A 56,957-nucleotide genomic window follows, 5' to 3' on the forward strand; every position below is an offset into this window, starting at 1 on the left:
GCCCCACTCTAGGGGCAGGCCCTTTCGTGTCGACTCCGTCGCCACGCAGGGACCCGGCCGCCCCACTCTAGCTTGCCTGCCGGAGCTGCCCCGTTTCGCTGTTCTACACAGGGACGAAGTACGGTTAAGAGGTGTTGAAAACTGCCCTTAAGCCCCGATGGATCGCAGGACTCGTCTTCGCGATCGCCATTTCCGGGGTCTTTGTGCTGCTCAGCCAGTGGCAGTTTGGCCGCTCAACGCAGGCGGAAGCCCCGGTCTCCACCACAACGGAGGAAACGCGCCAGCTCACCTCGGTCCTACAGCCGGGCGGATTCTTCCCCGGATCGGTGGCCGACCAGATGGTCTCCGTCACCGGCAGCTACGACCCCCGGAAGCAGGTCCTGGTTCCGGGCCGCCTCAACGACGGGGCGAAGGGCTACTGGATCGTTTCCGCCTTCGCGGTCAAAGATGCTCCGGCCCTGTTGGGCGGCGGAGCCACGCCGCAGACCTGGATTCCGGTCGCGCGCGGCTGGGTCGCGGATCCCGCGGACGCCGTGGCGCCGCCGTCGGGCACCATCGAACTGACGGGACGGCTGTTGCCCTCCGAGTCCCCGCTGCCGCACACCGATCCCGGGCCCGGCCGCGCCAGCGCCGTCTCGGTCGCCGAACTCATCAACGACTGGAACATCAGCAGCTACCCGGGCTTTGTCGCCGCCAGCACCGAACTGGCCGGCGGCACCGACGTCGGGGCCTCAGCCACCGGCGGCGACGTCAAACCCCTCCGGATCGGCCCGCAGCCGCCCGCGCAGCAGCTCAACGGGCTGAACCTCTTCTATTCGGTGGAATGGGTCGTCTTTGCCGGCTTCGCGTTGTTCATCTGGTGGCGACTCGTCAAGGACGACTACCGCCGGGACCTCGAAGACGAGCTCGACGAGGAACTGGCCGGGGACGAGCCGCCAGCCGAACACCACCCAGCCGAACACCCCGCAGCCGACCACCGCACGGCCGAACAGGCCACCGACCCGCATCCCACAGCCCCCCGCCCCACAGACCCGAGAGTGCAATCATGATCGAGCCCCAGCCCGCCATCCAGCCGCAGACAACCAACGGCACGGGGAAGGCCGGCAAGAAGCGCCGCTTCGGCGGCACCGAGGCCCAAATCCGGTCCGCCCTGAAGTTCTACAAGGTGCTCGCCTACCTGACAGGCTCGATGCTGCTCCTGCTGTGCGCCGAGCTGATCGCCCGGTACGGCTTCGGGCAGTACCTCTTCGCCGGCGGCACCAACGCCATCACCGGCCAGCCGTTCGGCTTCGGATTCGCCGACGCCGAGCCGCCAGGGGTGATCGGGGGCGTTAACCTCTCCGTCACGGTCCTGATCGTGCACGGCTGGATGTACGTCGTGTACCTCATTTCCAACTTCCGGCTGTGGTCCCTCATGCGCTGGCCGTTCACCAAGCTCGTGGTTATGGCCTTGGGCGGCGTCGTGCCGTTCCTGTCCTTCTTCGTCGAGAAGAAGTTCCACGCAGAGGTCGAGGCCGAGCTCGCGGCGAACCCGCAGGCACCGCAGCGGTACTGAACCGCACCGGTACTGAACCCCAGCGGTTCTGAACCCCAGCAGTTCTGAACCCCAGCGGTTCTGAACAGCGACACGACGCCGGCTGCCGCCGTCGGGCGTGTGAGTTCGCTTACCTCCGCCCGTGATTCGGGGCCCGTACCGGCTACTCAAGGTGCGGGCGGGCAGCGGCGCAAAGTAGGCTAGTGGGGTGACTACTCCCTCTGCATCCCAGACGTCCCACAGGCCCGTTCTGGTTGTTGACTACGGTGCCCAGTACGCGCAGCTGATTGCCCGCCGCGTCCGGGAAGCGAATGTGTATTCGGAAGTGGTTCCGCATACCTACAGCACCGAGCAGCTGCTGGCCAAGAACCCCGCCGCGATCATCCTCTCGGGCGGCCCCTCGAGCGTCTACGCCGACGGCGCCCCCAGCGTCGGCGCCGACCTCTTCGAGGCCGGCGTCCCGGTCTTCGGCATCTGCTACGGCTTCCAGGCCATGGCCAACGCCCTCGGCGGCAAGGTGGCCCAGACGGGGCTCCGCGAATACGGCGCCACCGAGACCACCACCCTGGGCGAGGGCCGCTCTATCCTGGCCGGCATGCCCCAGCACCAGAGCACCTGGATGAGCCACGGCGACTCCGTCCATGAAGCGCCCGAGGGCTTTGAGGTCCTCGCGACGACGGCTGGCGCCGACGTCGCCGCGTTCGCCAATGAGGACAAGCGCCTCTACGGCGTCCAGTGGCACCCCGAGGTCAAGCACTCGGCCTACGGCCAGCAGGTCCTGGAAAACTTCCTCTTCAAGGGCGCCGGCCTGGAACCGAACTGGACCACCGGCAACATTCTGGAAGAACAGGTCCAGCGCATCCGCGACCAGATCGGCGACGCCCGGGTCATCTGCGGCCTTTCCGGCGGCGTCGACTCGGCAGTGGCGGCCGCTCTGGTCCAGCGCGCAGTAGGCGACCAGCTGACCTGCGTCTTCGTAGACCACGGGCTGCTGCGCGAGGGCGAAGCCGAACAGGTCGAACGTGACTTCGTGGCCGCCACCGGCGTCAAGCTCTACGTCGCCAACGAGCAGGAGCGCTTCCTGAGCGCCCTTGCCGGCGTCAGCGACCCCGAGACCAAGCGCAAGATCATCGGCCGCGAATTCATCCGCGCCTTCGAGGAAGCCGAACTGGCGATCATCGCTGAGGCCGCGGCGCACGGTGAAAAGATCAAGTTCCTCGTCCAGGGCACCCTGTACCCCGACGTCGTCGAATCCGGCGGCGGCGAAGGTGCGGCCAACATCAAGAGCCACCACAACGTGGGCGGGCTCCCCGAGGACCTGCAGTTTGAACTCGTTGAACCGCTGCGCGCCCTGTTCAAGGACGAGGTCCGCGCGGTCGGCGCGCAGCTCGGCCTGCCGCAGGAAATCGTCGGACGCCAGCCCTTCCCCGGCCCGGGCCTCGGCATCCGGATCGTCGGCGATGTCACCAAGGAACGCCTGGACCTGCTCCGCAAGGCCGACGCGATCGCCCGCGCCGAACTGACCGCCGCCGGACTCGATGACGAAGTGTGGCAGATGCCCGTAGTGCTGCTGGCGGACGTCCGCAGCGTGGGCGTCCAGGGCGACGGCCGCACCTACGGGCACCCGATTGTCCTGCGCCCCGTGTCTTCCGAGGACGCCATGACCGCCGACTGGTCACGGCTGCCCTACGACCTCCTGGCCCGGATTTCCAACCGGATCACCAACGAGGTGGACGGCGTCAACCGCGTGGTGCTGGATGTGACCAGCAAGCCGCCGGGAACCATCGAGTGGGAATAACAATGTGAATGGCCGGCCTTTCGAGGCCGGCCATTTCATTTTGTTCCTGACAATTCGGGCTGAATTTCGCACCGCCCAGTGTTGCGGCCCCGCACGTGCGGGGGATTCGGGCTACGCTCGAATGCATGTCGGTATGGTCCAAGGCGTCCCGCGCGAGCCAGACAACCGCGAGCTCACACTACGCGGCCGGGGAAAACGCGGACGCAATTCAGACGAGCGTTGATACGTCGAACGCGCCAAAGTCGAGCCCGCCACGGTCCGGCACAGAGAAGTCGAGCACAGAAAAGAAGGCAGCAGTGTCAGTTGGTCAAGGCCACCCCGAGGACTCCGAGGAGTTCAGGAAATGGCTGTCGGGGCTCAAGCCCGTCACCGGAGCAGATACCATGCTGCGCTTCACCAAGACGCCCGAAGGCTCGATCGACCTGACCCATGCCCATCCGTCAGGGCTTGCCCAGCTGATGGCAGGCCGGCGCACCCGGCTCTCCACGCTGATCCGCGACCGCCAGCAGTACGTTGTTGCGGCCCGGGCGTCGCGCAACCTGCGCTCCAAGATCTTCGAGCTCGCCAATGACCGCGGCATCGACGCGGGGTATTTCTCCGCCGGCACCGTCGTCTGGACATCCGCCGTCGGGGGTAAGCCGCAACGGATCTCGGCCCCGGTCATGCTCACCGCCATTTCCCTCACGGTGCGCCCCGGCGAGGACGACTACGAACTGCAACTCACTGAACAGGCGCAGATCAACCCGGCGCTGGTCCGGCACCTCAAATCAGTCCACGGGATCGTCTTTGACGTCAATGCGGTCACCCGGATGGCGTACAGCACGGCCCGATATGATCCCCAACCCGTTCTGGACCGCCTCGGCACCCTGGTCCAGCCGATTCACGGTGCGGAGATCGAGCACAACCTGCTCGTCTCCACCTTCGCCGACCTCTCCGGCAACCTCGATGATCCGTGGATCAACCAGAACAACCCCGTAGTCACCGCGCTGGCACGGTCCGGTTCCGGCGAACGGGTCGACGTGCCCGTGCTTGAGCCCGGCCGTTTCCCCAGCACGGATGAGCGGGACCCCGCCGAGGAGCTTTTGCTGCTCGACGCCGACACGGACCAGCAGCATGTCATCGACGCCGTCCGGGCGGGCGACTCGCTGGTGGTCAGCAGCCCGCCGGGCACCGGCCAGACCCAGACCGTCATCAACACCATCGGCGCCCTCGTGGACGGGGGCAAGTCCGTCCTGGTGGTGGGGGACAGGCGCGCCAGCCTCGCCGAGATCTCCGCGCAGCTGGATGGCCTCGGCCTGGATTCCGTGCTCCTGCAGCTGAGCGGCACCGCCAGCCCGCTGCAGCTCAAGGGGCAGCTGGTCCGGGCGATCGTCCGCAACGAAAAGTCGCTAGAGCCGCAGCTGAGCAACCTGCACGCCACGCTGACCGGGCACCGACACGCCCTGATGGAGCATGTCGCCTCCCTGCACAACGTCCGGGCGCGCTGGGGTTGTTCGCCATACGAGGCCATGCAGTCGCTGGCAGAGCTGACCTCCATCCAGCCGGCGCCGGCGACGACTGTCCGGCTCAAGCGCAGCGTGCTGGACAACATCCGGGACCGCGAGGAGCTCGCCGGCCGGCTCCGCCGCGCTGCCGAGCTCGGCAGCTTCAGCCGCGCGTCCACCACCAGCCCCTGGCACGGCGCGCGTCTGCTCACGCGCAAGGAGACGCAGGAAGCGCAGAGCGTCGCCCGATCCGTGGCAGAGAAACTGCCCTTGCTGCGCGGACGCATGGACGCCGTGGCGGAACACGCAGAGATCCGACTCGGCGGGACCTTCGCCGAATGGGGCGAGCAGATCGAACTTCTCGTCGCCGTCCGCGAAAGCCTGGACAAGTTCACTCCCGACATCTTTGACCGGCCCGTCCATGACCTGATCTCCGCCACGGCGTCCTCCGGCTGGCGTAGGGAACGCGGGATCGAGATGCCGTCCATGCAGCGCTCACGCCTGCGCAGGGTGGCCAAGGAGTACGTCCGGCCCGGGGTGCACATCGCGGACCTGCACAGTTCCCTCGTCCTCGTGCAGGAGCAGCGCGCCGCCTGGTCCGGCTACGCCACCACGCAGCGGCACCCGGCCGTGCCGTCCGGGCTGGGCGAAATCACAGGCCTGTACCGGGAACTCGCAGCGGAACTGGCTGAACTCGGCCAGGCGGTCAAGCACACCCCCGCCGGCGGCGACCTGGACCGCGCGCCCTACGACGAACTCCTGCCCCGGGTGCGGCGGCTGGTCGCCGACACCGCGACCCTGGAAACCCTGCCGGAGCGCACCCTGCTTGTCGAGAGCATGCGTGAGCACGGCCTCGGCGAGCTCCTCGCCGACCTTGCCGAGCGCGAGGTTCCCGAGCGGTCGGTGACCGCCGAGCTGGAGCTGGCCTGGTGGCAGTCGGCCCTGGAAGCCATGATCAGCGGCGATGACTACCTCGCCATGTCCGACGGCGACGCCCTGCGCCAGCTTGAGGCGGAGTACCGTCTAGCGGACAACGCCCACATCGCCAGCGGCGCCGCCCGGCTGCGATGGAACCTGTCCGAGCGCTGGCGTACGGCTATCGCGGCGCACCCCCGCGAGGCCGAGCTGCTGCGCAGCCTGCTCAAGGACGGCCGGGTGACCCTGGCAGCCCTGAGCGGCCAGGCGCAGGAGCTGCTGCCCACCCTCGTGCCGGTATGGTCCGTCAGCCCCTACCTCCTGACGAGCCTCCTGCCGATCGATCAGACCTTCGACGCCGTCGTGATCCTGGACGCGGAGACGACCTCGCTGCAGGCAGTCCTCCCGGCCATCGCCCGGTCTCGTCAGGTCATCGCCTTCGGCGACGAGCAGATCGCCAGCCCACGGACCTTTACCGTGGGCGTCGAACGGCTCGCGGCGGGGGAGAGCTCCTACCAAAGCGTTGAGAGCTCGTACCGGGCACTGTCCGCTGTGCTTCCGGTCGGGAACCTGAGGACCGTGTACCGTGCGGTCGATGAAGACCTGGTGCGCCAGCTCAGCAAGGGTTTTTACGGCGGGGAACTGACCCGGCTCCCTGAAGGGCAATCCGCCACGGGCCTTGACCGGACCCTCAGCGTGGAGTACCTGCCCGACGGCACGGGGCTGCCCAGCGCTGACCACGACGGCGTTGAATCGGTTGTTGCCGAGGTGAACCGCGCGGTGGAACTGGTCTTCGAGCACGCCCGACTCCGGCCTCGGACCTCGCTGGCCGTGGTGACCGGAAGCCTTCGCCACGCCGCCCGGATCGGCGAGGCCATCAGGGCGCAGCTGCCCAACTACCCGATGCTCGGCAGCTTCTTCACGGCGGGGGACGAGTCCTTCCGCGTGGTGGATCTGGAACGGGCCCAGGGCCTGGTCCGCGACCACGTCGTCTTTTCCCCGGGCTACGGCCGCACCCCGCATGGGCGCACCCTCCACAGCCTCGGGCCGCTCTCCGCTGACGGGGGCCGCGCCAAATTCGCCTTGGCGATGACGCGTGCCCGCCGGTCCCTGCACGTGCTCAGCTGCTTCCGCCCCGAAGACCTCGATGTCAGCCGCCTCAGCCACGGCGCCGTGGACTTCTACGAACTGCTGGACCGTGAGATTGCGGGCAATACAGATCTTGGCAGCCCCGCCTCCCGGGCCGCGGCCAGCGAGCAGGCGCTCGGCGCTGACCCGCTCGTGGCCGACCTGGGTGACCGGCTCCGCGCACGTGGGGCACGGGTGTGGCACCAATACGACGGCGTCCTGAACATGGTGGCGGCCGCCGATCCCATGACGACCATCGGCCAGGACGATGCGGAGATTCCCCGTCCGGTAGCGATCGAGTCAGATGGCACCGGCCACTACCGGCGGATGAGCGTCCGGGAACGGAGCAGACTCCGGCCGCAGCTCCTGGAACGGCTTGGCTGGCGCTACATGCCCCTGTGGACCATTGAGGTCTTCACCGACCCCTCGGCCTGCGCCGATCGCATTGGCGGCTACCTCGGGTTGGAGAAGCCTCCCGTTTCCAGCCGGCTCCGGACATCGCAGGGGTTCTTTGACGACGACATCGAGCACCTGGCGATTGACGAGGCGCGGGCGGCGGAGTACCACGTGGCCGCCGAACCCGCGGGACGGGTATTCCGTGGCCACGAAACTGCGGGCCAGGAATTGCGCCGGCAGGAACCAGCAACAGGGATAACAGGCAATACAGGCAGTAAGGAGGCCGGCAGCATGAGTGCGGACGGCGACATCCAAGACAACCACGACAACACAGTCAACACCGGCAACACCGGCAACACCGGCCCTGGCGAGGGCGACGCGACCGGCGGCGCTGAGCCCAAGACCGCTGAGCCGAAGTCCGGCGAGTTGGCCGGAGACGGGCCGGACCAGGAAGCGGCAACGGAGGCGTCCCGCCGTTCGGGGGCACAGATTACCGTCCCCGAAGGCGTGCTGCCGAACAAGGCGGCGGAAGACGACCCCCGGCGCTGGGGTGACCAGCCTGACAAGTACGATCACGACGCATGGCTCCAGGAGCAGAAGCCGCCGCACTGGGGCTGACGTTGTGGCCCGCACCGCAGAGCCTGCCGCCCCTGCCGGCGGCGACCGGCGCAGGGGACTGCCGACTCTAGCCGGGCGCGGCCGCGACAAGCACGAAGAACAGCTTGCCTTGGGTAGACGCGCCCGCCAGTCTTCGTGCCTGGTCGGCCGCCGCTGCTACTACCACCAGCCCGTCAGTCTCCGCGGCGGCGGGCCACGGCCCAGCCCTGCCGCCCTGCGCTGAGGTCCAGAGCACCGGCACCGCTTCGGCCAGGATTTGGCTTCGGGCGGGTTGTTCAAAGCCGTTGCCGCCGGTCAGCACCACATTGACGAGCTGCCCGGGGGAGACCAGCTGGATGGAGGCCGGATCCGCCATCCTCAGCGGCACGGCTGCAGAGCCGGGCGGGCTTCCTGCGAGCAGCCCCGGGCCCAGGATCTGGGCGTCGGTGAGGAGTTGGCCGCGGCGCAGGGGTGCGGCCAACTGTTTTCCCTCGAACGCCGTCTCGCTGCCGGGGTTGCCGGCAGGCACGAGCCCGGGCGGCACGGTGATGCTGCTGACATCGCCGGATTCCAGGGTCTTTCCGGCGGGAAGATCCGCCGCTGCGGCGAAAGCTACGACGGTGTCAGCGGGCGCGGTTGTCAGTTGCTGAACCGTCAGGCCTGCGGGGATGCAGAACAGGAGGGCCGCGATTAGCCGCCGGTTCCGGTTTAGCCAGCCGCGCAGGCGGTGCTGTGACGGACGGCCGCGGGGCGGCCGCTGCCGGCGGGGCTTTGCCGGGCCGTTCCGGCTCCGGAACGGGCGGCCAGCCGCGGACAACGTGGCGGCAGGAAGGTGGGCGGGGCGGATCCCGGTGCGGGCCCAGCGGGCGGAGGACTCGACGGGCATTGGGCGGGACGGCAGGGACGAAGCCGTGGACGACGTCCAGAACGAAGGCGGGCAAGCCGCGCTGAGAAAAAGGTCCATGCCGCCACGCTACGGACCCGCATGCATCGGCGGCAGCCGCGGAACCGCCTATGTGGACAATGGCCAGCGGGCCAGGATTAGGCTGACTCTGCCGGCAGAGGCACAGCTGGCGGGCCGGCGCCGAACTGGCGGGCCCGCCGTAAGCCGGCGGGTACCCTGCTAGCCCGCGGCGGCGGGTGCTGGTGCGGGGGTGGCCGCAGGAGCTGCGGGGGCCGGGGAAACCGTGCTGCCCTTGGCGTCGCGCGAATCGGTCCGGTAGAAGCCGGAGCCCTTGAACACTACGCCGACGCTGTTGAACTTCTTGCGCAGTGTGCCCTGGCACTCGGGGCAGGACGTCAGGGAGTTATCGCTGAACGACTGCACGATCTCGAAGGCGTGGCTGCAGTCCTTGCAGGCATATGCATACGTGGGCACTGGAAATCCTCACTTTGGGGCAAACGAGCAGGTCCCGTGCTGTCGAGTCCGGATCGCGGCCGATATGTCTATCGACGGGTTCCGTGCTTAGCAGTCGCAGGGCCTGAGTGCCAATTCTACCACCTTGGCCGGAACCCATATCAGCCGAGGTGGCATCAATCGAGCCGGATGATCCCGCCCGGGGTCAGCGCCGCGTCGACCTTCCGGTCGAACGACTCGGCGGGAATGCTGCCCGCGGGCAGTACCTCAGTGTCATAGACGACGGCGGCAGTCGGCAGCGCGACAGCGTCGAACGCCTCGTCGAACGCCTCGTCGGACGCCTCGCCGGACGCAAGAGGCAGGGCGGCCAGCGAAGCAAGGAACTTGTCGTAGTAGCCGCCGCCTTGTCCGATGCGGTTGCCCGAGAAATCCACGGCTGTGGCCGGGAGGATGATTGCGGTGGCGTCGCGCATTACGGCGGTGCTGTGGCGCTCTCCGACAGGCTCTTGGATGGGGGCGTACCGGCTGCGCACAAACCCGGACTGCGGCGTCCAATACACCCAGCTGAGTTCGATTTCGGGTTCGCAAACCGGAAGCAGCACCCGGTGCCCGGCCTCGGTCAGGGCCGTCAACAGCGGCAGCGTCGGCGGTTCGGCGTCCACACCGAGGTACGCCGCGAAAATGCCCTGGCGGCCGCGGGCCAGTCCGGAGGCCCACTGGAGCCCATGGCGGGCGATGCCCGCCGCAGCGGCATCCTGTGCGGCCGGCGGGAGCGCGGAACGCTTCGCCCTGTGGCTGGAGCGTATTTCCTCTTTTGACGCCATGCTGGCCCGTCCTCTGCCTCTTGCGGCCGCGACGCGCCGGGGATGACCCGGCGGGCGGTGCGAATAAAAATTACGCAATGATTGGTCCCTCCGTTAGATTAGTCGAGTGAATACACCCAACGCTTCCGTCCGTAAGGCCGTCATCCCCGCCGCGGGCCTTGGTACTAGGTTTCTTCCGGCAACGAAGGCCATGCCCAAGGAAATGCTGCCTGTCGTTGACAAGCCGGCCATCCAGTACGTCGTTGAGGAGGCCGTGAATGTCGGCCTGAACGACATCCTGATGATCACGGGCCGCAACAAGCGGGCGTTGGAGGATCACTTCGACCGCGTTCCGACGTTGGAGGCCACACTTGAGGCGAAGGGCGACACGGCGAAGCTTGAGTCCATCCAGGCCGCCAGCAACCTCGGTGACATCCACTACGTCCGCCAGGGCGATCCCCTGGGCCTCGGCCACGCCGTCCTCCGTGCCAAGCAGCACGTCGGGCAGGAGCCGTTCGCCGTCCTCCTGGGCGATGACCTCATCGATGCCCGCGATGAGCTGCTCAGCACCATGATCGAGGTCCAGGCCAAGACCGGTGGGTCGGTGGTCGCTCTGATCGAGGTGGATCCGTCCCAGATCAGTGCCTACGGCTGCGCCGACGTCGAGGCGATCGGCGGTGAGGACTACGTCCGCATCAACCAGCTCGTGGAGAAGCCCGATGTCGAGGACGCGCCGTCCAACCTCGCCGTGATTGGCCGCTATGTGTTGCACCCGGCCGTCTTTGAAGTGCTTGAGCGCACCGAGCCCGGCCGCGGCGGAGAAATCCAGCTCACGGACGCGCTGCAGGAGCTCTCGGCCGGCACCGGCGAGGGCTACGGCGTGTACGGCGTCGTCTTCCGCGGCCGCCGCTACGACACCGGCGACAAGCTCAGCTACCTCAAGGCCTGCGTCCAGCTCGCCTGCGACAGTGAGGACCTCGGCCCGGGCCTGCGCGAATGGCTGTCCGGCTTCGCGTCCAGCCTGGCCCCCAGCCTCGCTAAGTAACTCCCGTGGGGGGCAGCTTCACCTGGCCGGTGACTCTGGAGAGTGGCGACATTGTGTTGCGCCCCATCCGGTACCGGGACCGCAAGGAGTGGACAGCACTCCGGTCCCGTAACTGCGAGTGGCTGGCCCCCTGGGAGGCATCAAACCCGGTCCCCGGCGGCGGCCTGCCGGACTACCGGCAGATGGTGCGCTCGCTCAAGGCCCAAGCCGCGCAGGCCACGGCCCTGCCCTTCGTCATCGCGGAATGGACGCCAGGCCACCAGGCCCCGGTGATCGTGGGACAGTTGACTGTGTCCTCGATCGTGTGGGGATCGGCCATGATGGCCACGCTTGGCTATTGGGTCGACCAGGAGCGGGCCGGACGGGGGATCGCCCCGACCGCCGTGGCCATGGCGACGGACTATTGCTTTGGCACCCTTGGCCTGCACCGCATGGAGATCAACATCAGGCCGGAGAACGCGCCGAGCCTGCGGGTGGTGGAAAAACTCGGGTTTCGCGACGAGGGATTCCGGCCCAGGTTCCTGCACATCAACGGTGAATGGGCGGACCACCGGACCTTCGCGCTCACCGCCGAGGAAGTGCCGGAAGGCCTCCTCGCGCGGTGGCTGAGAACCCGCCCGGCCTGAACCTGTGACGGCCTCCTGACCAGCCACGACGCCCCGACGCCGGCCAGTTGACGCCGCGCGCGCGACACACCCCTAGCAATGCGGGGCAGCACCCCATATACCTCATACGGTTTTGATGTGGACTTCCCTCTTAGCAGCTCTGTGATCCTTGTCATTGCTGTTGCGCTCTGGATCGTGTGGGTGGCGCCTTACGTTCTCCGGAACGGGCGCCACCAGCTGCAGCCTGCAGGCGAATTCCTGGCGGACGTCATTGACATGGAACCAGCAGAACCACATGCGGGGAAGGTTATGAAAATGGCGGCGCATCAGGAGAAACCCATGATCAGCACCCAGCGCGCACAACCGGCTGGCGGCACCCCAGGCCGTGGTGCAAGCACCGGCGCGACGCCTGGAGGGAAACCAATTTCTGCGGCGACCGCCCCGGCGTTCCGGGTTCGTTGGGGACGGCTGGTGCTGGCGGTAGCCGGTCTCCTGTCCTTCCTCACGGGAATCGTGTCCGCGGCCCTTCTACTTTTCGGGATCGGTTCCGGCTGGCTCCCGGTGGCGGCCCTGTTGGGCGCCGTCACCGCCGTGGCGGTGCTCCGCCGCCTCGCTGTCCGCGACCGCCGGCGGAAAATGAACGCCGCATTCCGTGCAGCCATGGGCAGCCCCGAACGCACCACTGCGCGGCCCTCAGTGCCCGAAGAGATCCCCTCCTTTCCTGCCGGCCGTCCCGGTGCCCGGCCGGAAAGCCCTCTTTTCGACGCAGAAGCGGAGCGGGCCACGCCCGAGCCTGCGCCGAAGCCGCTGACCGCACTCGAGCTCCGCCAGGCTGCCCTCGCCGAAGCGGCAGCCTCGGGGGATACCTCGGCGGCTGTGGCGGCCGAAACGGCGGCAGCCCCGGAGGGCTCCAGCTGGGAGCCCGTCGACGTTCCTAAGCCCACCTACGTCGAAGCCGCGAAGGCCGAACGCGCAGCCCCGATGCCCCTGGACCTCCCTGAGGCGCCGAAAGCCGTCGGGAAGCCGTCCCTCAAGCAGGCCTCGGCGCGGCCGGCCGCGTCCGATCCGCGGACCGCCGACGATTCCGAGTCAAAGCAGCTCAGTAAGGCCCAGAGCGCCTTGAGCAACCTCGACGATGTCCTCCAGCGGCGACGCGCCTGACCCGGTCCGCTCTTCCGGAGATTTCGCCCCGGGCAGCCAGCAATGGCTGCCCGGGGTTTTCACTTCCCCGTAACGTCGCCGGTGGGCTTCGTGGCGGTAGCCTCGGCTCATGACAAGGATTTGCGTCGCCGGCGGAACCGGCCAAGTAGGCCGTGAAGTGGTGCGCCGGGCTGTCGACGCCGGGCACTTGGTGGCCGTCCTCAGCCGCAACCCGCCGGCGGCCGGCAGCGCCGGTAACATCGGGGGCGCGGAATACTTCCGCGCGGACGTGACAACGGGCGAAGGGGTCGCGGCCGCCCTCGCCGGCGCCGACGTCGTGATTGATTGCCTGGAAGGACGCTCCGGGAAGGCACGCAAGAATTTCGCCGACGGCGGCGCGCGTCTTCTGGCCGCCGCCCAGGATGCGGGTACGGCCAGGGCCGTCATGCTGTCCATTGTGAACTGCGATCGCAGCAACTCCGCCTTCTACCGGTCGAAGGCGGCCAAAGAACACGTCTACGAGCTGTCCGGACTGGAGACAGCAGTGGTCCGTGCCACCCAGTTTCATTCGTTGCTGGCGATGATGTTCGGCGCCGGCTCGAAAGTACGGGCCATCCCCGTGGTGCGAGGCGCCCGGTTCCAGCCGGTGTCGCCGGCCGACGCGGCCGCGGTGCTGCTGGAAACCGCCTTGGAACCGGCGCCGGTTCCAGCTGCGGGACCGCGGCACCGGGTGCTGAACCTCGGCGGCCCGGAATCCAAGGACATGGCCGATTTTGCCCGGGAGTGGCAGCGGGCCACGGGCGTAAAGGGCCAACTGGTGCGCCTGCCGCTGCCCGGCGCGATGGGCCGCTATTTGCGCGAGGGGCTGAACCTGGTGCCGGAGGCGCGACACGGCAACGAGACATTCCGGGGCTGGCTGGAAAACAGCGCAGATAGTTTGTAGCCTAGGGACACCGGCAACGCCGTTCCCTCAGGACCGGCGTTGCTTCGGGGCTATAGCTCAGTTGGTAGAGCGCTTCGTTCGCATCGAAGAGGTCAGGAGTTCGAATCTCCTTAGCTCCACAGTTTCCAAGGGTTCGGGACCATCCGCCTCGGGGGACATTCATGGGAGACGGGCTGGATTTCCGGCTACGTGTTCGTCATGTGCCGCGGTGCGGCGGGATTTAGATATGGAGCGGATTGCCGGCCCATTTGCTGTCAGCCGGGACGGCTTCGGAAAGCATGACTAGTGAAGCGGCGCCGACTGTCGCTCCGGTACCGACGCTGCTTCCCGGGAGCACGATGCTGTTGGGCCCAAGTGTCGAGTTCATCCCGAGATTGATTTCGTCCATGCGCATGATTCGGTCATGGAAGAGATGCGTCTGGACGACACATCCTCTGTTGACGGTGACGCCGTCGCGGAGCGTAATAAGGTCAAATTCTGGAAGCCTGCGAGTCTCGCACCATACCCGCCGCCCTACCTTCGTTCCCATGCAGCGAAGCCAGAGGTTAATAATGGGCGTGCCTACACTCATGCCGATGAGTTCGCCAGCCAGTGATTCGGTGAAAACATCGGCCAGCTCGTTGCGCCAGACGAACGAACTCCACAAGGGATGCGCAGAGGGTCGGAACCGTCCGACCAGCGCCCATTTGGCCGCCAGGGCGACAAGGCACGATGCGACCGCGGTGCATAAAAGCACCGGACCAGATAGCAGAATCGTGATCATAAGACCTGACTGCGAATATGTTGAGGCGAGCACGTAAAGCGCGACCAGGCCGAGCCATGCCGTGATGATGGAGGGCACGATCCGGCAGGCCTCCACCGCCCCGCGGGCTGCGAGAAGGCGGCGCGGTGGGTTGTACGTCCGGGACGGATCGCTGTGGTCCACCGGCCGGGTCAGCTTGATGGGCGGGCGACCGAACCAGGAAGTTCCTTCCGGCATGTCGTCCGGAACCGAGGACAAGACTGCGATCAGCGACTTATCAGGCATACGGCGACCCGGGCCAACAACCGCGGAGTTACCGAGGAAGGATTTTTCTCCGACGCTCGCCTGTCCAAACTGCAACCAGCCTCCGCGGGCGCGCTTGAAGGAGACCAGAGAGTGGTCCGCAAGGAAGGAACGATCCTGAATATTTGTCAGGCGAGGCATGGTTTCCACGGTGGATATTTCAACGCCCTTGCCAACTTTGGCGCCGAGCAGTCGCATCCATCGGGGGGTGAAGAGGCTTGCGTATATGGCATATGCCAGTTTGAGTGCCCTCGTGAGCAGCAGATCTATCAGCCACGCAGCCCACGCCGCCGGCCCCGCGGATGGATGGAATCCGGGTGCAATCAGGCGGCTGAGCAAACGGACAAGCGCTGCAGTAAGGAACAGATAGGTCATTAACGTGAGTACGACGGCCAGAGGTGTCCACACAGCCACCGTTTGGAGCGTACTCTCGAGGTCTCCGCTGCCGCGGCCTGCCACGAAAATCAGCAATTCCGCGGGCAGCGCGGACAGGGCCATGATTGGGACTAATCCGAACAGCGAAAGCGGGTAGCGGAGCCTCTCGACGCGTGCCGAGCGCTGGGGGGCGGGCGTTTCCGGCCATCCTTTGCCGGCGACGCCGACGTGCCGCATCGGTGAACCGGTCCAGTGCTGTCCGTCCGGAACGAATCCGCTGACGCATGTTCCCGGGGCAACTTCAGCCGCGGTTCCAATGTGAGCGCCGGGCAGGAGCGTCGAGCGGGCGCCCACTGTTGCATGGCTGCCTATGTCGATGGACCCTATCGTCAGGACACCGCCGTCGATCCAGTAGCCGGCCATGTCCACACCACGTTCAATGGACGCATTTGGCCCGATTACTGCCATCCCGGTCACTGGAGGTATGGCATCGAGGTGCACACCCTTGCCGATGTGGCATCCCACGGCCCGCGCGTACCAGGACGCAAAGGGTGTTCCCATCAGGGAATCGAGCGCGCAGTAGGCGACGATGCGCTCCGCGGCCCACAGCCGTACATGAACAAGGCCGCCCCGGGGGAAGCTGCCCGGGAGAATTCCATGCGTCAAGAGGCGGGCGCATCCCGCGGCGATGGCCAAGCGGGATGGGGCGCTGAAGAGTACGAACCATGCCGCCACAGTCGGGAGCAGCGGGGGGTTGGGCGCCCAGGTAGCACCGGCCATCCGGAGGATCAAGCTGGCGACTGATAGGGCCGTGAGGTACTTCAGGCCATTGGCGTAGTACAGACCCAGGATCAGCGGCAGCTGAAGCAGGCCTGTCCACCTCGGTGTTGAAGTGGATTCGCGCTTGTCCCACGTGGGAGCGGCGAGGCCGGCGAGGTGATCCGCCATCGGACCGAGACCCGGGGTGGCGTAAATATCTGCGATGGATGCCTCGGCGTGCCTGGTTCTGACTAAGGAGATCAGCTGTGCCGCGGCGACGCTTCCTCCGCCAAGGGCGAAAAAGTCACTATGCATTGTGAGGTTCGTGGGACCTAGAACCTTAGTCCACTGCTCTGCGAGCCATGCGTACGTCCCGGTAAGTTGCTCTGCTGAATCTACGGGCAGACCGCCGGGCAGCGGCCAGGGGAGAGCCTTCCGATCGACTTTGCCCGAGGCTTTGATTGGCAGCGATTGAACCACGCCCAAGGTGGGCACCAGCTGCGCGGGTAGCACCTCCATAAGCCGGGAACGGGCCGCCGCCAGGTCTATGTCGGTTCCAGATGCTGGCACAAGAAACCCTGCAAGAACGCTATTGCCAGTCGAAGTGGTGCGGACGGCGCTGGCCGCTGCCGCGACGTTGGGGATGCGCGTCAGTGCCGCGTCGATCTCGCCCAATTCCACACGGCGCCCCGCAAGCTTCACTTGATCATCCGCCCGACCTCGAAAGACCAGGCCACGGGGGTCAGCGAGCACCACGTCACCACTGCGGTACGCGCGTGACCAGCCTAAACCGGCCATCGGAGCATATTTCGCAGCGTCCTCCGTCGGGTCGAGATAACGGCCGAGCCCGACTCCGCCGATGACAAGTTCGCCTACTTCCCCCCAGCGGACCGGATTCCCTTCCCTGCCGACCACCGCGAGATCCCAACCCGGCAATGGGAGCCCGATCCGATTCGGCTCCGTGCCATCAAACATCGCCCCGCAAGAGATCACGGTGGCCTCTGTAGGCCCATAAGTGTTCCAGACTTCCCGCCGCGAACCTGCCAGACGATTCATCAGGGCCGCCGGGCAGGCTTCGCCACCAAGAATAAGGAGCCTGATACCGTCGAGGGCATCTGCGGGCCACAGAGCTGCAAGTGTGGGCACTGTCGATGTCGCAGTTATGTGACGCTGAACGAGCCAAGGTCCAAGATCCGCGCCGGAGCGGACTATGGTTCTCGGTGCCGGGACCAGACATGCGCCGTTTCTCCAGGCCAGCCACATTTCCTCACAGGATGCATCGAATGACACGGACAACCCGGCAAGGACTCTGTCGCCGGGGCCCAACGGGTTGCCCTGGCAATACATGTCAGCCTCCGCATCGGCCCAAGCCGCAGCGGACCGGTGCGTAACGGCGACCCCTTTCGGCTTACCGGTTGATCCGGACGTAAAAATGATCCACGCGTCATCCTCTGGAAGCGGCTCTCGACGGTGGCCCCGTGCCCGGCGTACTGGGACCAAGGAGATTTCAAGTTGCCCTCCGATCATTGCGCAGACACCCGCTTCCGACCACACAGTCTCCGCGCGTTCATGTGGTTCGTCTATATCAACCGGGACATAGGCCGCGCCGCAGGCCATGATGCCAAGAATGGCTATATAGAGATCCGAAGATCCTGATTGCGCCCGGACGCCCACCCGGTCGCCGGCACCGATGCCCCGGGCCCAAAGGCGCTCGGCGAGGGCTTTCATCCGCGAACCAAGCGCTCCATACGTCAGACAGGCGGTTCCGTCGTCAATGGCCAGCGATTCGGCATAGGTTGTGATCGATTCCCAAACGACGTCTATCAGGGTGCGGGCCCGGTGGGCCTGACTTCTTGGGAAGATCGCGACATCTGGGGGATGCCGGGTGACCATGTTTTTGTTCACCCTTGCCCCCTCGAAGTCCATCCGATTCCTCGGCAGAGTCCCGCGTGGGGCCCGGCGCCGGGCATCCTGTCAGAATGCGCGATCGGTGAGTCTAATCTCGATGTGCCCGTGGACGAGTAGAGGCGGCTCATGGTTCATGGCTTCTTCAACGAAACGCTGCCGGGAAGCCGACTGCCTGACCTCTCCTTAAGGATAGAAAGAAAAATATCGGCGGACAATGTCGATTTCACGTGTTAGGTTAGCGGGCAAAGCCGCGGCCTTTGCCAGCAGCTTCCGTACTCTTGGGGGAGAGTGACGATGATCCGGAACCACAGGCAGCTCATCAATCTCATGATCGGCTCCGATCCGGTTTTTCTCGCCGGCCGTTTCGCTACCGATTATTCGGCCTCTCCGCGCACGGAGGGTGAGCGGGGCACCTTCCGGTACTTCGGGGCCGGCAATTGGGACATCAGGATTGACGGAGGCCCTACCTTCCAGTTGACCCCTCACGGATCGAGAGTCGTCCAGGCCAACGGGTCGGCCGAGGATGGCCCGGCCATGACGAACCCGCCGCCCCGACCTCCGTGGTCCCTGGTGCTGCCCCGTCATTCGACATTCCTGGGCCGGGATGACGATGATTGGCGGCCGGACGTCGGCTGGCCTATCACGGGCGACCGGAACTCGTGGATAGTGCCGCTGAAGAGCCTGGACGCTCCAGGACTCGTTGGAACCCTGACTGTGGACGCCGCAACTTTGGTCATCACGCGGGCCGAACTGGGGCACATGAGGCAGTCACTCATGATCGACCGGACTGAACCCACGGACGAGGACCTGGCGGACCTGGAATCTTTGAAATCCCTCGTCCAGCGCGTCCCCGGAACGGCCTGACCCAGACTGGACAACACGGCCTAAAATACTCCTAGTTCGACACGACCCGGCTGGCAATTGTTGGCCGGGTCGAATGCCTGTTCCGGGGCGATGCGATGGTTCGTGTTCACCCCGGTCAAAAGAGGAGCAGCATGACAGCCATAGAGATCAGGACCCAGACGGCGTCGAACGTCAATCTGCACGTCGGCGCACCGGGACCCGCCGTGGCCACCGAAGCGGCAGCGCTCCTCAACGAATCCCTCGGCACTGGTTATATCCGCCCCTCGGCCCTGGCGGAACTCACGACTGAGGGCGGGGGAGTCCTCATCCGGGCCCGCGGCCGGAACGGCGATCTCCTTGGCGCAACGACCGCCCGCGTCCTGGACCAGAAGTCGCACACCGCGCTGCAAGACCGCCTGCGCCTCGCCGCCGTCGACGCCGCCTTGGAAGGGCGCCGGGTCGGCGAACTTAAGTCCATTGTCGTCGCGCCCGCGGCCCGGGGGATCGGCCTCGGCACCATCATGCTCGCGGCCAGCCTGGACTTTCTGAAGGCTGGCGGCTGCCGCTACGTCGTGTCCGCGTCGTGGGTCTCGACCGATCCACAGCCGTCGTCCCTGGGGTTGCTTGAGCGGGCCGGTTTTGCGCAACTCGCCACCATCCCCTGCTTCTGGGCGGACGACCAGAAAGCTGCCGGGTACCTGTGCCCGACGTGCGGCCCCGAGTGCGTTTGCGCGGCCATCATCCTGGTGCTCCCTCTCGATGACTGGCCGGGGTCCCTCGGTCCCCGGTGAACGGGCTGCAAAGGTTCGGCCAACAGGTGGCCAACCTCATATGGAATAGCCGGAATCGGCCGTGCAGCTTGTCTACGGTGGACGCATGAAAGCCTCCCTAACGCACCGCAGCGCCTTGACCGGCGGCCTGGTTCTCGCCGTCTGTTCAGCGCTCCTCAGCCCCGTAGGTCCCGCTCATGCGGATGATAGCCAGACCGGTGACGCCGGAGCGAATCAAGGCGCCCACCTCAACCTTGGCCCCGCGGACCTTCCGGAAAACCGGACGGTGACCACTCTCGCGCCGGGCGTCACCCTGACAAAGATCAGCCGCGGCGGAGCGGACCCTTCACTCTTCTGGACCGCCGAAGTGGCCATACCCTCCGAATCACCGGATCCTGACGCACCAGCCTCGGCACTCTCCAGCCAGGCCACCGCGCAGCACATCGCCGACAAACTCGGAGCGGCCGGAGTCGATGCCCGCGTAGAACATGTCCAGTCCCCGCAGCTGGCCGACGCCGGCGGCGACCTGGGGTACCGGGTCCGCGCCGGTCGCCTCGCAGCCAAGGCCGACGGCGACTCGGTTGTCGCGCAGATCAAGGCGGCCGGTTTTGCCTCCTCCGTCATCTATACCGGTTGGGACGGCGACACCGGCACCAGCACGAAGACTCGCGGCCCGTGGAACCTTGAAGTTATCACCATCGATCCCGAGAACTTCCGGGGCCAGCTTGCCGGTTCATTCGGTCCGGATCTGGAGAAGCGGGAGACAACCAGCCAGCTGGCAAACGACGCACGCGCCATCGCCGCGGTCAACGCGGGCTACTTCGTCTTCGACCCGACGGCCGGCGCTGAGGGTGACCCCGCCGGGGTCGGTGTCTACGGCGGCAAGACCCTCAGCGAACCTGTCGCGGACCGCCCCGCCCTGGTCATTGATGGCAAGAAGAACGGCACCAGCATTCAGCGGCTGACGTGGGCCGGTTCCGTCTCCTCCGCATCCGGTGAGGCGGCTCTGGACGGCCTTGACCGGGTCCCGGGCCTGATCCGCAACTGCGGCGGAGCCAACGACCTGCCCACCCCGCTGGCACTCCATGACATCACCTGCACGGACGCCAACGAACTCGTGACCTTCACGCCCGAATTCGGACCCTCCACCCCGGCCGGCCCGGGCCTTGAGGTGGCGGTGGACAACCACGACACCGTCACATCAATCGCCGAGACCCGCGGCATGGCCGTTCCTGCCGGCGGACGCACCGTCCAGGCAACCGGGACAGATGTCGCACGTCTCCGCGCAATGGCCACGGTGGGCGCCAAGCTGAAAATCGGCACCGGCCTGCTCGGCGGGGACGGAAAGTCTCTCTCCACGGACAAGGCCACCAGCGTCGTCAACGGCGGTCCGCTGCTGGTCAAGGACGGCCAGGAAGAGGTCACCGCCAAGCGTGATGGCATGGTCCACCCCAATGACGGGAACAGCTTCGACTACGGCTGGGTCCACAAGCGGAACCCGCGGACTTTCGCCGGCACCGACGCCCAGGGTAAAACCATGCTAGTGACCGCAGACGGACGCTCGACGGCCTCACTGGGCCTTAGCCTGAAGGAAGAGGCCGACGTCGCAAGGTCACTCGGCATGGTCCAAGCGATCAACTTGGACGGTGGCGGGTCAACAACAGCTGTTGCCGGTGAAGCCGTCCTGAATATCCCCTCGGGCGGCGCGGAACGTCCCGTCGGTGACGCCGTCCTCGTGCTTCCCACCCGTAAGGATGAGCAGGCCAAGACAGAAAAGTAGCGACCAAGGAACGGCAGGACCCGCCGGCCACCGCCGGCACGACGTTTGCACCAGCAAGGCCCGGAGACATTCCGGGCCTTGCTGCGTTGTTCGGGTCTCGGACGAGGACGCACAGCGGATACTCTCGGCGATCGGGGCCAACAGGTTCTGCCGTTAGCCTTGTTAGTAACACGAGGAGAACTATGACCACCCTGAAAGAACGCCTGCACGCCGACGTCGTGAGCCACATGAAGGACCGCAACAAGGTTGCCCTCACCACTGTGCGCAACGTCCTCGGCGAGATCGAAACCCGCGAGAAATCGGGCAAGACGCCAATCGTGCTGGACGACGCACAGGTGACCACGCTCCTGCAGAAGGAAGCCGCCAAGCGCCGCGACACAGCCCGCATCTACACCGAAGCCGGCGAAGCCGAGCGTGCTGCAGCCGAGATCGCCGAAGCCGAGGTGATCGAGGCCTACCTGCCCAAGCCACTCACCGCAGCGGAAGTCGAAACGATCGTGGACCAGGCCATAGCGGCACTCAAGGCCGACGGCGTCGAGCTGTCCGTGCGTCAGCTGGGGGCAGTGATGAAGCCCGTCACCGCCACGGTGGCCGGACGTTTTGACGGCAAGGCCGTCAGCGAAATCGTCCGCAACCGTCTCGCGCAGCAGTGAGCCTGATCCGGCTGCGTGACGTCAGCGTCCGCTTCGAGAACACGCAGATCCTCCGCGAGGCGTTCTTCCGCGTCGAACCCGGGGACCGGGTCGGCCTGATCGGCAAGAACGGCTCCGGGAAGACCTCTATACTCAAGCTCATCCTGGACCAGGTCTCCCCGGACACCGGAACGGTCACCGTGGAGCAGGGTACCAGGGTGGGGTACTTCTCCCAGTTTTCCGAGCTGGACGGTGAGGTGACCATCCTGGAGGTCCTTGACGGACTGTTCATCCAGATCAAGGCTGCCGAGGCCGAGCTGGCAGCCATCGACGCCGCCATTGCGGCAGACCCCGCCGAAGCCGAGCTGGACCGGCTGATCCGGCGCCAGGCCGAGTTGTTCGAGGACATGGACCGTCTCGACGGATGGGACTACAAGCGGCGCATCGACACCGTCCTGACCACGCTGGGGTTCAGCGAGGCCCACCGCACGTGCGCGATTGACGAACTCTCCGGCGGGTGGCGCAACCGCGCTGCCCTGGCCAAGATCCTGCTGGAGGGCCCGGACGTATTGCTGCTGGATGAACCCACCAACTACCTCGACATGGCCGGCGTCGAATGGCTGGAAAACTGGTTCCGCGACTACCGCGGTGCCGCGATCATCGTCTCGCACGACAGGAAGTTCCTCGACGCGGTGGTCACCCGGATTATCGAGGTGGAGAACTTCCACCTGCACGAATACCCGGGAAACTTCGCCGAGTACGTTGTCCAGAAGCAGTTCCGGCTCAAAACGCTCGAGGCGCAGTTCGTCCATGAGTCCGAGCTCCTCGCCTTTGAAGCGGAGGGCATCGCCGACCGCCGCGAGGCCGCCAAGGCCGCCAGTCGCGGGTTGGGCAACCAGCTGGCCAAGATCAAGAAAGCGCGCACGCCCCGGCCCGTAGACCAGATCGTCACGGAGATCTACGGCGGGCTGCACGTGAAGGATGTCCTCTGCCGGGTCGACGGGCTGGGCAAGTCCTATGGCGACAAAGTGTTGTTCGAGGACCTGAGCTTTGAGATCCGCCGGGGCAACAGAATTGTGGTCCTAGGCTCCAACGGCAGTGGCAAGTCCACGCTGCTGAAAGTGCTGACCGGGGAAGAGCCGACCGATTCCGGTGATGTGGTCTGGGCCAAGGGGCCCGGTTTTGTTTCGTATAACAAAATGCTGGAAGAGCTCGACGACGCCGACACCGTTTCGCACGCGGTCAACGCGCTGCCGGACAGCCTTGCCTTCAGCGCCACGAAGAAATCTGTCAACAGGTTCCTCGCGATGTTCCAGTTCTCCGAGGCCGACCTCAAACAGAAGATCGGGAACCTCTCCGGCGGGCAGAAAGCCCGCGTCGCCATGGCCCAGTGCCTGCTGTCCGGTGCCTCGGTGTTGCTCCTGGACGAGCCCACCAACCACCTGGACATGTCCAGCACCCAGGTGATGGAGCGGGCCCTGCTCCACTTCCCCGGGGCGGTCGTCGTGGTCAGCCACGACCGCTTCTTCACCGCGAAAATCGCCACCCGTCAGCTGGTCTTCGGCAGCGACGGCGCGGAACCCGGCGAGGTCGACGTCCGCGCCGCCTAACGAAACGTCGGGATGACAGGACAGGTGCGATTGACCCAGGCGCGACGAGCCGGTCCGCGAGATAATAAGAACATGACCAACCAGGATCAGGACCGCGACCCGTGGGAGGAGTTCGACCAGCTCAGGCCCGCTGGCCCGGACCGGGTTGCGGGCTACCCCGGCGGGGAACCGCAGGGCTTTGGCTTCCGCACGGGCGTTCGCAGCGCCCGGGTTGCCCTCGGATTTGCCGTCTACTCCCTCGCGCTTGGAAGCATTCTGGTCCTCATCGGGGCCATCGTTTTCATTGGCAGCGGGAAGTGGTTGCTGCTCGGACTCATGGTGCTGGTCGAGGTCGTCTTTATCCTGGCGTTCCGGCGGCTCATGGTCCAGGTCCGGGACCGGCGCGCTTCCGGCTAGAGCCAGCCCTTCTTCTTGAAGATGGCATACATTAGCGCCGCCGTGCCGGCCATGAGCGCGATTGCCATCGGGTAGCCCAGCGTCCAGTGCAGTTCGGGCATGCTGTCGAAGTTCATGCCGTACAGTCCGGCCACAAATGTCGGTGCGAAGAAGATCGCGGCCCATGACGAGATCTTTTTGACCTGCTCGTTTTGTTGCGCGCTGGCCTCGTTCTGGCGGTTGGCGGTCAGGGTTCCGTCCAGGGTGAGCGCGTTCTGCAGCAGGTCACGGAAGGAATCGGCGCGGGAAATCAGCCGCTCCACGTGGTCCTCGACGTCGCGAAGGCTGTGCTGCAGTTCCGTGTCCACCCGGTACTTCTCGAAACCCCGCCGGAGCTGTTGCATCATTGCCGGGAGCGGGTGGATGGCGCGCTGGAAATGGATGACTTCCCGGGCGAGTTCGTAGATCCGCCTGGACACCAGGGGGTCGCCGCTGAAGAGCTGGTCCTCGATCTCGTCGATGTCGTTTTCCAGCCCGGCCACCACAGGTCCGTAGTCATCCACCACCTGGTCCATGAGCGCGTACAGGACGGCCTCGGGGCCGTGGCGAAGCAGGTCGGGCCGGCTCTCCAGCCGGCGCCGGACCTGGCCCACGACCTTCGTCTCGGCGTGCCGGACGGTGACCACGAAGTTCCGCCCCGTGAACACATGCAGTTCGCCGAACTCCACAGTCTCGGTCTCGTCCAGGTACCGGGCCGGCCGGAGCACCGTGAACAGGTTGTCGTCGTAGCGTTCCAGTTTGGGGCGCTGATGGGCAGAAATTGCGTCTTCCACGGCCAGCCCGTGCAAGTTGAATTCAGCCGCGACGGCAGCCATTTCTTCGGTCGTGGGCCGGTACAGACCAATCCAGGCCATGCCCCCGTGCTCGGTGAGGGTCTCAAAGGTCTGCTCGAGGTTCCGTGGGTCGGCGCTGCGGATGCCGTCAACGTAGACGGCGTTGTCGATGATAGTCACCGGGACATTATCCTTTGTTCATCTGGGGTTCGGCGGAACCGGCCCGCCGCGACGCCGTCCGGCCGGGGGCCAGCGCACTGCCCTGGGCGAGCCGGCTGATAAGAGGTTCGGTGCGGTAGGGGATATGGGTGTGCAGCGCCAGCACCGTCTCGGTGCGGATGACTCCCTTGACCCGAAGGATCGACCGGAGGGCCGACTGGAGGTTGTGCGTGTCCGTCGCCACCACCCGGCACCAGACGTCGCCGCGGCCGGAGATCTCATGGACTTCCAGGACCTGGGCGATCAGCCGCAGGGCCCCTACGACGCCGTCGAGTTCCCGGTGGTTGACCTCGATCGTCACGAAGGCGACGACGTCGTAGCCCACCGCTTCCAGATCGATTTCCCGGCCGCCGTCGTGCAACACCCCAGAGCGCAGCATGCGCCGCACGCGCGACTGGGCGGTGTTCCGGGCGATGCCCAGGGCATCGCTGAGGTCGCCGATCTGGATCCGCGGATCCCGGATCAGCTCCAGCAGGATCTTGAGGTCGGTGGGGTCCAGACTGTTCAAATCATCACTCCGGTTCACTTCAACAGTCCGAGAATGACTGTTTTGCTCAATTTTGACACAGGATTTGGCCATGCAGATCATTGGTATTGCATTCTGTAGGTACCAATCTTTCGACCGGGCCGGGCTTTCCCCCACAACAGGGAAAGCCCGGCCTGAACTTTGCAAGGGCACGGCCATGACAGTCTTCAGCGAACTCCGCATGCGCCCGGCCACAGCTGACCGCTGGGGCTGGGACGCTTCCACCACCGCACGGCTCGTGATGGCCGGCGTCGTGATCTTTACGCTGCTCGTCGGCGCGAACCTGGCGACCCCGCTGTACCCCCTGCTGCAGGCAAAACTGGGGATTACGGCGCTCGACGTTACGGTGGCGTTCTCGGCCTACGTTCTGGCGCTCGTGGCCACCCTGGTTCTGGCCGGTCACTGGTCCGACCACATCGGACGCCGCGCCGCCCTCGTGCTGGCGGTCGTGGTGGGCCTGGCCGGCGGCTTTGTCTTCGCCACTGCGGACAGCCTCGTGGCCCTCTGCGCCGGGCGCGCGCTGCAGGGCGTCGCCGTAGCGCTCGCCACCGGCGCCAGCTCGGCCGCCCTGCGCGAACTCCTGCCGAGCAGGCCGGAGTGGGCCTCCCGGTTCACGCTCCTGGCCTCGGCCGGAGGCGTGGCCGCCGGCCCCGCGATCGGCGGAATGCTCTCGCTCCTGCCCGGCCCGACGACGACCCCGTACTACCTGCACTCCTTCGTCCTCGCTGCCGTGCTGGTGCCCCTCTACCTGCTCAAGGCCCGGCCCGCCATCAGCCTGCATGCCGGTCCCCAGCCGCTGCGTGTCCTGGCGCCCCGGCGGCCATCGGTCTCCAGCGACGCGCGCGGCGCCTTCTGGCTGGCCTCCTCCGTGGGCTTCCTGAGCTTCACGGTCTTCGGCTTCTGCCTCTCGCTCGCGCCCAGCTATTTCGCCCAGATTGTCCACGCCGATTCGCGGCCGCTGATCGGCCTGCTCGCAGGGCTGACGCTGGGCTCCTCAGCCCTGAGCCAGCTGCTGGCCATCCGGGGACGGTTTGCCGTGTCCGCCGGCCTGGCCGTCCTGGGCGTCTCCGTACTGCTGATCGCCGCGGCCGCCGCCTGGAGCAGCCCGTGGCTGCTGATATTGGCCAGCATCACTGCCGGCGTGGGGCAGGGCGTGGCCTTTCGGACCGTCTTCAACGACGTCGCCGGCAAGGTGGAGCCCGCCCGCCACGCCCAGATCATCAGCACCGTCTATGTCATCACCTACCTTGGCAGCGCCTTCCCGGTGATCGGGTTGGGGCTCGCAGCCGGGATCGTCGGGCTGCAGGCCGCCGTCGCCGGTTTCGTCTCGGTGTGTGCCGCCGCGGCCCTGGCGCTGGCTGCCGTTACGCTGCGGACTGCCCTGCGCCAGCGGGTCTAAGCACGCCGTCGGCAATAAATGCGCCGCCGACCCTAGCGGGCCTTCGCCCCTGTTACGGCAGCGGGCCGTGGTTGCCCTGGATGTGGTCGAAGACCAGCGTGGTTTCCGTATGGCCCACCACGGGGTCGGTGGCCAGGTTGTCCAGTACCCAGTCCCGGAGGTCCTCGGTGGTGGCCACGGCGATGTGCAGCAGGTAGTCCACTGACCCGGACGTGTGGAAGGTCGAGAGCACTGCCGGGAGCTTGGGCACGCGGGCTGTGAAACGGTCGATCTGCTCGCGGTCGTGGGCCCGGAGCCGAACCGCAATGAGGGCCTGTACCGAGCGTCCGATCGCGGACAGGCTCAGATTGGCCTCGAAGCCCTCAATGATGCCGCGCTCCGAGAGGCCGCGGGTGCGCATCAGCGCGGTCGACGGCGCGATCCCCACGAGCTCCGCCAGCTGCTTGTTCGAGATGCGGGCGTCCGCGACGAGGGCAGCGAGCAGGCGCTCGTCGATCGCGTCCAGCGGCTCGCCGGCCCCCGGCCGAACATTCTTCGCACTGCTGCTCACGGATCCTCCTCGTAGTGTGATCTATTCATCATAAACGGCAATATCCGACAGTTCCATTCAGAAGCCCTACAAAAACTCGAATTATTGCCAGATACTTGCGGAATTCAATGGCGAATATTCGTAAGGAGTTAGGGTGCTCTCACAAGATTCATTGGCGGTCCACGCAGGCCGGAACGGGCTCACGGAACTGGGCGTGCACGCGGTGCCCATCGATCTGTCCACGACGGCACCCCTGCCGTCCGTGCACGACGGAGGCCTGGCCTACGAGCACATGGCCACGGGCGGGTCACATGTGGAGGGGCAGAGCACTGTGTACCAGCGGCTGTGGAACCCCACGGTGGCACGCTTCGAAGAGGGCGTCGCCGTCCTGGAAGGGACCCCCGAATCTGTCGCCTTTGCCACCGGCATGGCAGCGCTGAGTGCGGTGCTCCTCGCGGTTGTGGCGGCGGGCAAGAAGCATGTTGTTGCCGTACGTCCCCTCTACGGCGGCAGCGACTACCTGCTCGCCTCCGGCGTCCTCGGCAACGAGGTGACCTTTACGACGCCGGAGGGCGTCCGCGCCTCCCTTCGGCCGGATACCGGCCTGGTGATTCTGGAGACGCCGGCCAACCCGACCCTTGAGCTGGTGGACATCGCCCGGGTGGCTGCCGCTGCGGACGGCGTGCCGCTCCTGGTGGACAACACTTTCGCCAGCCCGGTGCTGCAGCAGCCCTTCAAGCACGGTGCCGCCATGGTGCTGCACAGCGCCACGAAGTTCTTGGGCGGCCACGGTGACGCCATGGGCGGTGTGGTGGCTGCGGGCTCTGAATGGGCCGTGCGCCTGCGCCAGATCCGGGCCGTGACCGGCGGAATCCTGACCCCGTGGCCGGCCTACCTGCTGCACCGCGGGCTGGCGACGCTCCCCGTTCGGGTCCGCGCCCAGCAGGCCAGCGCCGAGAAGGTCGCCGTCGCCCTGGCCGGGCACGGGCTGGTGAAGCGGGTCTACTACCCGGGACTGGCTGAATGCGACCCGCAGGGCCTCGTGGGCACGCAGATGTCCGGGCCGGGATCGCTCATGGCTTTCGAGCTCGCCAGCGCCGAGCACGCCGAGCGGATCCCGGCCGCCGTCGGCATGATCACGCACGCCGTCTCCCTCGGCGGGATCGATACCCTCATCCAGCACCCGGCGGGCCTGACCCACCGGCCGGTCGAGGCCGCGGCCAAGCCGCACGCAAGCCTGCTGCGGATCTCGGTGGGGCTGGAGGACCCGGCCGACATCGTCGCCGACCTCGTGCAGGCGATTGAGGCAACGCAGTAGCCCGCGAACGCGACGCCGGACCCGAAGCCTAGCCGGATACTGCGGCCCTGCCGCCGGCGGCCTTGCTGCTGCTGCCGCCGGCGGCCGGGGTTGCGGTCGGCGACGCGGGATGCGCGACGGCGGTGATTGCCGCCGTCGCGCCGGCCAGTCCGATGACCGCCAGGGCAAGGGCCGTCCAGCCGAGCCGCTGGAAGATCAGCCCGCCCGCCCAGCCGAGCACGCTGGAGCCGAGGTAGTAGGCCAGGTTGTAGAGCGAGGCGGCCTGCGCCCGGCCGGTCGTGGCGATCACCCCGGTCCAGCCGGAACCGATGCTGTGGGCCGAGAAGAAGCCGCCCGTGAACAGCAGCAAGCCCACCAGGATCGGGACCAGCAGTTCCGTGAGGGTCAGGGCCAGGCCACCCGCCATCAGTGCGGTGCCGGCGATCAGGACGGTGCGCCGGCCGAACCGCGACGTCAGCCCAGCTGCCCAGCGCGCCGAGACGGTTCCGGAGAGGTAGGCCAGGAAGATCAGGCTGATCGCGGTGGCCGGCAGGCTGAACGGTTCCCCGGACAGCCGGAATCCGAGATAGTTGTAGACGGCCACGAATCCGCCCATGAGCAGGAACGCCTGGACGTACAGGGCCAGCAGCCGGGGATTGCGGGCATGGCCGGCCAGCGTGCCCAGGGCCCCGCGGAAGCCGGTCGCGGCCGCGGCGGTGAACCCCTGGGCCCGCGGCACGAGGACGAGGAACAGGACGGCTGCCCCGGTGGCCAGAACGGAGACGGCCAGGGCAGCGGCCCGCCATCCCCACAGTTCGCCGACCGGTCCGGCGACCAGCCGGCCGGCAAGGCCGCCCAAGGTGGTCCCGGCGACATAGCTCCCGGCGGCGAGGGCGGCATGAGCCTTGTTGATCTCTTCGTTGAGGTACGCGATCGCGATGGCGGGGATGCCGCCGAGTGCCATTCCCTCCAGCATCCGCAGGCACAGCAGCACGGGGAAGCTGGGGGCCAGGGGGACCAGCAGGCCCAGGATGGTGGCCGCGGTGATGCCCCACATCATTGCCCGGACGCGGCCGATCCGGTCTGCCAGGAAGGACCACGGGAGCACCGTCAGGGCCAGCCCCACCGTGGCGAGGGAAATGGTTAGCGCGGCCTCGGCGGCCGAGATGTGGAGATCCGACGCCAGGAGGGGGAGCACCGCCTGGGTGGAGTAGAGCTGGGCGAACGTCGCGACGCCGGCAAAGGCAAGACCGGCCAGGATCCGTCGGTAGGCCGAGGAGCTCTTCGGATGGCCCGCCCACGCGGCAGCGTTAGCTGCAGGATCAGCTGCGGGATTCGACACTGGACTGGGACCTGCCCCGGAGGGCGCGGAAAAGCGTGGCATGCCCTCAGGTTAGAGCCTGCCCGAGGGATGCTTCCAATGCATGATTTCCATAGAATAGATAGCAAATACGGCTCAATGCAGGGTGAGGGGAACATGGACGTCGAACACAGGCAGCTCGTGCAGTTGCTGCCCCTCCTGCCGCTGCTGGCGGAACTGGGGCGGACGGAGCACGTTACCGAGACGGCGGAGCTTCTGGGCCTGCCGCAGTCGACGGTGAGCCGTGCAATTGCGCGGGCCAGCGCCATCGTGGGGACGGAGCTGTTGATCCGGGACGGCCGCGGCGTGCGGCTGACACCCGCGGCGAAGGCGCTCCTGCCCCACATCGAGGCCGCCCTGGACGAATTCCAGACGGGGCTGGATCTTGTCCGGCACGAATCGGAAGTGGTCCGCGGCCGGATCGCTGTGTCGTTCCAGCACACCTTCGGCGAGGCGATGCTGCCGCTGCTCATCAGTGCGTTCTGGAGCATGCATCCGCAGACGGCCTTTGATCTCAGCCAGGGCGCACGGGACGGCTGCCTCGCGGAACTGGCCGCCGGCTCCGCGGACCTGGCCCTCACGGCACCCGTTGCCACACCAAGTAAGAGAATCGGTTCGGCCGCGCTGTACCGGGAACCGCTGCGCCTGGTGGTGCACCACCGGCATCCGCTGGCCGGCCGCCGTCGGGCCCGGGTCGACGAGATCCGGCAGGAGCCGTTCGTGGCGATGGGGCCCGGCTACGGCATGCGCTCGCTGACCGATGCGTTGTTCCGGGAGGCGGGGTTCCGCCCCCGGATTGCCTTCGAGAGCCAGGACTCCCACACCGTCCGCGGACTCGTCTCGGCCGGGCTCGGCGTCAGCATCCTGCCGCCCGGCGGCTCCGCATCCGGCAGAGCCGCACAAGACAGCCACCACCCGCCGCGGGGCGCCGGAGCCGACGACGGCGGGCCCGGGTGGGTGGAGATTCCCCTGGATTCGGCCCTGGCGTTCCGCGAGATCGGCCTCGCCTGGCGGGAGCGCCGCGGCGAAGCCGATGCCGAGCCCGATCCCGTGCGCTTGTTCCGCGAACTCGTGCTGCGCGACGGGCCGGCGCTCCTGGCAGGCTTCGTGCGCGAACGCTCGGGAGGCTGAGCCGGGCCGACGGGCGCCGAGGTCGCCGGTTGGCCGCGAGATCGCCGTAAGAAACCGGCGGTTCGCACCTCTCCGGCGATCTCGGGGGTCGGATCTCGTGGTTCTGATCCGGTTAGCGGCCGGCGAGCAGCCCGTGCACGACGTCGGCCACGGGCCCGGCCTGTGCCTTCCGCCAACCCGTGCCGGCCCACAGGTTCAGGCGCTCCGCGTCGCCGGCTGCGGCGGCCGCGGCCCGGAGGGGAGCCGTCAGGTGGTGGACGGCAGGGTAGGCAACAGGTGCCTCGGGGTGGTCGCGGACGAATTCGTTCTCCAGAGCCCGGGCCTGGCGGCCGGTGAAGGCGCGTGTCAGCCGGGTCCGGGTGAAATGCGGATCCGCCAGGGCATCCTTGTGCAGCTGCCGGGCGCCGCTTTCGTCCGTCCGGAGGAACGCGGTGCCGAGCTGGGCTGCTGCAGCCCCGGCGCGCAGCACGGCGTCGAGCCCGGCCGCGTCCATGATGCCGCCGGCGGCCACCAGCGGGAGGTCGACGGCGGACCGCACCTCCGCGAGCAGCTCCGCCGTCGTGCCGCCCGGCTGTGACCCGCCAGACTGTGCCCCCGGTGCAGGAAGGAACGCCGCGCTGTGTGCGCCGGCGCTCGTGTGCTGCACCACCAGGGCGTCCACGCCCTGCTCTGCCGCCTGCACGGCCTCGGCCGCGGTGGTGACAGTGGCAAGCACCGCAGACCCCGCCCGCTGCAGGGCGCGGACGACGTCGATGCCGGGTAGCCCGAATGCGAAACTGACCAGCTCCACAGGGTCCGCCAGCAAGGCATCGATCTTTCCCTGCCACTCGTCGTCGTCATCGATCCGCAACTGCGGGAGCTCCACACCGTATCGCCGGGCATCGGCCCGCAGCTGCAGCCGGTACTCTTCAAGCTCCGCCAACACCGCCGTGGGCGGCGGCAGTTGGGCCGGATCCGGGACGAACACATTCATGCCGAACCGGGCGCCGGACTCCCGGACAGTGCGCACTTCCGCCTGCATGGCCGCCACGCTCTTGTAGCCGGCAGCCAGGAAGCCGAGGCCGCCGGCGCGGTGCACGGCCTCGACAAAGGTAGGCGTTGAGGTTCCTCCGGCCATGGGTGCCGCGATGACGGGTGTGCCGAAAAGATCGTGGGGCATTGCGGGCTCCTTGCAGCGATTCAGTAACCTGTTCCAGTGACTAACACTGACTTCCCGCCGGCGGCGGACTCCGTTCCATCTTCCACCACCCCATCCGCCCCGGCCACGACGGGCGCCGTGATCGGCCTGGACATCGGCGGCACGAAGACCAGGGGAGTCCGTTTCGAGAACGGCATGCCCGTGGCCGACGAATCGGTAGGCAGCTCCAATGTCCAGAACGTCCTCCCTGAGGAAGCCGCCCGCAATCTGGCGAATCTCTTCGGCAGGATCGGCGGGGGAGAAGTCGCCCAGGTCTATGTCGGAGCCGGCGGCATCGACACCGACGACGACGCCGCGGCGCTCGCGGCACTGATTGCCCCCCACGTGCCCGGCGCACGGATCACGGTGGTCCACGACACCCGGCTGCTGCTCGCCGCAGGCGGCGCCAGCACCGGCGTCGCAGTGATCGCCGGCACTGGCTCGGCCGCATGGGGCACGAACGGCCGCGGTGAGGAAGCCCGGGCCGGGGGCTGGGGCTACCTGCTCGGCGACGAGGGCAGCGGCTACTGGCTGGGCCGGGAGGCCGTCCGGCACAGCCTGCGGCGGATGAACCAGGGGCTGGAACCGGACGAACTCACCAGCGCCCTGCTGGCATCCTGCGGCGTGGACCACCCGAACAAGCTGATCGCAATGTTCCACTCGCCCGCGACCGGGCGCCGCTTCTGGGCCCAGCAGGCCCGGCTCGTGGTGGCAGCCGCAGACGCCGGCCATGCGCCGAGCCAGGCCCTCATGGATCAGGCCGGGCGTGACCTCGCCGACCTGGCCGCGCACACCGTCCGGCAGCTCGGCATCGAGGGTCCCGTCATCCTGGGCGGCGGGCTCGGCATGAATGTGCCGCGACTGCAGGAGCCCTTCCGCGCGGCACTGGCCGCCGCGGGGATCACCGATGTCCGGGTCCTGGAGCAGGAGCCCGTCTTCGGGGTCCTCCAGCTGGTCGCGGACCAGGAGTAGCCGGAGGGAATCTTCCGGCTACTACGCTGAAGGGATGAGCATGCAATTCGACACCCGGCCCGCCGCCTACGCCGTGATCATCCGGGACGCCGAGATCCTCCTGGCGTACTGGAAGCAGGACGGCCGCGAGGGCTGGACGCTGCCCGGCGGCGGCCTGGACCTGGCCGAACATCCGGTTGACGGGTGCCGCCGCGAGATCCACGAGGAAACCGGCTACCATGCCGAGGTCGGCGCCATGCTGGGGATCGACGTCGGGCACTGGCCTGCCGAAGTCCGGCTCGACGGGGGAGAGCGGGACTTCCAGTCGCTCCGGCTGGTCTACGAGGCGACAATCACGGGCGGGGAACTGCGCCACGAGGTGAACGGGAGCACCACCCACGCGGCCTGGATTCCGCTGGATGCGGTGGCGGACCTGAACCGGGTCTCGCTGGTGGATGCCGGACTACGCCTGTTCCGCGAGAGGCCGCTGAACGGAAAACTTTCCGGCTAAACCGCTAGCCAGGCGCAGGGCCCATGGCTATTCTGTAGAAACCGCCTGGCAGTCCGCAGACGGGATCAACAGGGGCCGGCCGCAGCAAGCCGGCCGACGACGGGGAGGTGGCAGCAATGAATGCGATATTTCTGAGCGCGCAGCGCACCGATACAAGCCATGTCATTACTCCTGCCCCGTCCCACGGCGCGGCCTAGCCATCCAGCGCTAGTCTCCACGCCCGCGGCGTCTCTTGCCGCCGCAGCGCACCCGCGCCGCACCACGGGGCCCCATCAAAGGGTTTTCGTTGACCACTCATGCTGCATCGCAGGGCGCCCGCCGCGCCCTCTTCACCGATTCATCCGTCCCTAATTCAGCCCTGCCAAATTCATCCCGGCCCAGTTCAGCCCTGCCCTCAATTGACGGCGGCCCCGTGGGTCCGGCCGACTACGGTTACACGGCTGGCGTCGCGGAGCGGTTCGCGGCGCATCCCGTGCCGGGCGGCCACCACCCGGGCCGCGTCATCCGGGTGGACCGCAACCTCGTCCTGGTGGCCACCGGCGACGGGACCGCCCATCTGCCCTACCCCCGCGGCGGGGAGCTTCCCGCCACCGGCGACTGGGTCTGGCTGGGTGCGAACGCCGCGGGGGAGCCCGCCATCGTGGGCATACTGCCGCGCCTCTCGGAGCTGAGCCGCAAGCGTGCCTTCGAGGCCTCCTCCGAGGCGCAGGTCCTTGGCGCCAACATGGACGTAGTCGGGATCGTCGTTCCGGTGGACCGTCCGCTCACGCGCAACCGGCTCGAACGGACGCTGGTCGCTGCCTGGGACTCGGGTGCCACGCCGCTCGTGATCATCACAAAGGCGGACATCGCGAACCTCGCGGACGACGTCGTGGGGACGGTGGTGCGCCAGGCGGCCGGCGTCGACGTCGTCACCACCTCTGCCGAGAATGGCGACGGCCTCGACGAACTGCTGGGCCATGTGCCGCCCGGCGGCACGCTGGTGCTGCTGGGGCCCTCGGGCGCCGGCAAATCCACGCTCATCAATGCCCTCGCCGGCGTCGCGACCCAGGAGACCGGGGCAGTCCGCGCGGGCGACGGCAAGGGCAGGCACACCACCACGTCCCGCGAGCTCGTTCCCCTGCCCGGCGGCGCCGTCCTGATGGACACGCCCGGGGTGCGCGGCTTCGGGATTTTCGACGCCGAGGAAGGAATGGAGGAGATGTTCGGCGACCTCGAAGAGCTCTTCGAGCACTGCCGCTTCGCGGACTGCGCGCACGGCCGGGAACCCGGCTGCGCAGTCCAGGCCGCGCTCGCCGACGGCGTCCTAACGGACCGCCGCTGGGCCAGCTACCTGAAGCTTCAGCGCGAACTCGCCGCCCTGGCCCGCCGCCACGACGCGGCCGCGCGGCGCGCCTACCAGCGCGAATGGCACCAGAAGATCACGGTGGCGGCCAAGAGCCAGCGCTCGGCCGAGCGCGACCGCCAGGAAAGCCAGGGTGACCGCGGCGGCAAGGGCAGTCACGGCGGCAAACGCGGCCGGCGACAGCCCCGCTGAGGCCCTCCGCACTGTGACACAAACGGCCGGTGACACAAACGGCGGGTGACACAACGGCCGGTGGCGCGCCGAAACTTTCCGGCGCGCCACCAATCCGGAATCGTTGTGCCTCCGAAGCCTTACGGGAGCCGAGATGCCGCTGACCGCATTTTCATGACTTTGTCACGAGTGCTGGTTAGTCTAAGTGCTATCTGCTTTATGGCCAGTACACTGATGAACAGTTGGCTGGTCCCTGTCGATGTTGCCGCCAACAGTTAGGTAAGCCCGGAAATGGCCGAAGCCATGATCGAGTTCCAGAACGTCACGAAGCAGTACCAGGGCGGCCAGCCCGCCGTTGACGGGCTGACCATGTCCATCGATAAGGGCGCCATCACGGTCTTCGTCGGACCCTCCGGCTGCGGAAAGACCACCTCCCTGCGGATGATCAACCGCATGGTTGAGCCCACGTCCGGCATCATCACCGTCGGCGGCGCCGATGTCACCTCGGTGCCCGCCGCACAGCTGCGCCGGTCCATGGGCTACGTCATGCAGTCCTCCGGTTTGATGCCGCACCGCTCCGTGCTGGACAACATCGCCACAGTTCCCCGGCTCAACGGCGTGTCCAAGGCCGAGGCCCGCAAGCGCGCTCAGGAGCTGCTCGACGTCGTCGGGCTGGCCTCCTCCCTCGGCAAGCGGTATCCGTCCCAGCTCTCGGGTGGCCAGCAGCAGCGCGTCGGCGTGGCCCGGGCGCTCGCGGCCGATCCTCCGGTGCTGCTGATGGACGAGCCCTTCAGCGCCGTGGACCCGGTGGTCCGCGATGAACTCCAGAAGGAGCTGCTCCGCCTCCAGCATGATCTGGCAAAGACGATCGTCTTCGTCACCCACGACATCGATGAGGCCACCGTCCTGGGCGACAAGGTGGCCGTGTTCGGCGTCGGCGGCAAGCTGGCGCAGTACGCCGCCCCGGCGGAGATCCTGCGGGCTCCGGCCAACGAGTTCGTGGCCTCCTTCGTGGGCCGCGACCGCGGGTTCCGGCACCTAGCGTTCAGCCCCTCGGACGGTGTCACCATCCACCCCGTCCGCACCGTCACGCCCGATCAGCTCCGGCAGGAAGGTAGCTCAGATGAGTGGCAGCTGGTGGTCGACGGCGAGCTCCGGCCCCTTGGCTGGGCCGGTCCCGGCCGCGCCACCGGAGCCGAAGCGGCGATGGTCCCCGGAGGCTCCCTGTTCCGCAAGGGCGACACGCTCCGCCGGGCCCTGGACGCGGCCCTGTCCTCGCCGTCGGGCCTTGGCGTGGCCGTGGACGACGACGGCCGGGTGGCCGGGGTTATCGCGGCCGCCGAGGTCCTCGCCGTCATCGAGTCAGACCGCAGTGTCCGGCACGGAGGGCTCTGATGGAGTGGTTCCTGGCCAACAGTGCGGAGGTCTTCAGCCTCGCTGGCCAGCACCTCGTCCTGGCCATCCTGCCGATGGTGTTCGGGGTCCTCATTGCCGTCCCGCTGGCCCAGCTCGCCCGGCAGAGCCGCGGGCTCCGGTCCGTGGTGCTCACCGGATCCTCACTGCTCTACACGATTCCCTCACTGGCGCTTTTCATCATCCTGCCGACCATCCTCGGAACCCGGATCCTGGATCCCGTCAACGTGGTCGTGGCCCTGACCGTCTACGCCGTCGCCCTGCTGGTGCGCGCCACGCTGGATGCCTTTGACTCGGTGGACGAGGACCTCCGGCAGGCCGCCGTCGCCATGGGATTCAAGCCCTTCGCCCGTTTCATGCAGATCGACCTGCCGCTGTCTTTGCCGGTGCTGTTCGCCGGGCTGCGCGTGGTCTCGGTCAGCAACATCTCCCTGGTCAGCGTCGCGGCGCTGCTCGGGATCGGCAACCTCGGAATGCTCTTCACCTCTGGCCTGCAACGTGATTTCGTCACCGAAGTGGTGGTGGGCATCATCGCCATCCTTATCCTCGCGCTGTTGATGGACGCCGTCCTGGTGCTGATGGAACGGTTCCTGACGCCCTGGACCCGCGCAGCGGCGGCCACGGCGGCCACTACCGATTCAGGCGCCGGCCGGGACAAGACCGGCCCCGCCGCGGCGGCGATGCGGCTCTCGCGCCCCGAGACCGGAGGGGGAGACGCATGAACAACGTCGCCACGGACACCTTTGCCTGGCTCGCCGATCCGGAGAACTGGTCCGGCAGCGCCGGAATCCCGGTGCGGCTGGCCGAACACCTCTTCTACACGGGCCTGGTGATGGTGATCGCCACCGCCATCGCCGTCCCTATCGGCCTCTACGTCGGGCATACCGGCCGCGGGCGGGTTGCCATCGTGGCAATCGCCGGCGCGCTGCGCGCCCTGCCCACCCTCGGCTTGCTCACCCTGTTCGTCCTGCTCGCCGGCATCGGTCTGATGCCGCCGATCTGGGCCCTCGTGATCCTGACCGTGCCGCCCCTGCTGGCCGGCACCTACGCCGGGATTTCCAGCGTCGACCGCAATGTGGTGGACGCCGCCCGCGCCATGGGCATGACCGAATGGCAGGTGCTGTTCCGGGCGGAATTCCCCAATGCGCTGCCCGTGATGTACGGCGGGTTCCGGACCGGGGTGCTCCAGGTGATCGCCACCGTCTCCGTGGTCGCCTACATCAACCTGGGTGGCCTGGGCCGCTACCTGTTCGACGGGCTCGTGCTCTCCGATTTCCCGCAAATGCTCGGCGGCTCCTTGCTGATCGCCGCCCTCGCCATCACGGTCGACCTTGTTCTTGCCCTTATCCAGAGGCTGTTCCTGTCACGGGGCGCCTCGTCCCAGCCGAACCGCAGCCAGCAGGCTGCGGTTGATCTCACAGACCCCGTAATCGCGGAGACTGTTCTTCAAGGAGGTACGTCATGAAGGAATCCCGCCAACGAGGCCTCGGCCGGCGCGCATTCGGCGGCTTGGCCGTCGGCGTCGGCCTGGCCATGGCCCTGTCCGCCTGCGGCGGCTCATCAAACCCGCTGAGTTCGGCCCCGGCCAGCAGCGGTGCCGCCTCCGGTTCCGGCGGCGCTCTGGTGATCGGCTCCGCTGATTTCCCCGAGAGCCAGATCCTGGCCGAGGTCTACGCCGGCGCCCTGAACGCCGCGGGCGTCACTGCCAGCACCAAGCCGAACATCGGCTCGCGCGAGGTCTACTTCAAGGCAGTCCAGGACGGCTCGGTGGACGCCGTTCCCGACTACAGCGGCAACCTGCTGCTGTACGTAAACAAGGACGCCACCGAGGTTTCCGCCGAGGACATCGCGAAGGCCCTCCCGACCAAGCTCCCGCAGGGTCTGGCCGTGCTGGATGCCTCCAAGGCCGAGGACAAGGACGCCATGGTGGTCACCAAGGCCACCGCCGAGAAGCACCAGCTGAAGTCGATCGAAGACATGGCGAAGGTCTGCAGCGAGTTCGTCATCGGCGCCCCGGCGACGTTCGCCGAGCGCGCGTACGGACTGCCCGGCCTGGAGAAGAACTACAACTGCGTGCCCAAGAAACTGGAGCCGTTCAGCGACGGCGGCGGCGCCGTCACGCTCAAGGCGCTGCTCTCGGACCAGGTCCAGGTAGCGGACATCTACACCACCACCCCCTCCATCCCGGACAATGACCTCGTGGTGCTGGAGGATCCGAAGAACAACTTCATCGCCCAGCAGGTTCTGCCGCTCTACAACACGGCCAAGATGACGGACAAGGCGAAGGAAGCACTCAACAACGTGTCCAAGATCCTCACCACGGAAGACCTCATCAACCTCAACCGTGCCGTCAGCGGCAGCCAGAAGCAGAACCCGAAGGACGCCGCGGACGCGTGGCTGAAGGAGAAGGGCATCGTCAAGCAGTAGCCGGCACGGCAGGGGAGCGCGGCGGCACCAAGCCGCGGCGGACCCCGCCCGGCCGGTGATCCACTTCTGGCCTGCCGACGACGCCGGTGTCCGGGCTTGCAGCCCGGGCGCCGGCGTCGTTGTTACTGCCGGATCCGCGTGTGAGTCATGTCTCAGCGGAAGTACATCCTCCATATGGCATATTTGATGAATGGCAGAATTCAAGCAGTCCACCAAGCTTCATAATGTCCTTTACGACATCCGTGGACCGATTCTTCAGGCCGCCCAGCAGATGGAGGCGGAGGGTCATCGCATCCTCAAACTGAACATCGGAAATCCGGCTCCGTTCGGGTTTGAAGCGCCGGACGCGATCCTGGTGGACATGATCCGCCACCTGCCGCATGCCCAGGGCTACAGCGACTCGCGCGGCATTTTCTCCGCCCGCACCGCCGTCTCGCAGTACTACCAGACCCGCGGGATCCAGAACATCCACGTGGATGACATCTATCTTGGCAACGGCGTCAGTGAACTGATCACAATGTCGCTCATGGCCCTGCTCGACGACGGCGACGAGGTCCTCATCCCCACCCCGGACTACCCGCTGTGGACTGCCTCGGTTGCCCTGGCCGGCGGGAAGCCCGTGCACTACCTCTGCGATGAGGAAACCGGCTGGCAGCCCGACCTCGAGGACATGGAAGCGAAGATCACCCCTCGCACCAAGGGCATCGTGGTCATCAATCCGAACAACCCCACAGGTGCGGTGTATCCGAAAGCGACGCTGAAAAAGATCGTCGCCCTCGCCGAGAAACACGGCCTGGTGCTCTTCGCCGACGAGATCTACGAGAAGATCCTCTACGAAGACGCGGTGCACGTAAACCTCGCCTCGCTCACCGGCGACGATGTCCTGTGCCTGACCTTCAGCGGGCTCTCCAAGGCCTACCGGGTCTGCGGCTTCCGGGCCGGTTGGATGGCGATCTCCGGGCCGAAAAAGGACGCCGCGGACTACCTCGAGGGCATCAACCTGCTCGCCAACATGCGCCTCTGCGCCAATGTTCCGGCCCAGCACGCCATCCAGACCGCCCTCGGCGGCTACCAGAGCATCAACGACCTGATCCTGCCCGGCGGACGCCTCCTGGAGCAGCGGAACAAGGCCTACGACATGCTCAACGCCATCCCGGGCGTCAGCACGCAGCAGGCCCGCGGGGCCATGTATCTGTTCCCAAAGCTGGACCCCGAGGTCTATCACATCCGCGACGACGAGAAATTCGTCCTGGACCTGCTCCGCGAGCAGAAGATCCTCCTGTCCCACGGCAGGGCGTTCAACTGGGTCCGGCCGGACCACTTCCGGATGGTGACGCTGCCAAACGTCAAGGACCTCGAGGAAGCGATCAACCGCATGGCGGACTTCCTGAGCCGGTACAAGGGGAACTAGGCTTCGGTCAGCAGCGGAGTTCGGGGACTCGCCCGCGCAGTGGCTGCACGAAACTGGAAAGAGGCTTTCCATGACAGATGCTGTGATGTTCGAGCGGCGCCCCGCCGAGACGCTGCTGGTCGGAAAAAAATTCAAGCTTAAGGACTGCGACCCGGACTCCACCCCGGGCTACTCGGGCGGGAAATCCGACGGCGAGGCGCTCCTGGCAGAGCTCGATGGCAAGCTGACCACCCTGCAGGAGCAGCTTTTCGCCGAGTCCCGTTTCGGCGGCACCAAGCGCATCCTGCTGGTCCTGCAGGCGATGGATACCGCAGGCAAGGGCGGGATCGTCAACCATGTCATGGGCCAGATGGACCCGCAGGGTGTCCAGCTCAAGTCCTTCAAGGCGCCGACCCCGGAGGAGAAATCCTACGATTTCCTCTGGCGGATCGAGAAGGCAGTGCCGGCGGCCGGCATGGTGGGCGTCTTTGACCGCTCGCATTACGAGGACGTCCTGATTCACCGGGTCCACCGCTGGGCAAGCCCCGAGGAACTGGAGCGGCGCTACAAGGCCATCAACGAATTCGAGGCAAGGCAGGCAGCAGCCGGGACCACGGTGGTCAAGGTCATGCTCAACATCAGCCGTGACGAGCAGAAGGAGCGGCTGCTCGCCAGGCTGGATGACGAATCCAAGGTCTGGAAGTACAGCAGCACCGACCTCAAGGAGCGCGCCTTCTGGAGCGACTACATGGATGCGTACCAGGAGGTGTTCGAGAAGACGGCCACTGACATCGCGCCCTGGTACGTCGTGCCGGCCAACAAGAAGTGGTACGCCCGCATCGCTGTCCAGCAGCTGATGCTGGACGCCCTGGAAGGGCTGAAGCTGCAGTGGCCGGATCCGGAGTTCGACGTCGATATGGAACGGGATCTGGTCGAGCGCTCCTAGTACGGAGGGAATCGGCGCGCCGCGGCGGAGTCCGGCGTCAGCTGTCCTGGGTGGCGTGGTCGCGGGCTGCGGCGAGCCGCTTGCGGGCGCCTTCCAGCCACTGTTCGCAGCGCTTGGCCAGTGCCTCGCCGCGCTCCCACAGCGCGAGCGATTCCTCCAGGCTGGCGCCGCCGGCCTCCAGCTTGCCCACCACTGCGACCAGCTGCTCGCGGGCGTCCTCGTAGCTGAGGGCCTCGATGTCGGCGTTCGGGCTGGATTCTGCTGCCATGTGGGTGCTCCTTGGTTGTCGCGGTTTCTGCTTCCGCGGTGTCTGTTTGGTGGTCGTTTTCAGTGGATCAAGCGTTGCGGGCCCGGTTTTGGTCCGCGGGGTTATTTCTCTGCAGGCTCCTGGCCGCCGGTGGATTGGGCGGTGAACCGGCCCCCGGCCACCCGTACCGTCAGGTCCGTGCCGGCAGGCGCCTGCGAGGGGTCCCGCACAACGTCCCGGTGCGTCGCGGGGGGCGTTCCGGAGCCGGCGAGCTGGACCACCGCGTAGCCGCGATCCAGCGTCTTTTGGGGCGAGAGCGCGCGCACCTGGGACCTGAGGTGGACCAATTGGTCCGCTGCCCGCACGACGGCGGCGCTAATGGCCGAGTGCGAGCGGACTTTGAGCCGTTCGACGTCGTCATGGCGCTGGGTGATCATGACGTCGGGGGAGAGCAGCACGGGGCGGGAGCGCAGGGACGCCAGCCGGTCGCCCTCGCGTTCAACGAGCCGGGTGACCCCACGACGGAGCTGATCCCGGGCCTGCCGGACCCGGACGAGCTCCTCAGCGACATCCGGAACGATCCTCTTCGCCGCGTCGGTGGGCGTTGATGCCCTAAGGTCTGCGACGTCGTCGAGGATGGGCCGGTCGGCTTCGTGCCCGATCGCGCTCACCACGGGGGTGGACGCGTCCGCGACGGCACGGATGAACTCCTCGCTGCTGAACGGCAACAGGTCCTCGAGGGCGCCTCCGCCGCGGGCGATGACAATGACGTCGACCACGGGGTGGGCGTCGAGCTCCCGCAATGCCGCGATCATCTGGGCTACGGCCGTGTTGCCCTGGACCGCTACTTCGCGGATCTCGAATTCGACTGCCGGCCAGCGCAGGGCAGCGTTGCGCAGCACATCCTTCTTGGCGTCAGAGTCGCGGCCGGTGATCAGGCCGATCCGATGCGGGAGCAGGGGGAGCCGCTTTTTGCGGGAATCGGCAAAGAGCCCTTCGGCGGCGAGGGCCTGGCGCAGCCGCTCGATCCTGGCAAGGAGGTCGCCGAGCCCCACGGGCCGTATGTCCTTCACGGACATGTTCAGCCGGCCCGTCTTGAGCCAAAATTCGGCCTTGATCAGGGCCACAACCCGGGAGCCGCGTTCCAGCGGAGCATCCTGGCGGTCCAGTACGGTGGTCCAGATCGACGCCGGCAGCGAGATTTCGGCGTCGATGTCCCGGAGTGTCAGGTAGGCGTTGCTGCCACGACGGTTGAGCTCGATCACCTGCCCCTCAACCCAAGCCGAGGGCGCCCGGTCGATATGCATCTTGAGCTTCTGGGACAGCAACTGCAGCGGCCAGGGGTTGTCGGGGCTGGTTTGAGCCGCGGTGGCCGGTAGCGTGGTGGCCGCCGCCGCGGCTTCCTCAGACATGCGTCGGCTCCATGGCCGAGGGTGCCTTGTGGAGTGCCTTGTGCATATGCGTGCGTGTCCTTTGCCCGAGGGGGACTGCCGGCGGCCCGCTCCCCGGCGGGTGGGCCGACCGGCAGCCGGAAGTTGTCTCTTTCAACTCTATCCATAGCTCTACCACCGGGGTCCGACTTTATGGCCGCGCCCGGCCCCGCCCTAGGATGGAAGGGATGTCATCGACCTCCTAGGAATCCCTTGCGCACTTTTGTTTCTGCCGCCGCCGTCCTTGTCGGGCTCCTGATGGCAGCTGTCGCCGTTCCAGCCATGTGGGTGGACCGCAACATCGTCCAGGAAGAGGGCTTTGTTGCCCTGACCGCGCCGCTGGGCAAGGACCCGGCGTTCCAGCAGCGGCTGGCCACGGCCGCCGTCGATGGCCTGGCCTCCAGCGCCGGTATCCCTCAAGCCCTCACCGAGCTTGCCCGGCCGGTCCTGGACAACGTGGCCCAATCGCTCACGGGACTGCCCGGCTACTCCGAGGCCTGGGCCGAAACCCTGCGCAAGAGCCACCGCCTCACGTTCGCCGACCCCAGCACGCTGCCGCCGGAGGTTGACGGCACTTCTTCGCTCACGCTGGATGTCGCACCGCTTGTCGGACTGGTGGCCAAACAGGTATCCGACGCAACCACCCTTCCGCTGGAGGCTCCCGGCCAGGTGCTGATCCATATCGGGCAGTCCGACCAGCGGCAGTTGATCGAACGCGTCACCGTCTACGCCCCGATGGGCTACGCCGTTGCCGTCGGCGCAGGCATCGCCTTCGTTCTGGCCTTTGTTGCGGCCCGACGCCGGTGGACGGTCCTGGTCGGCATGGGCGTTGGAGCGCTGGTGCTCGCCGGGGCATGGAAGCTGACCGGCGATGCCGCCGGCGCCGCCGTCGCCGGGACCTCGAGCGGCAACGATGTGGCAGAGCTCTTCAAGAACGAGTTTGTCGCGGCGTGCTCTGACAGCTTCGGCCAATGGATCCTCGCTGCCGCTGTTGCGGGAGCAGCGTTGCTGGCAACAGGAGTGGCTGTCCGGGTTGCCGGGGGCCGCAATCGGGGCAAGATTGAACACCGGTAGCATTGGGGCATGACCTCCACCGCTGTTTCCATTCCGATGCCCTCCGTTCCGCGCCGTCGTCGAACGCCGGAAGAAGTGCTGGCAGCGGCACCCGTGACCGGATCAAAGAAGGTGCTGCTGGCAGCCCCGCGCGGCTACTGCGCCGGCGTTGACCGTGCGGTCATTGCGGTGGAAAAAGCCCTGGAGCACTACGGCCCGCCGGTCTACGTCCGCAAGCAGATCGTGCACAACGTTCACGTGGTTAGTTCCCTTGAGGAAAAGGGCGCCATCTTCGTCGATGAAACCGACGAGGTCCCCGAGGGTGCCCTCGTGATCTTTTCCGCGCACGGTGTTTCACCCGCCGTCGTCCAGTCCGCCGAGGACCGCGGCCTGCGTACCATTGACGCGACCTGCCCGCTGGTCACCAAGGTGCACCGCGAAGCCGTCCGGTTCGCCAAGGATGACTTCGACATCCTGCTGATCGGCCACGACGGCCATGAGGAAGTGGAAGGCACCGCCGGCGAGGCTCCCGAGCACATCCAGATCATCAACGGCCCGCACGAGGTCGACAAGGTCACGGTCCGCGACCCGGAGAAGGTCATCTGGCTCTCGCAGACCACCCTCAGCGTGGACGAAACCATGGAGACTGTGCGCCTGCTCAAGGAGCGGTTCCCCACCCTGCAGGATCCGCCCAGCGACGACATCTGCTACGCCACCACCAACCGCCAGGTGGCCATCAAGAAGATCTCGCCCCAGGCGGAACTCGTGATCGTGGTGGGCTCCGCCAACTCCTCGAACTCCGTCCGCCTCGTGGAGGTGGCACTGGAATACGGAGCCAAGGCCTCCTATCGGGTGGACTTCGCCAACGAGGTCGACGAGACCTGGTTCGAGGGCGTCGCCACGGTGGGTGTGACATCGGGGGCCTCTGTCCCGGAAGTCCTCGTCAAGGACGTGCTCCGGCTCCTGGCCGACTACGGCTACGGATCGGTCGAGGAAGTCGTCACGGCCGAGGAAGACCTCCTCTTCTCCCTGCCGAAGGAGCTCCGGGCCACCCTGAAGCAGGCCGGTGACGTCACCCGCGCCCTCGGCGGCCGCGGCACCCGCCCCGAACAGTCCTAGGGGCTGAACAGCCCTAGAGGCTGAACAGTCCTAGGACTGTTCAGCCCCAGGCGCTGAACAAGTCCTAGGCCGCGGACTCTTCGGACTCGTCCCGGGGCTGCAGTTCCGGGGCTGCGACCGCCCGCGGCGTGACCTCGACGGCAGGCGGAGTGGCCAGGCCCGCGGATTCCAGCGCGTTCAACTTCCTGGCGGTGGGCAGGACCCGGGCCTCAAGGGTGCCGACCATCGAGTTGTACCTCTCTACGGACGTCTTCAGCGAGGACCCCAGCTTGGTGACGTTCTCCCCGAGCGTGCCCATCCGGTCGTAGAGCTGCCGTGCGAGCTCGAAGAGTTCCCGGGCGCTGTCGGTCAACACGTCCTGCCGCCACGTGAAGGCCACAGACTTCAGCACCGCCAGCAGGGTCCCGGGGGAGGCCAGGACCACGTTCTTGGACAGGGCATAGTCCAGCAGGGCCGGGTCCGCCGAGAGGGCGGCGGCCAGAATGGACTCCGCCGGTAGGAAACACACCACCAGCTCCGGAGAGTTGCCAGGGATGTCCCAGTACTTCTTGCTGCCCAGCGCGTCCACGTGGGCTTTGAGGGCCTTGGCATGGGCTGCGAGGTGCGCCTGCTGGCTGCCGGGCAGCTGCGAGGACTGCTGGCCTGCCTGGGAGGCGCCGAGGTCCTGGGCGGCGAGATAGGCCGCCAGCGGGACCTTCGCGTCGACAACGAGCTGTTTGTCGCCGGGCAGCTGCACCACGAGGTCGGGCCGGAGGCTACCGTCCGGACCGGAAGTGTGAGCCTGCCCGCTGTGGACCTGTTCGTGGAAATCCACATGCCGCAGCATGCCTGCTGCCTCGACCACCCTGCGCAGCTGGACCTCGCCCCACTGGCCGCGGGCGCTGTTGGAGCGCAGGGCAGACTCCAGCGCATGCGTGGAGCGCAGCAGCTGCTCATCGGACAGGCGGGCCTCCTGCAGTTGCTGGGCAAGCTGGCCGTACTGCTCCAGCCGGTCGCGTTCGAGCAGGGACACCTGCTGCTGCACGGCAGTGAGCTTCTCCGCCACTGGCGCCAGCGCACGGAGCACACTGCCGTCCTGGTTCCGGGACTCGCCGAGTTCCCTGTTCTGGGCCGCGAGAAGGCGCCTCTCGGCGTCGGCGGCGGCGAACTGGGCGCTGACGTCGGAGAGGCGGGCCGATACGCCGTCGAAGTCCTGTTCCACGGCCAGGTAGCGCCGGTGCAGCAGGAAATAGACGACGGCGGCTCCCGCAACGGCGCCCGAGAGCAGCATGAGCAGGGCAAGAATCAGTGCAAAAGCATCCATGACTTCACTGTGGCATGCCCCTGTGACAGTTTTGGCTTCGACGCCCGGATCACCCGGGACTTACACCAGACTTGCCCGCCGGAACCCCCGCACGGTCCGCCGCACCGGCCGTGGCACCGGCCCCTGCACCGGCCCCTGCACCGGCCGCACGCAACGATCGCCGGTCCGTGCGGGTAGAATATATGCTCGTGGCACTTACTATTGGCATCGTCGGACTGCCCAACGTCGGCAAATCAACCCTTTTCAACGCACTGACCCGCAACCAGGTCCTCGCGGCGAACTACCCATTCGCCACGATCGAGCCCAACATCGGCGTCGTGAACCTGCCGGATGCCCGGCTTGAAAAGCTGGCCGGCATCTTCGGCTCCCAGCGCCTGCTGCCGGCCGCGGTGTCCTTCGTGGACATCGCAGGCATCGTCAAGGGCGCATCCGTTGGCGAAGGCCTGGGCAACCAGTTCCTCGCCAACATCCGCGAGGCCGAGGCCATCGCGCAGGTTGTCCGCGTGTTCGATGACCCGGACGTCATCCACGTCGACGGCAAGGTCGATCCCCGCTCCGACATGGAGACGATCAACACCGAGCTGATCCTGGCCGATCTGCAGACCATCGAAAAGGCGATCCCCAGGATCGAAAAAGAAGTCAAGATCAAGAAGCGCGAGGCGGCCGAACTGGCAGCCATCCTGGCGGCCCAGGCCGTCCTGGAACGCGGCGACACCGTCTTCTCGTCCATCAAGAGCGACAAACTGGAGATGGAGCACCTCAAGGAGCTCGGCCTGCTGACGGCCAAGCCCTTCATCTACGTCTTCAACGCCGACGAGGGGATCCTGGGCAGCCCGGAGAAGCAGGCCGAACTGCGCGCCCTCGTCGCCCCGGCAGACTCCATCTTCCTGGACGCCAAGCTTGAGTCCGATCTGGTGGAGCTCGACGAGGCAGAAGCCCGCGAGATGCTGGAATTGAACGGCCAGGATGAATCCGGGCTGGACCAGCTGGCCCGCGTCGGCTTCCACACCCTCGGACTGCAGACCTACCTCACGGCCGGCCCCAAGGAAACCCGCGCGTGGACCATCCGCCGGGGCGACACCGCCCCCCAGGCGGCCGGCGTAATCCACACCGATTTCCAGCGCGGCTTCATCAAGGCCGAGGTCGTCTCCTTCGATGACCTCATCGAGGCCGGCTCCATGGCCGAGGCGAAGGCCCGCGGCAAGGTCCGGATCGAAGGCAAGGAATACGTCATGGCCGACGGCGACGTCGTTGAATTTAGGTTTGCGGTCTAACTTCTGGGTGGTGTTCTGGTTCAGTCTCCTGATTATCTCCGACCAGGTCCGTGCCCTTTGAGGCGACACAACAAGCCCGCTTCTAGCGATGAGATGCGGGCTTGTTCTCTGTCTGCCCGAGTTTCAGGGATCAAATTTAGTGTTCCGTCCGGTTTTGTCCCAAACCCGTGCCAGCGGGGCCTATCCAGCTCACGACGCCTCCTCTCTGGCCGTCGAACGGGTTACGGCGGCAACTTCCTTGACGACAGTGAAGAGCATAACCCTGAGGGAGCTCACGGCCGAGCGTGATCGCCCCGGGGAATCACTAAGAGGGGGACATCCGAATGACGGACTTTAACACATCCTGGAACGCGGCCGTCCAGCGACTCGTCGAAGCCAAAAAGCAGGCCTTGCTTCGCGAGACGGAGCAGGCCTTGCTTCGCGAGATGGAGATCGAGGCGGATCGCGAGCGGCGGCGGGCGGAGTATGAGCCGATTATCCGGAAAGTCGGGAACGAAACCGCGCGCTGGACGGTCGCCGAGGTTGCGAAGTGGCTGCTCACGGAAGATGAAGTGGGGGAGAGGTTGGCTGATGCGCTCCGCGAGCGTCACGCAGTCGCCGATCCGCTCGCATCGGAAATCGCCGCAACCGTGCGATCGGTTCTGTCCGCGCTAGTGGCGGATATCAACATTGTTGCTGGACCTGGCGAGGATTCGGACGCGGGCCCGCTGGTCCCCTAGGCGACGATCGTTTCTGAAGCGTCTTCGCTTTGCACAGATGGCACCCACGGCCCATGCATCCTTTTTCATACTGATCCAAGTGAATACGAGGAAGAGGCCACCCACGCCGCCTGGATGTGGGCGTCGGGGGCGCTCGTCGGCGCTTTCATCTCCGCCTCCCAGCTGCTCGCGCTCAGCGCGCTCACATCGGTGCGGGGCATCGCGGCGGCGGCCGGACTTGTGATCTTCCTCGTCGGGATCGTCGCTTTCGTGCGGGCACTTCGGCGTCAGCGGAACCGTTCGTAACGGTGCAGAACGAGGACCGGAAACTCCGCGCGCAATCACGCACAGGGATCGCGGGCATAGCGGAGGCAGCCTGTGATCTACCGCGTCGTCTGCAGAGGTCGTAGACCCTGGTACTTGCAACCATGTTCCACAGCAGCGAACGGGGTTCTCGGCTACTCGCTCGATGAGGCTATTCGGCTACGTAACGTGGTCCGCGTCGACATTGCGCAACTCGACGTTGCCGCCGTGGCCATTGGTCGCGTACGCGCTCCAGCGCTGGCGGATGCTTTCGACCCCGTCAGCCTTGCCGACGTACTGGCGCCCGTCGCGGGTGTCGGTGATGAGGTATACGCCCGCCACCGACGCGAGGGCGGTGCGCCAAGAGGCGTAGCGGTGCTCGCGCATCACCGCTTGGAGCTGCGCATGGCCTAGGACTAGTTTGTCGAAGCCGGGGAACGGAATCGGTTCCGAGTCAGCGATTTCCATGACGGGGTAACCCGCCGCTGTCGTGCCGCTGATTCGCCAGGTGCGCGGCGACCGCCACCCGATCACAAGCCGGTTCCGGAGGTCGGCCATCTGCTCGGAGACGGCGAGGTCGAATGTGCGCAACTTTTCGTCGTTCGAGGTCTCGCCGCGGTTCTCCACCACGGACCAGAGCCTCGCCCGGTCGCCGCCCTCCCTGACGAAGACGACCCAGATGCGGGGCGGGATGAGGGGGAAGATCCGAGGCTTCGCGGACTGCTCGCCCGTGTACTTCAGGATCTCCCCGTCGGTGGAGTCGGCGTGGAGGCCCGGCAGGCCCGTGTCCTCGGGCTCGCGCACGTAGGCATGACGGATCACCAAGACCTCTCCAGGGTCGACGCCGGCGCTGTGCAGGACCGAGCCGAGTGTCAGCGTCATCGCCGGATCGCCTCTCCTTGGTGTTGTGCAGTACGCGTCGTCGGTGCCATCACCGCTCGGGGTGTGGCGAAGCAAGCTTGTGGGTCAGAGAATCGGTGCGGCGGTGCCTGGCAGGTTCAGCGTGTCTTCTTCGCGTCCTTGGCGGCTGGGCAGTTTGACGTCTTCTGCATGCATTGCATCGTCGCGCTGAGAGCACCCTCGCCGGTGCCCTATCAGCATGAGCGGAGTACTACTTCTTACCCTGGTTGGCGGAGGTTATTCCGTGACGGAACTCCACCAGCTTCCGGTTCTCACTGCTGCGGGTGTTCGACCCCGCAACGCCTACTCGAGAAATAGACGAGGCGGAGAGCCACTTCAAGCTCGCCCTCGATACGCGACGGCACGGCCTGAACGGCAACTGACATACGCGCAAAAATGTCGCTGTTGACTAGCGGCTCGCCCAGTAGCCCGGTCTCCGACTATCGACAAGTTCGCATGGACCCTCATCGTAAACGAGACACGGCACATACTCGGTTCCGTGAAGTGCGCTGGTCAAGCAGTCATCCAGAACCGGGCAACAAAAAGGCGGGAAGTCACGAATGGCTTCCCGCCTTCTCCGTTAGGATGCGGCTGCCTAGGAGCGGATTGCGCACCGTTCTCGTCAACGGTCCAGCAGGCTTTGTTGGAGCCGTCATCGGTGAAAAGGTTGGTGTTGCCACCGACACCGCCACCGCTCGAATTTTTCGTCCGCACTGTCTTGAAGACAGTGGAGGACGACTTCTTGGCCTTGCCGTTGGCTGAGACGGATTGGCTTTCACGTACCCACTGTCAGCGGCACTTGCCCGGCGTTCTCTAGGCACCTCGGCACTGTTGCAATGCACCTCCCTAGGCACACCGCGCAACCCATATGAGACACCGTGCATTGATGGTGGGATGACGGTGTTCTGCTGCGGTCCAGCGCCTTCCGATATTGATGCCCATCGTTCGAGGATCTCTTGGCGTATGGGATGGCCGAATGGGCACATTGCATGTCATTAAAACGAACCATGCTTGTCTGCTCCGCTAGTGATATGAGGGCCGCAGTCGGAGTGCTTTAGCCGATATCTACATTGATATGGCCGACCAGGCGAGCCCTGCGATAGATGCGGTACAAAGATCGAGCGCATCCCCTTCGGTGGGCGATCTTCTCATTTCTGCCCGATTCCAGCGGCGTAGATGAGTGGTGAGTGCGGAAGCAGCGGTCTTCTTTTGGTTTAAGATCGCTCGAGGCCATTCCCTATCTTCAGTGAATTCTCAGCTAGGATTATGTTGACCTCTATGCTAGGTGCGCGGCGGGGTTCGTTGTGCCTGCGATGTTTCCAGCTGTCAAAGGTTGACGCCGATTGTTTGTAGAAGCTGGTCTCGATTGGAGAGAGATGAACGAGTCGCTTTGGCGCACCTGGAAGCCCTATGCGGTGATAGCTGCCGTCTGTATCGGAGGCATATGGTGGTGGAACTCTCAGTCTTCCTTCGCCGCGCTGAAAAATGGTGCATACAGCTGCACCGCCGTGTTTGTCAATGCAGAGGGAAAATATGAAGTTCTAACGGATCAGGCAGGAATTCGTATATCCGCTGACGCGACGGTAAGGAACGGAAATCTCGTGAAACTCTCTGCGGATACAGCGATGTCGAGTGCTGACCTTACCAAGCTTACAATCAAGCCTAAAGGCAACTCTCATTTTACGGCAACGGACGACCCGGCAATGCACTCGTACAATGCCATTGCGTGTGACTTTTCGGACTGACTAATGTCAGTTTTTCGTTTGATCTCAGCGATTGGTGCTGCGGCCGTGCTCGTCTTGGGGGTCGCGGGATGCAGTCGTGTGGGGTACTCCAATCAGGTATCTGCGTCGACGCTATCGTGCGACCAAGCCTCGGCGTCTGCAATTCAGCACGAACGTTTGGATGCGGCTGGGCCAACTATTGATCGTGAGCTCCAGTACCTAGCCGATAACTGTCCTGATGCCTACGAGATCACGATTGATTATCTTTCATCCCGCTCTAGAGTTTCCCCGCATGAAATTGAATCCTGCGCTGATTGGAGCAACCGAATTCGCGCCGAGGCAGTCGAGCTACTGCGAGTAGAGGGTCTTTGCGAGGACGCACCCTTGGCAAATGGGGCGCCGCCAGCCACCAGTGCTGACGGTCTTTCATGGGATGCGGCAGCGGAATATGTTGGGACAGAACAGCGGGTGTGCGGTCCCCTTACGACTATCCGTACAGACGATGACGATGTGTTCCTTAATCTCGGTCGGGACTACCCTGACCCCGCGCGATTCACGATTATCATCTGGGACGTTGGCGAGGTTGAGCGGTTACCAGCTGGAACAGAGCTGTGCGCAACTGGCATAGTCTCCTCGTACTACGGGGTGGCGCAGATTGAGCTTAGCGATATTGGGGCGGTTGAGGTGTGGGAACGACATAGTCGGCGGAAGGTTTAGAGGTGGCTGGACACAACGGGCAGGTGGTCGGCTATCTGCGCGCAATAGCGCGGCCGACCAGAACGAGGCACGGCAGCTCGAAGCACTGGGCATAGTGGGCAGGCTGTTTTCCGAAAAGGCTAGCGGGAGGAACACTGATGACCGGGCACAGCTCCAGGAGATGCTCGTTTATGTGCGTGATGGCGGTAAGGTTCCGGACCGCCTGGCGCGTTCGACGACCGACCTGCTCGCTCTCGTCGAACGGCTGAACGCCAAGGGTGTCGCCCGGGAGTTCATAGACCGTGGAGCCCGAGTCCGTGCCCAGGTCAGTGCTGGCGACCACCTCTACGATCCCACCGCGACGCTCCGGCAATCTCGCCCAGAGGCTGAGCTCGCTCGAGGAGGCGGAACGGGACATCGACCGTGAGGCAGCGATCCAACTCCGTGGGCGGCGGACAGAAAGTTAGCCGCACGCGGAAAGGTTATTCAGTTACGTAACGTGGTGGAATTTAGATTTAATGTATAGGTCCTGACTTCCTGAGACCTTTTGCGATGGCCGCTAAGAACACGTGTTCTTAGCGGCCATCGCTTTTGCGACCGGAGACAATTCTCATGGGTTATCCGCTTCAGCTGTGAGCTAGCTACCCCGATGGCTCCCTATTCCAGCCGTGAATAACCCGATTTGACTCCCGGCTGTGGACAGCTGGAGTGTTGGCCTCGGTGTCAGATCCTAGAGCTGCCCGGCCCGCATTGCGGCGATGACCCCGCAGTCCATGAGGAGGTCCGAGCCCGTGATGAAGGCGCTTTCGGGACCGAGGAGGAAAGCCGCAGTGGTAGCCACTTCGGCCGGGGTGCCCATGCGCCCGGCGGCTGAGGTCCGGATCATGGTGCGATAGCCTTCGGCGAACGGCCCGGACATCTCGTCCTGGGCGGGGGTTGCCCGTGTACGGGGGCCTGCGCCGGGTGCCCGGGCTCCGCCGGGAGGAACTCGCAGCTGTGTCCGGGATGAGCATTGATTACTACAACCGGCTCGAGCGCGGAAACCTCACCGGTGTATCCGACAGCATCCTCGAATCCCTGGCGCGCGCCCTCAAACTCGACGACGCCGAACGCACCTACCTCTTCGATCTCGCCCGGGCAGCAAACCTCAAGCGGCCCCGGCAACGCAGGCGCGTGCCGCAAATGCTCAACCCGAGCATCCAGCACCTTCTCGACGGCATGACCGGAATCCCGGCCTTCGTTCAGAACGGACGACTCGACGTCCTCGGCATGAACGACCTGGCCCGTGCGCTCTACCACCCCAACGGCGACGAGGCGGCGCCGCCGCAGAATTTCGCGCGCTTCGTCTTCCTCGATACCGGTTCCCGGGATCAGGTGCCTGACTGGGACTCCATGGCCCAGGATGTTGTGGCCATCCTCCGGCAGGAAGCCGCCCGCGACCCCCACAACCGAGACCTTTCAGACCTCATCGGAGAGCTCTCCACCAAGAGCGAAGACTTCCGGACCATGTGGGCCGCCCAGAACGTCCGACTCCACCACACCGGAGTGAAACCCTTCCACCACCCGGTCGTCGGCGACTTCGAACTCACCTTTCAGGCCATGCAACTCCCGGGCGATGAAGGCCTCACTCTCATCGCCTACAGCGCCGAACCAGGCACCCCGGGGCACGACGCACTCAACCTGCTCGCCAGCTGGGGTGCCACAGTCCGCAGCGAAACACGCCTCAATGCGAACGACTCACCGGCCCACCGTCACGCCTAACGAGCCCTCCCGGCAGCAATGCCGTTCCGGTTTCCCGCCCGACGCCCTGCCAGGCAGTGAACCTACCCGCCGATCGACGTCCCGGGCCCGTCAATGGCATCCGAGGTTAGCGGCCGTTGTACTCGCCGTCGGTGATGTGTTCGCCCCAGGTGGTGGTCTTGGACGGGTCTTCGCCGTTTTGGAGCATGGCGATGTGTTCCATGAAGGAGCCGGGGGCCGCGGCGTGCCAGTGCTCTTCACCGGGCGGGGTGTACAGGGTCTGGCCGGGGTGGACCTCGATGATCGTGCCGTCGCGGCCGCCGAAGCGTGCCACGCCCTGCGTGACCCGAAGGTACTGGCCGTGCACATGGGAGTGCCAGGCCGTGCGTGCTCCGGGCGCGAAGCGGACGGTCGCGACGACCATCGTCTGGCCTGGCTCGTGGGGCAGCGCGATCGGGTCCAGCCAGACGTCGCCGAAGAACTGCGCGGCCGGGTTCTTCGAGGTGGGCACGACGGGTTCGATGTTCATGATGTTCCTTACTTGTTGTCTGTGAAGAGTTGCTTGGCTACGCCCATCGCCGCCATCCCCTTGGGCCAGCCGGCGTAGAGCGTGACGTGGGTGATGGCTTCAATGAGCTCCTCCCGGGTCACGCCGTTCTCGACGGCACGGCCCAGGTGGAAGCCCAACTGCTCCGTGTTCCCGCCGGCGGTGAGCACGGCCACGGTGATGAGGCTGCGGTCCCGTGCCGAGAGCTCAGGCCGGTTCCAGACGTCCGCGAACAGCACGTCGTCGGTGAGCTCTGCGAGCTTCGGGGCGAAGTCGCCGAACATCTTGCGGCCGCCTCCGAGCTGCTTGGGCTGGTCGGTCATGATGATCCTTCTTTCTGTTGGAATCTGAAGTGGTCGGTTGTTCCGAAGACTGTCAGTCGATGATTTCGACGCCGGTGAGGCGTTGTTCTTCGACGTCGAGCCTGGTCTGAAGTCGCCGGGCGACGGTGTCATCAACCGTGCCAGCGAGGCGGAGTTCCAGGAGCGCTTGCCGCTTCCTCTCGAGTACGGCCTGGCGGAGCGCTGTCTCCTCCTGGCGCGATTGTGTAGTCGTCGCCGGATCGGAGCCGGCTTTCAGGGCCTTTGTGATGGACAGGTGGGCTCGATACTCGCCCGCGACACGTCCGCGGACTTCTGCGCTGGTCCCGAGTTCGTGAGCGAGTTGTTCGACGGCGGAGACGGCCGCGGAGGCGACGGCCAGTTCGGCCAGGCGGAGTTCTTCCTCCTCGGGCTCCTCCGGAAGCCGGGCCCACCGCACTACCGCCGGCAGTAGGGGGCCTTGGATCAGCATGGTCAGCACGATCACGCCGGCACTGATGACGATGATGTCGTCGCGACCGGGGAGCGGGGTGCCGTCCTTAAGTGACAAGGGCACGGACAATGCGATCGCGAGAGACACGGCTCCGCGGAAACCGGCAATGGAGCTGACGACCCTCGCCCGGTAGGTCATCCTGCGTTGGCGTTGGGAGGGGCGTCGGTCCAGGACCCGGATGACGGCGATGCTGATGGTTTGAAACACGAACCGGATGATGATCAGCGCCAGCCACACGGCAACTGTGGACAGCAGAAGCCGACCCACGTCACGGGGATTGATCTCGTGCACCACTGCCTGAACCTGAAGGCCGATCAGAACGAACAGGGCACCGTTTAGGAGGTAGGAGCCCAGAGGCCATGCCGACTCGGTCTGACGGCGTGACGCGGCTGTGCTGATCCGGCTGGAGGTGAAGGAGATGATCAAACCGGCGACAACAACGGCCAGCACGCCCGAGGCTCCAACTGACTCAGCGAGCAGGAATGCAGCGAACGGGGTGATGAGCAGGGAGATGTTGATGACGAGCGGGTCGCGTAGACGGACCAGGAGCAGGTACGCGGCGGCGGCGACCAGGATGCCTGCTACCGTCCCTCCAACATAGGAGAGGGCGAACAGCCCTGCGATGTCGAGGGGCGTATAGCTGCCGCCAAGGGTCGCACCGACGGCGATGGCGTACAGCACCAGGGCTGTCCCGTCATTGGTCAGGCTCTCGGCCTTGAGCAGCATGAAGTTCCGCCGCGGCAGCATCCGGCCCAGGGCCGCGACGGCTGTCGCGTCCGGAGGAGCGAGAGCCGCACCGAGAATCAGAGCAGCGTTCCATGGCAGACCAAGGAGGTGCGCCACGCCCGCCACGGCGAGAGCGGAGGCAACGACCAGCAGTGTGCTGAGCAACACGATGCCACGCAGGTCCCGCCGGATGGAGCGGAGCGAGGTGGTCAGGCTTTCCCAAAACAGCATGACCGGCAGGAAGATCAACAGCACTGTCTCCGGTGGCAGCTCGATCTGCCGCAGCTGCGGAACGAAGCCAAGGAGAAGGCCGAAGACCAGCAGTAACAAGGGTGCGGCCACCCGGACCCGCGGAGCCAGAATCGCGCCCGCGAGCACGGTCACGCCCAGGAGTACGACGGTTTCCAGGCCTTCCATGACCGTTCCTTTCAATCTGTGTGTTCTATTGCGGTGTCGGAAGGCCGGGCTGCCGGTGTCCGGGTCACTACCAGGTTGACGCGACGGTGCGTGTGATGACCCAGTCGACTCCGCGGGGCTCGAACCAGGAGCGCAACGTCAGGCGCCAGGTGGCCCTGGAGCCCCAGATCGTGGCGTCGGTAAGGGTACGGGCGGTCAGAGCGGGCGCCGTCCCCTCCGTGCTGAGGGTGGCCTCGACCGTTTCCATCCGGTGATACTGCATCTGCCCGGTTTCAATGGCATCCAGCCATTCCGCCTTTGGCTGCACGTATCCGGTCATGTGCGTAAGGGTAAATCCGTCAGCGAGGAGGGCGCCCAGTGCGGCCAGGTCCCTGCCAACCATCGCCTCGCACAACGCGCCGTGGAGCTCCTCCAGATCCGTGCCGGTCACTGCCGCCCCCGCCGTCGTACCTGTGGAGTGAGTTCGTGGGTGCCGTAGCTGTTGTCGTCCGGGTTGAGCG

The 56,957-nt window shown here is 66.3% G+C and carries 54 protein-coding genes, 1 tRNA gene and 1 pseudogene (1 of these 56 cut by a window edge); 36 read left to right on the top strand and 20 right to left on the bottom strand.

All coding sequences use genetic code 11. The features are described 5' to 3' along the window. Positions 1 to 131: 131 nt before the first annotated feature. The 4 genes from BLS42_RS01905 (at position 132) to BLS42_RS01920 (ending at position 7,873) form a co-directional block, all read left to right on the top strand. A complete protein-coding gene (locus BLS42_RS01905) occupies positions 132 to 1,049 on the top strand; it encodes an SURF1 family protein (protein ID WP_090575499.1) in 918 nt (305 codons plus the stop codon). Beyond that, positions 1,046 to 1,555, top strand: coding sequence for a DUF3817 domain-containing protein (locus tag BLS42_RS01910; protein WP_090575502.1), 510 nt, complete (start codon positions 1,046 to 1,048; stop codon positions 1,553 to 1,555). The genes BLS42_RS01905 and BLS42_RS01910 overlap by 4 nt, the downstream gene beginning before the upstream one ends. A 187-nt stretch (positions 1,556 to 1,742) precedes the next feature. Continuing rightward, the gene (guaA, locus tag BLS42_RS01915) at positions 1,743 to 3,332 is read left to right on the top strand and encodes a glutamine-hydrolyzing GMP synthase (protein ID WP_090575505.1); all 1,590 of its coding nucleotides are present in this window, start codon (positions 1,743 to 1,745) and stop codon (positions 3,330 to 3,332) included. A 296-nt stretch (positions 3,333 to 3,628) separates the two neighbouring features. Next, a complete protein-coding gene (locus tag BLS42_RS01920; protein ID WP_090575508.1) occupies positions 3,629 to 7,873 on the top strand; it encodes an AAA family ATPase in 4,245 nt (1,414 codons plus the stop codon). A gap of 67 nt (positions 7,874 to 7,940) precedes the next feature. Here the strand turns inward: BLS42_RS01920 and BLS42_RS01925 are convergent, their stop codons facing one another. From BLS42_RS01925 to BLS42_RS01935, 3 genes are all read right to left on the bottom strand, one after another. After that, positions 7,941 to 8,816 (bottom strand): RcpC/CpaB family pilus assembly protein, encoded by an 876-nt coding sequence (locus BLS42_RS01925; RefSeq protein ID WP_256336177.1) that lies wholly within the window; start codon positions 8,814 to 8,816, stop codon positions 7,941 to 7,943. Positions 8,817 to 8,975: 159 nt separating this feature from the next. Further along, a complete protein-coding gene (locus BLS42_RS01930; protein WP_090575512.1) occupies positions 8,976 to 9,230 on the bottom strand; it encodes an FmdB family zinc ribbon protein in 255 nt (84 codons plus the stop codon). Between the two features lie 155 nt (positions 9,231 to 9,385). Further along, on the bottom strand, positions 9,386 to 10,033 hold the full coding sequence (locus BLS42_RS01935; RefSeq protein ID WP_090575517.1) for a 5-formyltetrahydrofolate cyclo-ligase: 648 nt from the start codon (positions 10,031 to 10,033) through the stop codon (positions 9,386 to 9,388). Between the two features lie 106 nt (positions 10,034 to 10,139). On the opposite strand from BLS42_RS01935, the gene galU reads away from it, so the two are divergent. The 5 genes from galU to BLS42_RS01960 all read left to right on the top strand — a co-directional run bounded on the left by galU (position 10,140) and on the right by BLS42_RS01960 (position 13,864). Further along, complete coding sequence (galU, locus tag BLS42_RS01940; RefSeq protein ID WP_090575520.1) at positions 10,140 to 11,057, top strand: UTP--glucose-1-phosphate uridylyltransferase GalU; 918 nt, start codon at positions 10,140 to 10,142, stop codon at positions 11,055 to 11,057. Between the two features lie 5 nt (positions 11,058 to 11,062). Beyond that, complete coding sequence (locus BLS42_RS01945) at positions 11,063 to 11,683, top strand: GNAT family N-acetyltransferase (protein ID WP_090575523.1); 621 nt, start codon at positions 11,063 to 11,065, stop codon at positions 11,681 to 11,683. A 141-nt stretch (positions 11,684 to 11,824) separates the two neighbouring features. After that, positions 11,825 to 12,823 carry a hypothetical protein gene (locus BLS42_RS01950; RefSeq protein WP_090575526.1) on the top strand — a complete coding sequence of 333 codons (999 nt, stop codon included), beginning with the start codon at positions 11,825 to 11,827 and terminating at the stop codon, positions 12,821 to 12,823. A 109-nt stretch (positions 12,824 to 12,932) separates the two neighbouring features. Beyond that, complete coding sequence (locus BLS42_RS01955) at positions 12,933 to 13,745, top strand: SDR family oxidoreductase (protein ID WP_090575528.1); 813 nt, start codon at positions 12,933 to 12,935, stop codon at positions 13,743 to 13,745. Positions 13,746 to 13,791: 46 nt separating this feature from the next. Continuing rightward, positions 13,792 to 13,864: transfer RNA gene (locus BLS42_RS01960), tRNA-Ala, on the top strand. 101 nt (positions 13,865 to 13,965) lie between these two features. Here the strand turns inward: BLS42_RS01960 and BLS42_RS01965 are convergent. After that, positions 13,966 to 17,829, bottom strand: coding sequence for a Pls/PosA family non-ribosomal peptide synthetase (locus BLS42_RS01965; protein ID WP_256336178.1), 3,864 nt, complete (start codon positions 17,827 to 17,829; stop codon positions 13,966 to 13,968). A 297-nt stretch (positions 17,830 to 18,126) separates the two neighbouring features. Here BLS42_RS01965 and BLS42_RS01970 point away from each other — a divergent pair, with 297 nt between their 5' ends. The 6 genes from BLS42_RS01970 (at position 18,127) to BLS42_RS01995 (ending at position 23,863) form a co-directional block, all read left to right on the top strand. Further along, positions 18,127 to 18,696 (top strand): hypothetical protein, encoded by a 570-nt coding sequence (locus BLS42_RS01970; RefSeq protein WP_090575534.1) that lies wholly within the window; start codon positions 18,127 to 18,129, stop codon positions 18,694 to 18,696. Between the two features lie 131 nt (positions 18,697 to 18,827). After that, the gene (locus BLS42_RS01975; protein ID WP_176803101.1) at positions 18,828 to 19,466 is read left to right on the top strand and encodes a GNAT family N-acetyltransferase; all 639 of its coding nucleotides are present in this window, start codon (positions 18,828 to 18,830) and stop codon (positions 19,464 to 19,466) included. A gap of 85 nt (positions 19,467 to 19,551) precedes the next feature. Next, on the top strand, positions 19,552 to 21,225 hold the full coding sequence (locus BLS42_RS01980) for a phosphodiester glycosidase family protein (protein WP_090576075.1): 1,674 nt from the start codon (positions 19,552 to 19,554) through the stop codon (positions 21,223 to 21,225). Positions 21,226 to 21,407: 182 nt separating this feature from the next. Continuing rightward, positions 21,408 to 21,878, top strand: coding sequence for a GatB/YqeY domain-containing protein (locus BLS42_RS01985; RefSeq protein ID WP_090575539.1), 471 nt, complete (start codon positions 21,408 to 21,410; stop codon positions 21,876 to 21,878). Continuing rightward, positions 21,875 to 23,467, top strand: coding sequence for an ABC-F family ATP-binding cassette domain-containing protein (locus BLS42_RS01990; RefSeq protein WP_090575543.1), 1,593 nt, complete (start codon positions 21,875 to 21,877; stop codon positions 23,465 to 23,467). The genes BLS42_RS01985 and BLS42_RS01990 overlap by 4 nt, the downstream gene beginning before the upstream one ends. A gap of 72 nt (positions 23,468 to 23,539) precedes the next feature. Continuing rightward, positions 23,540 to 23,863, top strand: coding sequence for a hypothetical protein (locus tag BLS42_RS01995; RefSeq protein ID WP_090575546.1), 324 nt, complete (start codon positions 23,540 to 23,542; stop codon positions 23,861 to 23,863). Here BLS42_RS01995 and corA read toward each other — a convergent pair. Continuing rightward, on the bottom strand, positions 23,860 to 24,855 hold the full coding sequence (corA, locus tag BLS42_RS02000; RefSeq protein ID WP_090575549.1) for a magnesium/cobalt transporter CorA: 996 nt from the start codon (positions 24,853 to 24,855) through the stop codon (positions 23,860 to 23,862). The genes BLS42_RS01995 and corA overlap by 4 nt on opposite strands. Before the next feature lie 7 nt (positions 24,856 to 24,862). After that, complete coding sequence (locus tag BLS42_RS02005; RefSeq protein WP_090575552.1) at positions 24,863 to 25,402, bottom strand: Lrp/AsnC family transcriptional regulator; 540 nt, start codon at positions 25,400 to 25,402, stop codon at positions 24,863 to 24,865. A 175-nt stretch (positions 25,403 to 25,577) separates the two neighbouring features. Here BLS42_RS02005 and BLS42_RS02010 point away from each other — a divergent pair, with 175 nt between their 5' ends. Beyond that, positions 25,578 to 26,819, top strand: coding sequence for an MFS transporter (locus BLS42_RS02010; protein WP_090575555.1), 1,242 nt, complete (start codon positions 25,578 to 25,580; stop codon positions 26,817 to 26,819). 52 nt (positions 26,820 to 26,871) lie between these two features. Here the strand turns inward: BLS42_RS02010 and BLS42_RS02015 are convergent, their stop codons facing one another. Then, positions 26,872 to 27,369, bottom strand: a complete 498-nt coding sequence (locus tag BLS42_RS02015) for an Lrp/AsnC family transcriptional regulator (RefSeq protein ID WP_090575558.1) — start codon at positions 27,367 to 27,369, stop codon at positions 26,872 to 26,874. Between the two features lie 133 nt (positions 27,370 to 27,502). Between BLS42_RS02015 and BLS42_RS02020 the strand changes: the two genes are divergently transcribed. Beyond that, positions 27,503 to 28,666: a trans-sulfuration enzyme family protein gene (locus BLS42_RS02020; protein WP_090575561.1), complete on the top strand. Its 1,164-nt coding sequence runs from the start codon at positions 27,503 to 27,505 to the stop codon at positions 28,664 to 28,666. A gap of 28 nt (positions 28,667 to 28,694) precedes the next feature. On the opposite strand, the gene BLS42_RS02025 is transcribed toward BLS42_RS02020, so the two are convergent. Then, positions 28,695 to 30,029, bottom strand: coding sequence for an MFS transporter (locus tag BLS42_RS02025; RefSeq protein WP_256336179.1), 1,335 nt, complete (start codon positions 30,027 to 30,029; stop codon positions 28,695 to 28,697). A gap of 93 nt (positions 30,030 to 30,122) precedes the next feature. Between BLS42_RS02025 and BLS42_RS02030 the strand changes: the two genes are divergently transcribed. Further along, positions 30,123 to 31,136 (top strand): LysR family transcriptional regulator, encoded by a 1,014-nt coding sequence (locus tag BLS42_RS02030; protein WP_090576078.1) that lies wholly within the window; start codon positions 30,123 to 30,125, stop codon positions 31,134 to 31,136. Between the two features lie 112 nt (positions 31,137 to 31,248). Here the strand turns inward: BLS42_RS02030 and BLS42_RS02035 are convergent, their stop codons facing one another. Then, a complete protein-coding gene (locus BLS42_RS02035; protein WP_176803102.1) occupies positions 31,249 to 32,295 on the bottom strand; it encodes a nitronate monooxygenase in 1,047 nt (348 codons plus the stop codon). 36 nt (positions 32,296 to 32,331) lie between these two features. On the opposite strand from BLS42_RS02035, the gene BLS42_RS02040 reads away from it, so the two are divergent. Then, positions 32,332 to 33,285 carry an N-acetylglucosamine kinase gene (locus tag BLS42_RS02040; RefSeq protein WP_090575568.1) on the top strand — a complete coding sequence of 318 codons (954 nt, stop codon included), beginning with the start codon at positions 32,332 to 32,334 and terminating at the stop codon, positions 33,283 to 33,285. Positions 33,286 to 33,319: 34 nt separating this feature from the next. Further along, positions 33,320 to 33,775, top strand: coding sequence for an NUDIX hydrolase (locus BLS42_RS02045; RefSeq protein ID WP_090575572.1), 456 nt, complete (start codon positions 33,320 to 33,322; stop codon positions 33,773 to 33,775). A 207-nt stretch (positions 33,776 to 33,982) separates the two neighbouring features. Here the strand turns inward: BLS42_RS02045 and BLS42_RS20745 are convergent, their stop codons facing one another. Next, positions 33,983 to 34,069: a zinc finger domain-containing protein gene (locus tag BLS42_RS20745; protein WP_371129490.1), complete on the bottom strand. Its 87-nt coding sequence runs from the start codon at positions 34,067 to 34,069 to the stop codon at positions 33,983 to 33,985. Positions 34,070 to 34,133: 64 nt separating this feature from the next. On the opposite strand from BLS42_RS20745, the gene rsgA reads away from it, so the two are divergent. The 7 genes from rsgA (at position 34,134) to BLS42_RS02080 (ending at position 41,467) form a co-directional block, all read left to right on the top strand. Continuing rightward, positions 34,134 to 35,312 (top strand): ribosome small subunit-dependent GTPase A, encoded by a 1,179-nt coding sequence (gene rsgA, locus BLS42_RS02050; protein ID WP_371129491.1) that lies wholly within the window; start codon positions 34,134 to 34,136, stop codon positions 35,310 to 35,312. Between the two features lie 270 nt (positions 35,313 to 35,582). Then, positions 35,583 to 36,686, top strand: a complete 1,104-nt coding sequence (locus tag BLS42_RS02055) for an ABC transporter ATP-binding protein (RefSeq protein WP_090575575.1) — start codon at positions 35,583 to 35,585, stop codon at positions 36,684 to 36,686. Further along, on the top strand, positions 36,686 to 37,426 hold the full coding sequence (locus BLS42_RS02060; protein WP_090575578.1) for an ABC transporter permease: 741 nt from the start codon (positions 36,686 to 36,688) through the stop codon (positions 37,424 to 37,426). Before BLS42_RS02055 ends, BLS42_RS02060 begins: the two co-directional genes overlap by 1 nt. Then, positions 37,423 to 38,169: an ABC transporter permease gene (locus BLS42_RS02065; RefSeq protein ID WP_090575581.1), complete on the top strand. Its 747-nt coding sequence runs from the start codon at positions 37,423 to 37,425 to the stop codon at positions 38,167 to 38,169. The genes BLS42_RS02060 and BLS42_RS02065 overlap by 4 nt, the downstream gene beginning before the upstream one ends. After that, positions 38,166 to 39,131 (top strand): ABC transporter substrate-binding protein, encoded by a 966-nt coding sequence (locus tag BLS42_RS02070; protein ID WP_090575585.1) that lies wholly within the window; start codon positions 38,166 to 38,168, stop codon positions 39,129 to 39,131. The genes BLS42_RS02065 and BLS42_RS02070 overlap by 4 nt, the downstream gene beginning before the upstream one ends. Before the next feature lie 190 nt (positions 39,132 to 39,321). Next, positions 39,322 to 40,542, top strand: a complete 1,221-nt coding sequence (locus BLS42_RS02075) for a pyridoxal phosphate-dependent aminotransferase (RefSeq protein WP_018773782.1) — start codon at positions 39,322 to 39,324, stop codon at positions 40,540 to 40,542. 70 nt (positions 40,543 to 40,612) lie between these two features. After that, positions 40,613 to 41,467 carry a polyphosphate kinase 2 family protein gene (locus BLS42_RS02080; RefSeq protein WP_090575588.1) on the top strand — a complete coding sequence of 285 codons (855 nt, stop codon included), beginning with the start codon at positions 40,613 to 40,615 and terminating at the stop codon, positions 41,465 to 41,467. A 37-nt stretch (positions 41,468 to 41,504) separates the two neighbouring features. Here BLS42_RS02080 and BLS42_RS02085 read toward each other — a convergent pair whose 3' ends face one another. Further along, positions 41,505 to 41,735, bottom strand: a complete 231-nt coding sequence (locus BLS42_RS02085; RefSeq protein ID WP_090575591.1) for an exodeoxyribonuclease VII small subunit — start codon at positions 41,733 to 41,735, stop codon at positions 41,505 to 41,507. A gap of 101 nt (positions 41,736 to 41,836) precedes the next feature. Then, entirely contained in the window at positions 41,837 to 43,126 is a 1,290-nt protein-coding gene (gene xseA / locus BLS42_RS02090) for an exodeoxyribonuclease VII large subunit (protein WP_090575597.1), read from the bottom strand. Positions 43,127 to 43,357: 231 nt separating this feature from the next. On the opposite strand from xseA, the gene BLS42_RS02095 reads away from it, so the two are divergent. Beyond that, positions 43,358 to 44,218, top strand: coding sequence for a hypothetical protein (locus BLS42_RS02095; RefSeq protein WP_090575600.1), 861 nt, complete (start codon positions 43,358 to 43,360; stop codon positions 44,216 to 44,218). 9 nt (positions 44,219 to 44,227) lie between these two features. Beyond that, positions 44,228 to 45,316, top strand: coding sequence for a 4-hydroxy-3-methylbut-2-enyl diphosphate reductase (locus tag BLS42_RS02100; protein ID WP_090575604.1), 1,089 nt, complete (start codon positions 44,228 to 44,230; stop codon positions 45,314 to 45,316). A gap of 64 nt (positions 45,317 to 45,380) precedes the next feature. Here the strand turns inward: BLS42_RS02100 and BLS42_RS02105 are convergent, their stop codons facing one another. Beyond that, the gene (locus BLS42_RS02105) at positions 45,381 to 46,619 is read right to left on the bottom strand and encodes a DNA recombination protein RmuC (RefSeq protein ID WP_090575609.1); all 1,239 of its coding nucleotides are present in this window, start codon (positions 46,617 to 46,619) and stop codon (positions 45,381 to 45,383) included. A 188-nt stretch (positions 46,620 to 46,807) separates the two neighbouring features. Here BLS42_RS02105 and ychF point away from each other — a divergent pair, with 188 nt between their 5' ends. From ychF to BLS42_RS20100, 3 genes are all read left to right on the top strand, one after another. Then, positions 46,808 to 47,893 (top strand): redox-regulated ATPase YchF, encoded by a 1,086-nt coding sequence (ychF, locus tag BLS42_RS02110; RefSeq protein ID WP_090576087.1) that lies wholly within the window; start codon positions 46,808 to 46,810, stop codon positions 47,891 to 47,893. A gap of 323 nt (positions 47,894 to 48,216) precedes the next feature. Then, on the top strand, positions 48,217 to 48,612 hold the full coding sequence (locus tag BLS42_RS02115; protein ID WP_090575612.1) for a hypothetical protein: 396 nt from the start codon (positions 48,217 to 48,219) through the stop codon (positions 48,610 to 48,612). A gap of 114 nt (positions 48,613 to 48,726) precedes the next feature. Continuing rightward, on the top strand, positions 48,727 to 48,897 hold the full coding sequence (locus BLS42_RS20100; RefSeq protein ID WP_176803103.1) for a hypothetical protein: 171 nt from the start codon (positions 48,727 to 48,729) through the stop codon (positions 48,895 to 48,897). A gap of 177 nt (positions 48,898 to 49,074) precedes the next feature. Here BLS42_RS20100 and BLS42_RS02120 read toward each other — a convergent pair whose 3' ends face one another. Next, on the bottom strand, positions 49,075 to 49,776 hold the full coding sequence (locus BLS42_RS02120) for a GIY-YIG nuclease family protein (RefSeq protein WP_256336180.1): 702 nt from the start codon (positions 49,774 to 49,776) through the stop codon (positions 49,075 to 49,077). A 1,113-nt stretch (positions 49,777 to 50,889) separates the two neighbouring features. Between BLS42_RS02120 and BLS42_RS20455 the strand changes: the two are divergent. From BLS42_RS20455 to BLS42_RS20750, 3 genes and pseudogenes are all read left to right on the top strand, one after another. Further along, a pseudogene (locus BLS42_RS20455) lies at positions 50,890 to 50,970 on the top strand (zinc finger domain-containing protein); the annotation flags it as partial. Between the two features lie 200 nt (positions 50,971 to 51,170). Next, positions 51,171 to 51,539 carry a hypothetical protein gene (locus BLS42_RS19860; RefSeq protein WP_143019129.1) on the top strand — a complete coding sequence of 123 codons (369 nt, stop codon included), beginning with the start codon at positions 51,171 to 51,173 and terminating at the stop codon, positions 51,537 to 51,539. A 790-nt stretch (positions 51,540 to 52,329) separates the two neighbouring features. Further along, on the top strand, positions 52,330 to 52,641 hold the full coding sequence (locus BLS42_RS20750; RefSeq protein ID WP_371129484.1) for a recombinase family protein: 312 nt from the start codon (positions 52,330 to 52,332) through the stop codon (positions 52,639 to 52,641). Positions 52,642 to 52,944: 303 nt separating this feature from the next. Here the strand turns inward: BLS42_RS20750 and BLS42_RS20755 are convergent, their stop codons facing one another. Beyond that, positions 52,945 to 53,100: an SDR family oxidoreductase gene (locus BLS42_RS20755; protein ID WP_371129485.1), complete on the bottom strand. Its 156-nt coding sequence runs from the start codon at positions 53,098 to 53,100 to the stop codon at positions 52,945 to 52,947. 119 nt (positions 53,101 to 53,219) lie between these two features. On the opposite strand from BLS42_RS20755, the gene BLS42_RS02140 reads away from it, so the two are divergent. Next, a complete protein-coding gene (locus BLS42_RS02140) occupies positions 53,220 to 53,975 on the top strand; it encodes a helix-turn-helix transcriptional regulator (protein WP_371129486.1) in 756 nt (251 codons plus the stop codon). A 106-nt stretch (positions 53,976 to 54,081) separates the two neighbouring features. Here the strand turns inward: BLS42_RS02140 and BLS42_RS02145 are convergent, their stop codons facing one another. The 5 genes from BLS42_RS02145 to BLS42_RS02165 form a co-directional block, all read right to left on the bottom strand. Continuing rightward, entirely contained in the window at positions 54,082 to 54,483 is a 402-nt protein-coding gene (locus BLS42_RS02145) for a cupin domain-containing protein (protein WP_090575625.1), read from the bottom strand. Between the two features lie 8 nt (positions 54,484 to 54,491). After that, positions 54,492 to 54,824, bottom strand: coding sequence for a carboxymuconolactone decarboxylase family protein (locus BLS42_RS02150; RefSeq protein WP_090575628.1), 333 nt, complete (start codon positions 54,822 to 54,824; stop codon positions 54,492 to 54,494). A gap of 52 nt (positions 54,825 to 54,876) precedes the next feature. Further along, positions 54,877 to 56,457, bottom strand: a complete 1,581-nt coding sequence (locus BLS42_RS02155) for a Na+/H+ antiporter (RefSeq protein WP_090575631.1) — start codon at positions 56,455 to 56,457, stop codon at positions 54,877 to 54,879. Between the two features lie 67 nt (positions 56,458 to 56,524). Continuing rightward, positions 56,525 to 56,887: a nuclear transport factor 2 family protein gene (locus BLS42_RS02160; RefSeq protein WP_090575634.1), complete on the bottom strand. Its 363-nt coding sequence runs from the start codon at positions 56,885 to 56,887 to the stop codon at positions 56,525 to 56,527. Further along, positions 56,884 to 56,957, bottom strand: partial view of an aldo/keto reductase gene (locus BLS42_RS02165; protein ID WP_090575637.1) — the final stretch only. 952 nt of this gene lie beyond the right edge of the window; 74 of the gene's 1,026 nt are visible here — the last part of the coding sequence; its start codon lies beyond the right edge, outside the window; the stop codon is at positions 56,884 to 56,886. Before BLS42_RS02165 ends, BLS42_RS02160 begins: the two co-directional genes overlap by 4 nt.

Source organism: Arthrobacter sp. ov407 (genome assembly GCF_900102895.1).
Taxonomy (GTDB): domain Bacteria; phylum Actinomycetota; class Actinomycetes; order Actinomycetales; family Micrococcaceae; genus Arthrobacter.

Coding starts and splice junctions, on each gene's coding strand:
- BLS42_RS02025 (WP_256336179.1), bottom strand. CDS start 30,029: ATGCCACGCTTTTCCGCGCCCTCCGGGGCAGGTCCCAGTCCAGTGTCG.
- BLS42_RS01935 (WP_090575517.1), bottom strand. CDS start 10,033: ATGGCGTCAAAAGAGGAAATACGCTCCAGCCACAGGGCGAAGCGTTCC.
- BLS42_RS02085 (WP_090575591.1), bottom strand. CDS start 41,735: ATGGCAGCAGAATCCAGCCCGAACGCCGACATCGAGGCCCTCAGCTAC.
- BLS42_RS02100 (WP_090575604.1), top strand. CDS start 44,228: ATGACCTCCACCGCTGTTTCCATTCCGATGCCCTCCGTTCCGCGCCGT.
- BLS42_RS01975 (WP_176803101.1), top strand. CDS start 18,828: ATGACAGCCATAGAGATCAGGACCCAGACGGCGTCGAACGTCAATCTG.
- xseA (WP_090575597.1), bottom strand. CDS start 43,126: ATGTCTGAGGAAGCCGCGGCGGCGGCCACCACGCTACCGGCCACCGCG.
- BLS42_RS02155 (WP_090575631.1), bottom strand. CDS start 56,457: ATGGAAGGCCTGGAAACCGTCGTACTCCTGGGCGTGACCGTGCTCGCG.
- BLS42_RS02060 (WP_090575578.1), top strand. CDS start 36,686: ATGGAGTGGTTCCTGGCCAACAGTGCGGAGGTCTTCAGCCTCGCTGGC.
- BLS42_RS20100 (WP_176803103.1), top strand. CDS start 48,727: ATGTGGGCGTCGGGGGCGCTCGTCGGCGCTTTCATCTCCGCCTCCCAG.
- BLS42_RS02010 (WP_090575555.1), top strand. CDS start 25,578: ATGACAGTCTTCAGCGAACTCCGCATGCGCCCGGCCACAGCTGACCGC.
- BLS42_RS01980 (WP_090576075.1), top strand. CDS start 19,552: ATGAAAGCCTCCCTAACGCACCGCAGCGCCTTGACCGGCGGCCTGGTT.
- BLS42_RS02115 (WP_090575612.1), top strand. CDS start 48,217: ATGACGGACTTTAACACATCCTGGAACGCGGCCGTCCAGCGACTCGTC.
- BLS42_RS02065 (WP_090575581.1), top strand. CDS start 37,423: ATGAACAACGTCGCCACGGACACCTTTGCCTGGCTCGCCGATCCGGAG.
- BLS42_RS01970 (WP_090575534.1), top strand. CDS start 18,127: ATGATCCGGAACCACAGGCAGCTCATCAATCTCATGATCGGCTCCGAT.
- BLS42_RS01955 (WP_090575528.1), top strand. CDS start 12,933: ATGACAAGGATTTGCGTCGCCGGCGGAACCGGCCAAGTAGGCCGTGAA.
- BLS42_RS02045 (WP_090575572.1), top strand. CDS start 33,320: ATGAGCATGCAATTCGACACCCGGCCCGCCGCCTACGCCGTGATCATC.
- BLS42_RS02030 (WP_090576078.1), top strand. CDS start 30,123: ATGGACGTCGAACACAGGCAGCTCGTGCAGTTGCTGCCCCTCCTGCCG.
- BLS42_RS02080 (WP_090575588.1), top strand. CDS start 40,613: ATGACAGATGCTGTGATGTTCGAGCGGCGCCCCGCCGAGACGCTGCTG.
- BLS42_RS01995 (WP_090575546.1), top strand. CDS start 23,540: ATGACCAACCAGGATCAGGACCGCGACCCGTGGGAGGAGTTCGACCAG.
- BLS42_RS19860 (WP_143019129.1), top strand. CDS start 51,171: ATGAACGAGTCGCTTTGGCGCACCTGGAAGCCCTATGCGGTGATAGCT.
- BLS42_RS02105 (WP_090575609.1), bottom strand. CDS start 46,619: ATGGATGCTTTTGCACTGATTCTTGCCCTGCTCATGCTGCTCTCGGGC.
- BLS42_RS01910 (WP_090575502.1), top strand. CDS start 1,046: ATGATCGAGCCCCAGCCCGCCATCCAGCCGCAGACAACCAACGGCACG.
- BLS42_RS02070 (WP_090575585.1), top strand. CDS start 38,166: ATGAAGGAATCCCGCCAACGAGGCCTCGGCCGGCGCGCATTCGGCGGC.
- BLS42_RS01925 (WP_256336177.1), bottom strand. CDS start 8,816: ATGGACCTTTTTCTCAGCGCGGCTTGCCCGCCTTCGTTCTGGACGTCG.
- BLS42_RS02035 (WP_176803102.1), bottom strand. CDS start 32,295: ATGCCCCACGATCTTTTCGGCACACCCGTCATCGCGGCACCCATGGCC.
- BLS42_RS20755 (WP_371129485.1), bottom strand. CDS start 53,100: ATGATCCGGACCTCAGCCGCCGGGCGCATGGGCACCCCGGCCGAAGTG.
- BLS42_RS02150 (WP_090575628.1), bottom strand. CDS start 54,824: ATGACCGACCAGCCCAAGCAGCTCGGAGGCGGCCGCAAGATGTTCGGC.
- BLS42_RS02120 (WP_256336180.1), bottom strand. CDS start 49,776: ATGACGCTGACACTCGGCTCGGTCCTGCACAGCGCCGGCGTCGACCCT.
- BLS42_RS02075 (WP_018773782.1), top strand. CDS start 39,322: ATGGCAGAATTCAAGCAGTCCACCAAGCTTCATAATGTCCTTTACGAC.
- BLS42_RS01985 (WP_090575539.1), top strand. CDS start 21,408: ATGACCACCCTGAAAGAACGCCTGCACGCCGACGTCGTGAGCCACATG.
- BLS42_RS02140 (WP_371129486.1), top strand. CDS start 53,220: ATGAGCATTGATTACTACAACCGGCTCGAGCGCGGAAACCTCACCGGT.
- BLS42_RS02145 (WP_090575625.1), bottom strand. CDS start 54,483: ATGAACATCGAACCCGTCGTGCCCACCTCGAAGAACCCGGCCGCGCAG.
- BLS42_RS02055 (WP_090575575.1), top strand. CDS start 35,583: ATGGCCGAAGCCATGATCGAGTTCCAGAACGTCACGAAGCAGTACCAG.